Annotated in this window: 60 protein-coding genes and 1 tRNA gene (2 of these 61 running past the window's edge); 26 read left to right on the top strand and 35 right to left on the bottom strand. The window is 71.7% G+C overall.

What is annotated here, in order from left to right:
- Window positions 1-832, top strand: the 3' portion of a protein-coding gene (locus H7A72_RS01705; protein WP_185221428.1) for an acyl-CoA dehydrogenase family protein. Its footprint begins 329 nt before the window's first position; the window shows 832 of its 1161 coding nt (coding positions 330-1161); its start codon lies beyond the left edge, outside the window; its stop codon occupies window positions 830-832.
- Between the two features lie 13 nt (window positions 833-845).
- Here H7A72_RS01705 and H7A72_RS01700 read toward each other — a convergent pair whose 3' ends face one another.
- Window positions 846-2186, bottom strand: coding sequence for a nitrate/nitrite transporter (locus H7A72_RS01700; protein WP_185221427.1), 1341 nt, complete (start codon window positions 2184-2186; stop codon window positions 846-848).
- Window positions 2187-2353: 167 nt separating this feature from the next.
- Between H7A72_RS01700 and H7A72_RS01695 the strand changes: the two genes are divergently transcribed.
- Genes H7A72_RS01695 through H7A72_RS16565 form a run of 3 tightly spaced genes read left to right on the top strand, consistent with a single transcriptional unit; the run spans window position 2354 to window position 3923 of the window.
- Complete coding sequence (locus H7A72_RS01695) at window positions 2354-3274, top strand: hypothetical protein (RefSeq protein ID WP_072623579.1); 921 nt, start codon at window positions 2354-2356, stop codon at window positions 3272-3274.
- A complete protein-coding gene (locus H7A72_RS01690) occupies window positions 3271-3648 on the top strand; it encodes a GntR family transcriptional regulator (protein ID WP_185221426.1) in 378 nt (125 codons plus the stop codon). The genes H7A72_RS01695 and H7A72_RS01690 overlap by 4 nt, the downstream gene beginning before the upstream one ends.
- A gap of 20 nt (window positions 3649-3668) precedes the next feature.
- Window positions 3669-3923, top strand: a complete 255-nt coding sequence (locus H7A72_RS16565) for a hypothetical protein (RefSeq protein WP_223277941.1) — start codon at window positions 3669-3671, stop codon at window positions 3921-3923.
- 4 nt (window positions 3924-3927) lie between these two features.
- Here the strand turns inward: H7A72_RS16565 and H7A72_RS01680 are convergent, their stop codons facing one another.
- From H7A72_RS01680 to H7A72_RS01660, 5 genes are all read right to left on the bottom strand, one after another.
- Window positions 3928-4590, bottom strand: coding sequence for a hypothetical protein (locus tag H7A72_RS01680; protein ID WP_185221425.1), 663 nt, complete (start codon window positions 4588-4590; stop codon window positions 3928-3930).
- Between the two features lie 74 nt (window positions 4591-4664).
- Complete coding sequence (gene folP, locus H7A72_RS01675; protein WP_185221424.1) at window positions 4665-5525, bottom strand: dihydropteroate synthase; 861 nt, start codon at window positions 5523-5525, stop codon at window positions 4665-4667.
- Window positions 5522-6478, bottom strand: a complete 957-nt coding sequence (locus H7A72_RS01670) for a glucosyl-3-phosphoglycerate synthase (protein ID WP_185221423.1) — start codon at window positions 6476-6478, stop codon at window positions 5522-5524. The genes folP and H7A72_RS01670 overlap by 4 nt, the downstream gene beginning before the upstream one ends.
- Window positions 6479-7498: 1020 nt before the next feature.
- A complete protein-coding gene (locus tag H7A72_RS01665; protein ID WP_185221422.1) occupies window positions 7499-7801 on the bottom strand; it encodes a thioredoxin family protein in 303 nt (100 codons plus the stop codon).
- A gap of 415 nt (window positions 7802-8216) precedes the next feature.
- Window positions 8217-9482: an ISL3 family transposase gene (locus tag H7A72_RS01660; protein ID WP_084450751.1), complete on the bottom strand. Its 1266-nt coding sequence runs from the start codon at window positions 9480-9482 to the stop codon at window positions 8217-8219.
- A gap of 297 nt (window positions 9483-9779) precedes the next feature.
- Between H7A72_RS01660 and H7A72_RS01655 the strand changes: the two genes are divergently transcribed.
- The gene (locus H7A72_RS01655) at window positions 9780-10271 is read left to right on the top strand and encodes a lactococcin 972 family bacteriocin (RefSeq protein WP_083545956.1); all 492 of its coding nucleotides are present in this window, start codon (window positions 9780-9782) and stop codon (window positions 10269-10271) included.
- An 875-nt stretch (window positions 10272-11146) separates the two neighbouring features.
- Here H7A72_RS01655 and H7A72_RS17040 read toward each other — a convergent pair.
- The gene (locus H7A72_RS17040; RefSeq protein WP_370543550.1) at window positions 11147-11581 is read right to left on the bottom strand and encodes a GNAT family N-acetyltransferase; all 435 of its coding nucleotides are present in this window, start codon (window positions 11579-11581) and stop codon (window positions 11147-11149) included.
- Between H7A72_RS17040 and H7A72_RS01645 the strand changes: the two genes are divergently transcribed.
- The gene (locus H7A72_RS01645) at window positions 11529-11906 is read left to right on the top strand and encodes a tyrosine-type recombinase/integrase (protein WP_083545953.1); all 378 of its coding nucleotides are present in this window, start codon (window positions 11529-11531) and stop codon (window positions 11904-11906) included. The two genes, H7A72_RS17040 and H7A72_RS01645, sit on opposite strands and share 53 nt — an antisense overlap.
- A 17-nt stretch (window positions 11907-11923) precedes the next feature.
- On the opposite strand, the gene H7A72_RS01640 is transcribed toward H7A72_RS01645, so the two are convergent.
- From H7A72_RS01640 to H7A72_RS01615, 6 genes are all read right to left on the bottom strand, one after another.
- Window positions 11924-11999 (bottom strand) — tRNA-Thr (locus H7A72_RS01640).
- 74 nt (window positions 12000-12073) lie between these two features.
- Window positions 12074-12799 (bottom strand): transglycosylase family protein, encoded by a 726-nt coding sequence (locus H7A72_RS16985; protein WP_072623570.1) that lies wholly within the window; start codon window positions 12797-12799, stop codon window positions 12074-12076.
- A gap of 254 nt (window positions 12800-13053) precedes the next feature.
- Window positions 13054-13884: a transglycosylase family protein gene (locus H7A72_RS01630; protein ID WP_185221420.1), complete on the bottom strand. Its 831-nt coding sequence runs from the start codon at window positions 13882-13884 to the stop codon at window positions 13054-13056.
- A 167-nt stretch (window positions 13885-14051) separates the two neighbouring features.
- Complete coding sequence (locus H7A72_RS01625) at window positions 14052-15650, bottom strand: threonine/serine exporter ThrE family protein (RefSeq protein WP_185221419.1); 1599 nt, start codon at window positions 15648-15650, stop codon at window positions 14052-14054.
- The gene (locus tag H7A72_RS01620; RefSeq protein WP_185221418.1) at window positions 15647-17356 is read right to left on the bottom strand and encodes a serine/threonine-protein kinase; all 1710 of its coding nucleotides are present in this window, start codon (window positions 17354-17356) and stop codon (window positions 15647-15649) included. Before H7A72_RS01620 ends, H7A72_RS01625 begins: the two co-directional genes overlap by 4 nt.
- Window positions 17357-17429: 73 nt before the next feature.
- A complete protein-coding gene (locus tag H7A72_RS01615) occupies window positions 17430-17858 on the bottom strand; it encodes a CBS domain-containing protein (RefSeq protein ID WP_084451571.1) in 429 nt (142 codons plus the stop codon).
- A gap of 88 nt (window positions 17859-17946) precedes the next feature.
- Here H7A72_RS01615 and H7A72_RS01610 point away from each other — a divergent pair, with 88 nt between their 5' ends.
- From H7A72_RS01610 to H7A72_RS01595, 4 genes are read left to right on the top strand one after another with little or no spacing between them, the layout of a single operon-like run.
- On the top strand, window positions 17947-19383 hold the full coding sequence (locus H7A72_RS01610) for a trehalose-6-phosphate synthase (RefSeq protein ID WP_084451439.1): 1437 nt from the start codon (window positions 17947-17949) through the stop codon (window positions 19381-19383).
- A gap of 1 nt (window position 19384) precedes the next feature.
- Window positions 19385-20137, top strand: a complete 753-nt coding sequence (gene otsB, locus H7A72_RS01605) for a trehalose-phosphatase (RefSeq protein WP_185221417.1) — start codon at window positions 19385-19387, stop codon at window positions 20135-20137.
- Between the two features lie 20 nt (window positions 20138-20157).
- A complete protein-coding gene (locus H7A72_RS01600; protein WP_370543549.1) occupies window positions 20158-21441 on the top strand; it encodes a DUF4032 domain-containing protein in 1284 nt (427 codons plus the stop codon).
- On the top strand, window positions 21438-22130 hold the full coding sequence (locus H7A72_RS01595; RefSeq protein ID WP_185221416.1) for an RDD family protein: 693 nt from the start codon (window positions 21438-21440) through the stop codon (window positions 22128-22130). Before H7A72_RS01600 ends, H7A72_RS01595 begins: the two co-directional genes overlap by 4 nt.
- A gap of 66 nt (window positions 22131-22196) precedes the next feature.
- Here H7A72_RS01595 and rlmB read toward each other — a convergent pair whose 3' ends face one another.
- The gene (gene rlmB / locus H7A72_RS01590; RefSeq protein WP_084451443.1) at window positions 22197-23150 is read right to left on the bottom strand and encodes a 23S rRNA (guanosine(2251)-2'-O)-methyltransferase RlmB; all 954 of its coding nucleotides are present in this window, start codon (window positions 23148-23150) and stop codon (window positions 22197-22199) included.
- Window positions 23150-24583, bottom strand: a complete 1434-nt coding sequence (gene cysS / locus H7A72_RS01585; protein WP_185221415.1) for a cysteine--tRNA ligase — start codon at window positions 24581-24583, stop codon at window positions 23150-23152. Before cysS ends, rlmB begins: the two co-directional genes overlap by 1 nt.
- Window positions 24584-25168: 585 nt before the next feature.
- Here cysS and H7A72_RS01580 point away from each other — a divergent pair.
- Complete coding sequence (locus tag H7A72_RS01580; RefSeq protein WP_200811212.1) at window positions 25169-25840, top strand: ABC transporter ATP-binding protein; 672 nt, start codon at window positions 25169-25171, stop codon at window positions 25838-25840.
- A 95-nt stretch (window positions 25841-25935) separates the two neighbouring features.
- Window positions 25936-27972 carry a hypothetical protein gene (locus H7A72_RS01575; protein WP_143445546.1) on the top strand — a complete coding sequence of 679 codons (2037 nt, stop codon included), beginning with the start codon at window positions 25936-25938 and terminating at the stop codon, window positions 27970-27972.
- 3 nt (window positions 27973-27975) lie between these two features.
- On the opposite strand, the gene H7A72_RS01570 is transcribed toward H7A72_RS01575, so the two are convergent.
- Window positions 27976-28605, bottom strand: a complete 630-nt coding sequence (locus tag H7A72_RS01570; protein ID WP_185221414.1) for an MBL fold metallo-hydrolase — start codon at window positions 28603-28605, stop codon at window positions 27976-27978.
- On the bottom strand, window positions 28602-29690 hold the full coding sequence (locus H7A72_RS01565; RefSeq protein ID WP_084451449.1) for an S-(hydroxymethyl)mycothiol dehydrogenase: 1089 nt from the start codon (window positions 29688-29690) through the stop codon (window positions 28602-28604). Before H7A72_RS01565 ends, H7A72_RS01570 begins: the two co-directional genes overlap by 4 nt.
- A gap of 93 nt (window positions 29691-29783) precedes the next feature.
- On the opposite strand from H7A72_RS01565, the gene H7A72_RS01560 reads away from it, so the two are divergent.
- Window positions 29784-29936: a hypothetical protein gene (locus H7A72_RS01560; protein WP_159451196.1), complete on the top strand. Its 153-nt coding sequence runs from the start codon at window positions 29784-29786 to the stop codon at window positions 29934-29936.
- Window positions 29933-30634: a type 1 glutamine amidotransferase gene (locus H7A72_RS01555; protein WP_185221413.1), complete on the top strand. Its 702-nt coding sequence runs from the start codon at window positions 29933-29935 to the stop codon at window positions 30632-30634. The genes H7A72_RS01560 and H7A72_RS01555 overlap by 4 nt, the downstream gene beginning before the upstream one ends.
- 8 nt (window positions 30635-30642) lie before the next feature.
- On the opposite strand, the gene ispF is transcribed toward H7A72_RS01555, so the two are convergent.
- Window positions 30643-31146, bottom strand: coding sequence for a 2-C-methyl-D-erythritol 2,4-cyclodiphosphate synthase (ispF, locus tag H7A72_RS01550; RefSeq protein ID WP_185221412.1), 504 nt, complete (start codon window positions 31144-31146; stop codon window positions 30643-30645).
- Window positions 31147-31200: 54 nt separating this feature from the next.
- On the opposite strand from ispF, the gene H7A72_RS01545 reads away from it, so the two are divergent.
- Window positions 31201-32265, top strand: coding sequence for an NAD(P)-binding domain-containing protein (locus H7A72_RS01545; RefSeq protein ID WP_185221411.1), 1065 nt, complete (start codon window positions 31201-31203; stop codon window positions 32263-32265).
- 21 nt (window positions 32266-32286) lie between these two features.
- Here H7A72_RS01545 and ispD read toward each other — a convergent pair whose 3' ends face one another.
- Window positions 32287-32955 carry a 2-C-methyl-D-erythritol 4-phosphate cytidylyltransferase gene (ispD, locus tag H7A72_RS01540; protein WP_084451455.1) on the bottom strand — a complete coding sequence of 223 codons (669 nt, stop codon included), beginning with the start codon at window positions 32953-32955 and terminating at the stop codon, window positions 32287-32289.
- 44 nt (window positions 32956-32999) lie between these two features.
- The gene (locus H7A72_RS01535; RefSeq protein WP_007927253.1) at window positions 33000-33482 is read right to left on the bottom strand and encodes a CarD family transcriptional regulator; all 483 of its coding nucleotides are present in this window, start codon (window positions 33480-33482) and stop codon (window positions 33000-33002) included.
- A gap of 154 nt (window positions 33483-33636) precedes the next feature.
- On the opposite strand from H7A72_RS01535, the gene H7A72_RS01530 reads away from it, so the two are divergent.
- Window positions 33637-34152 carry a hypothetical protein gene (locus H7A72_RS01530; protein ID WP_084451457.1) on the top strand — a complete coding sequence of 172 codons (516 nt, stop codon included), beginning with the start codon at window positions 33637-33639 and terminating at the stop codon, window positions 34150-34152.
- A gap of 76 nt (window positions 34153-34228) precedes the next feature.
- On the opposite strand, the gene H7A72_RS01525 is transcribed toward H7A72_RS01530, so the two are convergent.
- Window positions 34229-34909 carry a response regulator transcription factor gene (locus tag H7A72_RS01525; RefSeq protein WP_072623551.1) on the bottom strand — a complete coding sequence of 227 codons (681 nt, stop codon included), beginning with the start codon at window positions 34907-34909 and terminating at the stop codon, window positions 34229-34231.
- Window positions 34909-36120 (bottom strand): cell wall metabolism sensor histidine kinase WalK, encoded by a 1212-nt coding sequence (locus tag H7A72_RS01520; RefSeq protein ID WP_185221410.1) that lies wholly within the window; start codon window positions 36118-36120, stop codon window positions 34909-34911. Before H7A72_RS01520 ends, H7A72_RS01525 begins: the two co-directional genes overlap by 1 nt.
- Before the next feature lie 153 nt (window positions 36121-36273).
- Between H7A72_RS01520 and phoU the strand changes: the two genes are divergently transcribed.
- Window positions 36274-36948 (top strand): phosphate signaling complex protein PhoU, encoded by a 675-nt coding sequence (phoU, locus tag H7A72_RS01515; protein ID WP_072623550.1) that lies wholly within the window; start codon window positions 36274-36276, stop codon window positions 36946-36948.
- Between the two features lie 3 nt (window positions 36949-36951).
- Here the strand turns inward: phoU and H7A72_RS01510 are convergent, their stop codons facing one another.
- Genes H7A72_RS01510 through H7A72_RS01495 form a run of 4 tightly spaced genes read right to left on the bottom strand, consistent with a single transcriptional unit; the run spans window position 36952 to window position 40277 of the window.
- Window positions 36952-37686: a phosphoglyceromutase gene (locus tag H7A72_RS01510; RefSeq protein WP_072623549.1), complete on the bottom strand. Its 735-nt coding sequence runs from the start codon at window positions 37684-37686 to the stop codon at window positions 36952-36954.
- A 22-nt stretch (window positions 37687-37708) separates the two neighbouring features.
- Window positions 37709-38233, bottom strand: a complete 525-nt coding sequence (locus H7A72_RS01505; RefSeq protein ID WP_185221409.1) for a YbjN domain-containing protein — start codon at window positions 38231-38233, stop codon at window positions 37709-37711.
- A complete protein-coding gene (gene mshA / locus H7A72_RS01500) occupies window positions 38230-39483 on the bottom strand; it encodes a D-inositol-3-phosphate glycosyltransferase (protein ID WP_185222254.1) in 1254 nt (417 codons plus the stop codon). The genes H7A72_RS01505 and mshA overlap by 4 nt, the downstream gene beginning before the upstream one ends.
- 41 nt (window positions 39484-39524) lie before the next feature.
- The gene (locus tag H7A72_RS01495) at window positions 39525-40277 is read right to left on the bottom strand and encodes a hypothetical protein (RefSeq protein ID WP_185221408.1); all 753 of its coding nucleotides are present in this window, start codon (window positions 40275-40277) and stop codon (window positions 39525-39527) included.
- Between the two features lie 60 nt (window positions 40278-40337).
- Between H7A72_RS01495 and H7A72_RS01490 the strand changes: the two genes are divergently transcribed.
- Entirely contained in the window at window positions 40338-41159 is an 822-nt protein-coding gene (locus H7A72_RS01490; RefSeq protein WP_185221407.1) for a class I SAM-dependent methyltransferase, read from the top strand.
- On the opposite strand, the gene H7A72_RS01485 is transcribed toward H7A72_RS01490, so the two are convergent.
- From H7A72_RS01485 to H7A72_RS01455, 7 genes are all read right to left on the bottom strand, one after another.
- The gene (locus H7A72_RS01485; RefSeq protein ID WP_072623546.1) at window positions 41147-41512 is read right to left on the bottom strand and encodes a phosphomannose isomerase type II C-terminal cupin domain; all 366 of its coding nucleotides are present in this window, start codon (window positions 41510-41512) and stop codon (window positions 41147-41149) included. The genes H7A72_RS01490 and H7A72_RS01485 overlap by 13 nt on opposite strands.
- Before the next feature lie 46 nt (window positions 41513-41558).
- Window positions 41559-41852 carry a DUF2516 family protein gene (locus tag H7A72_RS01480; RefSeq protein ID WP_185221406.1) on the bottom strand — a complete coding sequence of 98 codons (294 nt, stop codon included), beginning with the start codon at window positions 41850-41852 and terminating at the stop codon, window positions 41559-41561.
- A gap of 9 nt (window positions 41853-41861) precedes the next feature.
- Entirely contained in the window at window positions 41862-42290 is a 429-nt protein-coding gene (gene dtd / locus H7A72_RS01475) for a D-aminoacyl-tRNA deacylase (protein WP_185221405.1), read from the bottom strand.
- Complete coding sequence (locus H7A72_RS01470) at window positions 42287-43276, bottom strand: asparaginase (protein ID WP_185221404.1); 990 nt, start codon at window positions 43274-43276, stop codon at window positions 42287-42289. Before H7A72_RS01470 ends, dtd begins: the two co-directional genes overlap by 4 nt.
- Before the next feature lie 57 nt (window positions 43277-43333).
- Window positions 43334-43960 (bottom strand): hypothetical protein, encoded by a 627-nt coding sequence (locus tag H7A72_RS01465; RefSeq protein WP_185221403.1) that lies wholly within the window; start codon window positions 43958-43960, stop codon window positions 43334-43336.
- Window positions 43957-44583 carry a helix-turn-helix domain-containing protein gene (locus H7A72_RS01460; protein ID WP_072623541.1) on the bottom strand — a complete coding sequence of 209 codons (627 nt, stop codon included), beginning with the start codon at window positions 44581-44583 and terminating at the stop codon, window positions 43957-43959. Before H7A72_RS01460 ends, H7A72_RS01465 begins: the two co-directional genes overlap by 4 nt.
- 74 nt (window positions 44584-44657) lie before the next feature.
- Window positions 44658-45677, bottom strand: a complete 1020-nt coding sequence (locus H7A72_RS01455) for a folate-binding protein YgfZ (RefSeq protein ID WP_185221402.1) — start codon at window positions 45675-45677, stop codon at window positions 44658-44660.
- A gap of 55 nt (window positions 45678-45732) precedes the next feature.
- On the opposite strand from H7A72_RS01455, the gene H7A72_RS01450 reads away from it, so the two are divergent.
- Window positions 45733-46731, top strand: a complete 999-nt coding sequence (locus tag H7A72_RS01450; protein WP_185221401.1) for an LCP family protein — start codon at window positions 45733-45735, stop codon at window positions 46729-46731.
- Here the strand turns inward: H7A72_RS01450 and H7A72_RS01445 are convergent, their stop codons facing one another.
- Window positions 46732-47229: an FABP family protein gene (locus H7A72_RS01445; protein WP_084451479.1), complete on the bottom strand. Its 498-nt coding sequence runs from the start codon at window positions 47227-47229 to the stop codon at window positions 46732-46734.
- A gap of 34 nt (window positions 47230-47263) precedes the next feature.
- Window positions 47264-48106, bottom strand: a complete 843-nt coding sequence (locus tag H7A72_RS01440; RefSeq protein WP_185221400.1) for a hypothetical protein — start codon at window positions 48104-48106, stop codon at window positions 47264-47266.
- Window positions 48107-48146: 40 nt separating this feature from the next.
- On the opposite strand from H7A72_RS01440, the gene H7A72_RS01435 reads away from it, so the two are divergent.
- The 7 genes from H7A72_RS01435 to pstA all read left to right on the top strand — a co-directional run.
- Window positions 48147-48851 (top strand): response regulator transcription factor, encoded by a 705-nt coding sequence (locus tag H7A72_RS01435; RefSeq protein ID WP_185221399.1) that lies wholly within the window; start codon window positions 48147-48149, stop codon window positions 48849-48851.
- On the top strand, window positions 48848-49747 hold the full coding sequence (gene mshD, locus H7A72_RS01430; RefSeq protein ID WP_223277732.1) for a mycothiol synthase: 900 nt from the start codon (window positions 48848-48850) through the stop codon (window positions 49745-49747). Before H7A72_RS01435 ends, mshD begins: the two co-directional genes overlap by 4 nt.
- A gap of 5 nt (window positions 49748-49752) precedes the next feature.
- Window positions 49753-52032: an RNA degradosome polyphosphate kinase gene (locus H7A72_RS01425; protein WP_185221398.1), complete on the top strand. Its 2280-nt coding sequence runs from the start codon at window positions 49753-49755 to the stop codon at window positions 52030-52032.
- Between the two features lie 2 nt (window positions 52033-52034).
- Window positions 52035-52991, top strand: a complete 957-nt coding sequence (locus H7A72_RS01420; RefSeq protein ID WP_185221397.1) for an NUDIX hydrolase — start codon at window positions 52035-52037, stop codon at window positions 52989-52991.
- Between the two features lie 194 nt (window positions 52992-53185).
- Entirely contained in the window at window positions 53186-54298 is a 1113-nt protein-coding gene (pstS, locus tag H7A72_RS01415) for a phosphate ABC transporter substrate-binding protein PstS (RefSeq protein ID WP_223277731.1), read from the top strand.
- A gap of 137 nt (window positions 54299-54435) precedes the next feature.
- On the top strand, window positions 54436-55377 hold the full coding sequence (gene pstC, locus H7A72_RS01410) for a phosphate ABC transporter permease subunit PstC (RefSeq protein ID WP_185222251.1): 942 nt from the start codon (window positions 54436-54438) through the stop codon (window positions 55375-55377).
- A protein-coding gene (pstA, locus tag H7A72_RS01405; protein ID WP_185221396.1) for a phosphate ABC transporter permease PstA crosses the window boundary here: on the top strand, window positions 55377-55528 show its start. Its footprint extends 913 nt past the window's final position; only the first 152 of its 1065 coding nucleotides appear in the window; it begins with the start codon at window positions 55377-55379; its stop codon lies off the right edge, out of view. Before pstC ends, pstA begins: the two co-directional genes overlap by 1 nt.

The following is a 55528-nucleotide window of genomic DNA, read 5'->3' as shown; positions in this document are numbered from 1 at the left end:
CGAGCAGCAGGCAGCGCTCCTGCCCGACATGCTCTCGGGCGAGACCCTCGGCGCCTACGCCCTCTCCGAGCCGCTCGCCGGCTCCGACATCGGCGCGATGACCACCCGGGCGACCCCCGACGGCGAGGACTGGCGCATCCGCGGACGCAAGGCCTGGATCTCGCACGCCGGTCACGCCGACTACTACACGACCTTTGCCCGCACGAGCGACGACGGCGGCCGCGGTGTCAGCTGCTTCGTCGTCCCGGCCGATGCCGATGGCCTGTCCTTCGGCACCCCCGAGCGCAAGATGGGCCTGCACGGCGACACCGTGCGCGAGGTGATCTTCGAGGACGTGGCGGTGGCCGGCGACCGGCAGGTCGGCGACCTCGGGCGCGGGGTGCCCATGGCGCTCGCCGGGCTGGAAGCCGGCCGTCTGGGCATCGCCGCCGTGGCGACCGGCCTGGGCCAGGCAGCCCTCGACGTCGCGGCCCGCTACGCGAGCGAGCGCGAGCAGTTCGGCCGGACGATCGCGAGCAACCAGGGCCTGGCCTTCCTCCTCGCCGACATGGAGGCCGCAGTGACCAGTGCGCGCGCGACCTACCTGCACGCGGCCCGGCTGCGCGACGCGGGGCGGGCCTTCGGCAAGGAGGCGGCGGTGGCCAAGCTCGTCGCGACCGACGCGGCGATGCGGGTGACCACCGAGGCGATCCAGGTGCTCGGTGGCGCCGGCTTCACCCAGGACTTCCCCGTGGAGCGCTACTTCCGCGAGGCCAAGGTGACCCAGATCTTCGAGGGGACCAACCAGATCCAGCGGCTGGTCATCTCGCGCCAGCTCCTCGCCGGGCTCTGACCCCCTTCGCCCGTCAGGCCTCGTGGTCCCGGGAGATCCCGGGCAGGAGCGCCTCGCCGCGGCGCAACGCGTCCATGGCGCCGGGGCTCTGCGCGACGCGGTCGAGGCTGCGCCGACGGTAGCGCCAGATCATCCAGGCGCCGAAGCCCCACAGGAGGAACTGGACGCTCATCGCGCTGCGGAAGTCGTCGAGGGTGTAGGTCGACGGGCCGCCGGGGGCCAGCCGGTCGAGGACGAGGCCGATGAGGGCCATCGTCACGAGCGAGGCGACGAAGCCACCCATGTTGACCACGCCGGAGGCCCGACCCAGCCGGTCGCTGCGGTGGAAGGTGCGGGCCAGGTCGAAGGCGATCATCGACCCGGGGCCGCCCACCGCGGTGACGGCGACGAGGACGACGAGCAGCCACAGCGGAGCCCGGCCGGGCAGCGCGAGGACGACTGCCCACACCAGGGCGATCGTCCCGACGACGCCGAGCGCGACGACCGAGCGGTAGTAGGGGTTGCGGCCGGTCCAGCGCCCGATCGTCGGACCGGCGACGAGCGCGACGAAGGTCATCAGGGTGAGCAGCGTCGAGGCCGTGGTCGGTGACAGCCCCTGCCCCGAGACGAGGAAGGGGTAGCCCCACAGCAGCGCGAAGACCGTGGGGGCGAACTGCGAGGTGAAGTGCACCGAGAGCCCGAGCCTGGTGCCGGGGTCGCGCCAGACCTCGGTGAGGCTGTGCCGCAGGGCGCGCAGCTTGATCCGCTCGACCTCGCCGCGCTCGTAGGGCGAGTCCTTGATGACCGCGAAGGCACCGAGGAGCAGGATGACGCCGAGCGAGGCGGCCAGGGCGTAGGTGCGGGTCCAGCCCATGCCGTGCAGGGCGGCGCTCAGGGGTACGGCCGCGGCGACGGCGCCCATCTGGCCGATCATGCCGGTGATCTGGGTGATGACCGGCGCCTGCCGCACGAGGAACCACACGGCGACCAGCCGAAGGACCGCGGTGAAGACCATCGCGTCGCCGGCACCGACGAGGGCCCGGGCTCCCAGGCCCATGGCGAAGCTGTCGGCGACGGCGAACCACAGCTGCCCGACGGTCATGCAGACCAGGCCGCTGATGATGAGGATGCGTGAGCCGAAGCGGTCGAGCGCCACCCCGACGGGCACCTGCATGCCGGCGTAGACGGCGAGCTGGAGGACGGTGAAGGTCGCCAGCTGGCTGGCGTTGATGTCGAAGCGGTCCGCCGCGAGCAGCCCCGCGACCCCGAGGGAGGTGCGGTGGAAGACGGCGAGGACGTAGACGGCGAGGCCGGCGCCCCAGATGGCGTAGGCGCGACGCCGCCCGATGTCGTGCAGCTGTCGGGTCCCGGTCACTGGATAGATGGTACGAATCCGTGCGCGGTGCAGGCAATTGCGTCCACGGACCGAGGTGCGACTGCGTCCACGGACCGAGGTGCGACGACTTGTCGCACGCACTTGACACAAGACGAAGGGAGGAGGACCGTCGTTTTGTCGCACTCATCTGATACAAGGAGCTGGCCATGGCCATCGCGCTCGTCCTCCCCTTCGTCCTCGTGGCGGTGCTCGCGGCGCTCGTCGGGTGGCTGCTCACCCGCTCGCGTGCTCCGCTCACGGCACCGGAGCACGCGGCCGTGGTACACGCCCACCGCCGCTCGACCCGATGGTTCGCCTGGGCCGTCGCCGTCGCGCTGGTCGTGACGGTCGCCCTCTTCGCCCTCGCCGGCGTCTCGCTGGGGCGGGTCGCCGCCCTCGCTCCGGCGGTCGGCGGCGTGACCCTGCTCCTGGTCATGTGCATCGGCGAGCTGCGCAGCCCGCGGCAGACGACGCTCACGCGCACCGCGGTGGCCCGACCCCGACGGGTGCGCGACCTCATCGGCGCCGGCCCCCTCGCCCTCGCGACGATCTCGGTCGTCGCGCTCACCACGACCCTCGTCGTCGGCACGGCCATGGGCTCGACCGACGACCTCGGCCGGGCCGGGCGCGCGCTGACGACGCTGTGCGGGGACGTCACGACGGTCCGCGGTCCATGGCCCGGGAGCTACTACGCCATCCCGATCGCCGCCGCCCTCCTCGTCGGTCTGGTGGCCGCCGCAGTCACCTGCCGCACGATCGCCGCCCGCCCCGCCCCAAGGGTCGAGGAGGCCGACGTCGACGACGCCGTGCGACGGTGGTCGACGCGGTCGGTGCTGCTCACCCTCGCGCTCGTGTGCTGGGCGACCCTCGTCCCGCTGTTGCTGCTCATGACGGTTGCGCACTCCGGCGGCAGCTGCACGACCCCCTCGACGCGAGCCCTCCAGCTCAGCTTCGGCGCGGGTGCGCTCGTGTCGGCGGTGGCGGCGATCGGGACCTTCGCCGCGCTGTGCACTGGCCCGCGCCTGCGGCCGGGGCAGGCGCCGCCACCGGGCAGCGCCGACCATTCGCCCGTGGGGGTGCCGCTGTGAGCGACGTCGTGACGATCGACCTCGTCGACCCGACTCCCCCCTTTGAGCAGGTGCGCCGCCAGCTGACCCTGCTCATCGAGACCGGCCAGCTCGTCACCGGCGAGCGCCTGCCGTCCGTGCGCCAGCTCGCCGGTGACCTCGGTCTGGCGACCGGCACCGTCGCGCGCGCCTATCGTGAGCTCGAGTCCGCCGGGCTCGTCGTCACCCGGCGCGGGGGCGGCACCCGGGTGGCCGACCGGCCCACCTCGGCGAGCGCGGCCGCGACGTCGCTGCTCGAGGACGCCGCCCACGAGTACCTCGCCCGGGCCAAGGTCCTGGGCGCCGGGCCCGACCGCGCCATCCAGGTCGTCGAGATCGTCTCGCGCCGCCACTGACCGGACCACCTGGGAGACCCATGGACCGCATCGCCACCGCATCGGCCGACTTCGCCGTCAACCGCGCCACCCGCGAGGACGTCGCCGACATCGCGACGCTGCTGCGCGACGAGCAGGGCACGCCGGTCGGCACGCTGCAGCTGACCTTCGTGCCCGGCCTGAGCCGCGGCGGTGCGATGCGGATGACGAGCGACAAGCGGCGCCCCGAGCCGCACCGCTTCTACGAGCGGCTCGGCTACGTTGCGACGCACGAGGGCTTCACGCTCGAGGTATGACGCCTCAGGCCCAGCGCGCGAGCAGGTACTGCACGCCGAAGGGGGACTCCTCGGCGACGAGCTCCCCCGCCAGACCGTCGGTCGCGGCGGCGAGGACCTGCAGGGCGGCCCGACCGCGCATCCACAGCCGGTCGCACGTCGCGGGGTCGAGGGCGGCCAGGGCAGTGGTGTCGGCAGCGGCGAGCGCGCACGCCAGACCCTCGGCGAAGGGAGCCGCGTCCGGTTGGAGGTGGCCCGGCGCCTTCTCGGTGAGCGTCGCCGGGCCGTCGGCGACGACGACCAGCAGCGTCGACGGGCCCGCGGCGAGGGTGGCGCCCAGGGCTGCGCACTCCTGCGGCGACGCGTCGGCGGCGACCGAGTGCAGCAAGGTCTCGCCCCCTCCAGAGGGGGCGAGCAGACGTCCGATCTCGAGGTCGGTCGGCAGCGCACCCTCGGGGACGCGGCCGGTCGTGAAGCGCGCAGCACCCGAAGGGGCGTCGCCTGGCCACACACGGGTGGTCGTACCCGAGCCGACGACGACGAGACGGTCGGCCCCCTTCGCCGTGGCGGTGTCGGCGACGAGGGCTGCGGCCCGCTCACGCAGGTCGGCGAGCGGGTCGGCGGTGCCGCCGATGCCGGGCAGCAGTGCCGGGGCGGCCGGGACGACGACGGCGGCGGCGAGGCTCATGCTGGTCGACCGCGATGGGTCCGTCCCTGCGGGCACGGCTCGTTCCTCGCTCGTGCCCTCGCTCCGCACCCCGCTCATGCGAGCCCCCGAATCGTGCGGGCCGGGGGACGTTCGCCGCGCAGGGTGGCGACCATGTCGAGCACCTGGCGGGTCTCGGCGACCTCGTGGACGCGGTAGATCCGCGCGCCGAGCCACGCGGAGACGGCGGTCGTCGCGAGAGTGCCGATCAGTCGCTGGTCGACGGGTCGGTCGAGGGTCTCGCCGACGAAGTCCTTGTTGGACAGCGACACCAGGACCGGCCAGCCCGTGTCGACCATCTCGTCGAGGCGGCGGGTGACCTCGAGGGTGTGGTGGGTGTTCTTGCCGAAGTCGTGCGCCGGGTCGATGACGACCGACTCGCGGGCGACGCCGGCGGCCACGGCCCGCTCTGCGTAGCCGAGGACTCCCTCGATGACGTCGGCGACGACGTCACCCTCGAAGCCGGTGCGGAAGGGGCGGGTGCGCGGCTCCACCCCGCCGGTGTGCGTGCAGATGATCGCGACGTCGTGCGCAGCGGCGACGTCGACGAGACCGGGGTCGGCCCCGCCCCACGCGTCGTTGAGCACGTCCGCGCCTGCGGCGCAGACGGCTTCGCCGACCTCGGCCCGCCAGGTGTCGACCGAGACGACCAGTTGCGGGTGGGCCTCGCGGACGCGGGCGACGAGTCCGGCGACCCGGTCGATCTCCTCGGCGACGTCGACGTCACCCCCGGGCGCGGCCTTGACCCCGCCGATGTCGACGATGTCGGCACCCTGCTCGACGACGAGGTCGACGCGCTCCATCGCCTTGTCCTCGGCGAAGGTCGCGCCCTGGTCGTAGAAGGAATCGGGCGTGCGGTTGACGATCGCCATGACGAGCATCGCGTCGTCGGCGAAGGAGTGGCGGCCGAGTCTCATCGTGCTCCTGCGGGGTAGCCGGGCTGGGTGGTCGCCGGTGGCCGCTGGCGAAGGGGGACGGGCCGGGTCCGCCAGCCGCCCTCGCGGGTGAACTGCTCGAGCGTCTCGCTCGCGACCGCGACGTCGACCGGCTCGCCGTGCCGGCGGGCGTGGACGACGGCGAGCAGCTCGGCGGCCATGACGGCGAGGTCGTGGTCGCGCTGGTGGCGGTGGGCGCGGGCGCCGAGGTCGACCTGGGCGATCGCGTCGAGACCGTGGCGGGTGTGGGTGTCGAGGAGCGAGGCGATCTCGACGCCGTAGCCGGTCGGCACGGTCAGCGACTCCATGAGCGAGCGGCGGGCGGCCCACTCCCCCGCCAGGGGCTGGACGACGCCGGCGAGCTCGGGCCACCACAGGTCGAGGACCGGGCGGGCGACGAGCTCGGTGACGCGGCCGCCCTCGGTGCTCGGGGCGCGGCCGGGCACGTCCATGACGCGGTCGTACCAGCCCTTGACGAGCAGGGTGCCCGGGTCAGCGGTCAGAGCACCGACGAGACCGGTGACGAAGTGCGGTCCCCACTCGGTGAGGTCGGCATCGACGAAGACGAGCAGGTCGGCGGTGGTGGCGAAGAGCGACTTCCAGAGGGCCTCACCCTTGCCCGGGTGGGCGCCGAGGTGCGGCGCGATGTCGGCGGCGCGGTGCACGGTGGCTCCCGCGTCGGCGGCGACGCGCGCGGTGTCGTCGGTCGAGTCGGAGTCGATGACGACGAGCTCGCGGACGAGCGGCTGGGTCTCGACGAGCTCGTGGCGCAGGCCGGCCACCACATCGCCGACTGTGGCGGCCTCGTTGCGGGCCGGGACGACGACGGCGACGGACTCCCCCTTCGTCTCGAGGCGGGTGACGAGGTCGGCGGCGTCGAAGTCCGTGTGGACGTGGCTGCGCGCCGACAGCCACTCACGGGTCGACGGGCGCATGCGGCTCATCGTATGCAGGCATCATGGAGCCCATGCGACGACTCCTGGCGATCCTGCTGCTGCCGCTGCTGCTGACCGCCTGCTCCGACCCCGGGTCCGCTCTGTCCCGCGCCGAGAGCACCGGCGTGCTCAACGTCGGCGTCGTCGACAACCCCCCGCGCACCGTCCCGACCGACGGCGGCGACGTCACCGGCCCGGCCGCCGACCTCATCGGCGACTACGCGGACTCCATCGGGGCGCACCCGAGCTGGCAGGTCGGCGAGCTCGAGGCGCTCGCTGCCGCCGTCGACCGCGGCGAGGTCGACGTGATCATCGGTGCCGACGGCGAGGCGAAGGGAGTCACCCCACCTCCTCGTCCGGAGACGCCGGCGCGGTCCTCGTGGGTGAGCAGGAGACCCCGCTCAAGGAGTCGATCGACGCCTGGTTGGCCCAGCGCGATTGACGCCAACGGCGCGTCACGCGGCAGGTCGCCCAGTCACGCCATCGGAACCCCCGAATTTCCAGGCCTTGCGCCCGAGTCACACCATGAACTGCCGCGCGACATGCCACCGCAGCTGGTGCACGTGGAGCTGGCGAAGGGACTCGAACCCTCAACCACCTGTTTCCCTGCGGGGCTCCTCGGTTGGGTACTGCTGGGACTCGGATTCCCTGTGTTTCCAACGGTCTTCGCGTGCATGTGCGGAGCCGACTCGGGCTGGATCGGTCCTTCTCTGGACGAAAGAGGAGGCGTAAGTGGAGGGCTGGCCGGATCTAGCCACCGACCCTGTAGCGGAGCAGAGGAGCCTGCCGGAGTGGCCGGGTCAAGGGTGGACGGAGTCCATCACGCAGTGACGCGGAGCGCCCTTGATGCGGTCCGGAGGTGGGCGGAGAGTGAAGCGGAGGGTCGGAGGCGTGAAGGTGACGTATTCGCGCGGCGGCGTGTCCGCCCAACTTCACTTCTGGACCACCGACCTTGCTCACGTCATTGCTCCGAGCCAGCAAGGCCATCTCGGCTGCAGTTCCGTCGATGTTTCGTTGGCGCTATGTCCCAGATAGGACCTGGACTAGCTGTTCAACTGTGGGAGAACCCTCCACGCCATCTGGTGTCCGATACAGCCGACACGACAGCCCGACCGGCGCGCCTGGCTCGGCGAAGTGGTCCTCACCGTCGACAAGGATCGACGGCGAGCCACGAAAGCTCCACTGTTCAGCTTGTTCGGGGGTGGTCACCAGGACCTTCTCCACGTCGACGTGGATGCCTAGGGTTTCCAGCGCTTCACGGATGCGGCCGTCGGCCACCTGCCAGTTCGGGCACCCGTCGAAGTACAGGAGTTGGACGCTCATACTGCCAGCCTACTTATCGCACGGTGGCAATCACGTAGCTGCATGGCGAAGGGAGCGACGCTCGGGATGAGGTCCTGGGCGTCGCTCCTTTTGGTCTGCCGGTTGGGTCGAGGTTCGCCGCCGCGCCCGGAACGGCCGCAGGCCGCACGCCCGGCACGGCGGCGGGCCGAAGGCCCGCCGGCTCGCGCCGGAGGCGCGCTTGAGTCAGTGGAGAAACTTCTCGCCGGGCCGCGGTGAGCCTCAGTGGCCCTCGGGTGGCAGCGCGACGAAGAGTCAAGGCCTGTGGACGGTCGGTACCTCAGTTCGCGCAAAGCCGGCCAACTCCGGGATGCAGCACGCGCATCCGAGCGCAGCAGTGGGTGTGCGGTTCGCCCAGCGCGCCCGAGCACGGTTCGTCGAGAGGTTTCTCGGCTCTTCACCGATGAGTGTGGGGTCGTAGGTTGAGGCCGCCGCCGATGAGGAGCATGCGGAGGCGGTAGTTGTCGCGGTTGCGAAAGCCGCGGGCTACGCGGCGGTGGAGCTCAATGAGGCCGTTGATGGCTTCGGTGCCGCCGTTGTTGGCGCCGTTGGTGTCGAAGTAGCCGAGGAACTCGCGGCGCCAGGTGTTCAGGGTCTTGCCCAGGCGGGCGACCTCGGGGATCGGGCATGAGGCGAAGGTGTCGAGGATCTTCTCGGCGACCGCTCGCCCGGCAGCATGAGTGGCCTGGTGGTAGGCGGAGCGGACCTGCTGGGCGCACACCCAGGCGACCTCGACCTCGAGGTGGCGTTCGTCGGCAGCCCACGCCGCCTCGAGCCGGGCGCGTTGTCGCTCGGTGAGGTTCTCGGCGCCGGCGCGCAGGATGTTGCGGATCCGGTACAGCGGGTCGTTCTTGCGGCCTCGGTGGCCGTGGATCTGCTGCTGGACACGTCGGCGGACGTCGTCGACGACGGCGGTGGCGAGCTTGACGACGTGGAAGGCGTCCAGGACCGAGCGGGCGTCCTCGAGCTGGTCGTCGATCGCGTTCTTGTACCCGTGGAACGGGTCCAGCGTGGCCACCTCGACCCGGGCTCGGAAGGCCTGGCCGCGCTGGTCGAGCCAGTCCTTGTACACGGCGCCGGAGCGACCCGGGACGAGGTCGAGCAGCCGGGCCCTGGTGCGCCCGCCCGCATCACGGGTCAGGTCGACCATCCCGGTCAGCTCCTTCGGGCCGCGTCCGCCGTCCTCGATCGGCTTGGTCGAGACGTGATGCCACACATGTTCATCGACCCCGAGGATCGCGACCCCCTCGAAGCGCGACACGTCGTCGGCTGCGGCCTGCAGCAGCGGCCGGATCGACTCCCACACGGTCCGCCACCCTGTCCCGAGCTGGCGCCGTACCCCGTTGACGCTGGCGTGCTCGCGGCGGATCTGCTCGATCGCCCACCGGCACGCCCGGGCCGTCAACAACCCGCGAGGCGTCGCGACAGCGTCGTCCTGCTCCACGAACGAGCCGACCCCGCACGCGGGCTCCAGGCACAGCCAGCGGCGCTTGCGCCAGATGATCCGCACCGGCCGGCCAAACGCCGGCGCGTCGACCAGGCGCACCTCCACCCGTCCGTGGCCGCGGGCGATGACCCCGCAGGAGCGGCATCCCATCGGCTCCGGAGCCGACTCCACCGTCACGACCAACCGGTCGTCACCGTGCTGCTCGACAGCGATCACATGCAGCCCGGGTAGTCCGACGAGGACGTCGCAACGGTCGCAGTAGCCGCCGCGCACACGGCAGCACAACGTAGGCTCGGGCATCGTCGAGGTCCTTGCGATCAGGAGAGGTAAGAGTCCTCTGATCTTCGAGGGCCTCGACCCTTTCCACCCTTACCCCACGCCCCGGCGCGTCGCGCTCACCCCACACTCATCGGTGAAGAGCCGGTTTCTCGTGGTCTGGCCTAGTGTTCGCAACATCAGGACTCCGCGCCCGGCGCGGGCCGCGGGGTCACCGCACAAGAGGGGGGTTTGAACATGAATCGAAAGTCCGCCGCATCCCTGATCGCGACGCTGACCATGGCACTCGGGACCCTGGCCCTGCCCGGCGCAGCCGTCGCGGAGTCACCTCGGAAGGCTAGCGATCCGCAGAGTCACCATGTGGGCGCTGACGTCGAGACAACTGGATCGATCAAGGTCATCGATAGCGGGGAGACCGCTACCGGCGGCTATGTCACCTTCACTGGCGAAGGAACGGTCACCGTTGACGGCAAGCAATCTTCCCCCTTTGCGCCTGCTGCAACGGTGCGCGTGGGTGGCGGAGAGTGGCGCTACGGAACCACCGTAAACGCTGGAGGTCAAAAGACTTGCTTCTCCAAGTACTACCACTGGTACAACCGCCACAGCGCCACTGCCTCGATGGACGGCTACACCGACACCGTGACCCAAGGCGCTAAGGGCTGGGCCGAGGCCTACGTTATCCGCTGGACCAGCAACACCTGCAAGGTGTACTGGAGCAACTCGGCCTGACCTGGTTTGAGTATGAACGAGTTGGGTTGATGACGCGTCATGCACAGCGTCATCAACCCAACCTCTTGTTCGACCCGAGGAGATCTGATCTACCGTGCGACGGATCCACTGGTACTTGCTTGGAGGCGGGCTACTTCTAGGTCTGGTCAACGTGACCGCAAACTACGGGCTCTTCCCCGGGGCCGTTTACATCTCCAAGCTTGTCGGGAATAGCTGGGGGTGGCTCGCGGCTTCCTTCCTCGCAGCCTGGGGGGGAGCGTCTTGGCCTTCGGCCACCAAGCGCAGTTTATTCACGCTGTTGCCAGCCATAGCGGCGTACTACCTATTCGACTACATTCTCGCTGAACAGGTAACCGGAACTGGAAGTTCCAAGTCTCCCGCCATCGTCATTTTCTGGACCATCGCGGCTCTGGTCGTCTCCGCGGCGATTGGTGGGTTGACACGTCTAGTCAGAAGACGCACGTGGATATCCGTTCCCGCCGCCGCCGCCCTTCCCGCGTTCGTCTCCTACGGCGCTTTCGATGCATACGGCTTTCTTTCTCAAGACCCTTGGATGGATCCTGAGCTCTTGCAGGTGACGCGGATTCTGTGGCCCGTGGCCGCGGGTGTCGCTTTCGCCGTCGCAGTCATACGCATCGTTGCTCTCACGTCGCGCACCGCGGCTCACCGGCCGGGCGAACACGCCTCCGGGGCAGCGCGCCTCGATTGCGACCTAAGCAAATAGGCCGACCCATGTCGATTCGGCAAGCTAGGCGATGTGCTGGGCGTAGCCGGGGGAGTTCTTTGTCAGACTTGTAATTGGCGTGTCATGCGACGTATTGATCCCCTCCTGATTCTTGGCACGTCTCCCCGTTGCGCCGCCAGCAGTCTGCGAGTCACCATTCACTGCCACCGCCCGCTGAGGGTCCACGAAGGGCCACAGCAGAATAGGACCTCGATCCGTGTCGATGGGTGGTTTCACCGATCGGCTCCCACCCACGATCTTCGTACAGTCGCAGGGCCGCCCGATCTTTTGCTAAAACTTCTAGGATTGGGATCAGGCTCAAGTCGCTCGCAGCAACCGCGACGGTTCTCATCAGTTCACCGCCAACGCCGCGACCCCTTGCCGCTGGCAGCACGAAGAGACGAGCCACGACGGCCGAACGCTCGACGGGCATGCCTTTTTGAGCCATGATCTCGACGGCGTCCTCGCGGTCCCCTGGGCGCGTGAGCGCCACATGCCCTACGGGGTGCCCGTCAATACGCGACACCCACTGACTGCGGCGGCGCGCTGAGGTCGGGGTCGGGCCGGAGGAGCCGGTCTTCGGCACGGTCGACGGTGGCTTCCGGGAGCCGCGCTCGGTCAGCCGGTGGCTCTACGAGGTGCGGCTCGACAGCGACCTGGAGTGGGTGACCTCGCACGCCTGGCGCAAGACGACGGCGAGCATCCTCGACGGGTCGGGGGTCACGGCGCGGATCATCGCGGACCAGCTCGGCCACTCGCGGGTGTCGATGACGCAGGACGTCTATCTGGGCCGTGGGGAGCATGATCCTCGGGTGCTGGCGCCGCTCGAAGCGGCGGACCCGCAACCCCCTTCGCCGGGCCAAAGTGGAGGCGAAAGTGGAGGCTTCGGCCTTCCGGAGGGTGGGGAGTGAGGTGTTTCCCTTGATTTTGGAGCTGGCGAAGGGACTCGAACCCTCAACCACCTGTTTACAAGACAGGTGCGCTACCAATTGCGCCACGCCAGCGGGCCCGGACGACGAAGACCGGGACCGCGGCATCGTAGCCCGCGGTCCCGGTCCTCACCGAGCCGGTCGTGCGCTCAGAGCACGTTGTTGTTCAGCCAGGTCTGCAGGCGGGAGGTCGTCTGCGGCCCCCACTTGCCGTCGACGTCGGCGCCGACCTTGCGCTGCAGCGCCCGCGTTGTCATCGGGCCGATGACGCCGTCCTGCGCGGTGCCGACGCGGGCCTGGAGGGCGCGCTTGTCACCGGCGTCGAGGTAGCCGTTCATCGGGCGGCCGCCCCACTTCTCGATGCCGGCGTTGGTCCGCGGGCCCTGGACCCCGTCGACGACGAGCTTGCCGCCGGTCGAGGTCACCGGCGGGCGCGTGGTGTCGCGCGAGGGGCGGGTGCCACCGGAGTAGGGGTCGACGGCCAGACCGTTGGACACGGTCAGGCCGGCGCGCTGGGAGCACACGGGCCAGGCGCCGGGGCCCTGGACCTTGAGCACCTCCTGGGCGATCTCGATCTGCTGCGCCTTGCTCGCGCGGTCGGCGGTGTAGGCGTACTTCTGCCCACCGAAGCCCTTCCAGGTCTGGAAGGAGAACTGCAGGCCGCCGTAGTAGCCGTTGCCGGTGTTGATGCTCCAGTTGCCGGTCGACTCGCAGGCCGCGACGCGGTCCCAGACCGTGTCGGATGCACCGGCGTTGGAGGCGACGACCAGACCGCCGGCGACGATCGCGCCGGCGGCGACGGCGCCCCCGGCCACGCGCAGACGACGGCCGCGGCGACCGACGCGCTGGTCGGGAAAGTCGTTGGTGCTGAACATGAAGGTCCCTCTCCTGGGCTGAGCGCGGCAGGGGTCCCCGCGCAGGTCCGAGAGAGACGCTAAGGACACTCCAGTCGCACAAACAACACCTGCCACGTAAATACAGACCTGTAACTCGAGGCCCTCGGCCACCATCTGTCACCACCCCGAGCACCCCGTCCGGGCACGACGAAGGGGAGGGGAGACCAGTGGTCTCCCCTCCCCTTCGTGGAGGTGATCGGGCCGATCAGGTCAGCCCGTCAGCCGCGTCTCGCTCAGCGACCGTTGAGGTAGGTCTGCAGCGCGGAGGTCGTCTTGGGACCCCAGATGCCGTCCTGCGTGGCGCCGACGACCGACTGCAGCGCAGCGGTGGTCTTCGGGCCGATGACGCCGTCCTGAGCCGTGCCGACCTTGGCCTGGAGGGCCTGGACGTCGGCGGAGCTGAGGGTGCCGTCCTGTGCGACGCCGACCCACTTCTCGATGGCGGCGTTGGTCTTGGGGCCACGGATGCCGTCGACGACGAGGCCGCCGGAGGTGGCCTCACCGCGAACCTCCGAGCGGGAGGTCTGCGTGGGGGCCTGCTGCTGCGTGGGGGCCTGCTGCTGCGTGGGAGCCTGCTGCTGCGTGGGAGCCTGCTGCTGCGTGGGGGCCTGGGTCGTGGTGCCCGAGCTGTCGCCACCGGAGGTGGGCGCCACGGCGGCACCGCCGTTGGCCTTGGTCAGGCCGGCCTTCTGCGAGCAGACGGGCCACGCGCCGGGGCCCTGCACCTGCAGGGTCTTCTGGGCGATCTCGATCTGCTGGGCCTTGGTGGCCTGGTGCGCGTTGGCCGCGTACTTGCCGCCGCCGAAGCCCTGCCAGGTCTGCGTGGTGAACTGCAGGCCGCCGTAGAAGCCGTTGCCGGTGTTGATCGACCAGTTGCCACCGCTCTCGCACTGGGCCACGGCGTCCCACACGGAGGACGAGGAGGCGGCCGGGGCGGCGGAGGCGCCCTGCGCGGTCGCGATGGTGCCCACGGTGGCGGTCGCGCCGGCCACGGCGACACCGGCGATGCGGCGGCGAGCGGGCGACGACTGCTTCGTCTGGGCGTGCTTGGGGGAGTAGAACATGGGGGTGTGGTTCCTTCCACGGAGTTCAGGGGGCTTCGTGGTCGAAGCTGCCAGGGGGTCTGGCGTCATTCGCTGACGGCGGGAACGTTACCTTCCCGTGACCAAACGAGTCAAACACGTGACCTGAAATGGTCAGGACCGGGTCAGCTCGTGCGGTAGCGCGCGGGTCAGACGATGTCCCAGCCCTCGTCGGCCCGGGCCGTGCTCTCCTGCTCGACGGCGGCCTTGCGTCGCTGCGCCACCGGGGCGTCGAAGGGGGCGGCCAGCCGGTCGCCGAGGGTGGTCCCGGTGGCGATCGCCATGATCACGCCGAGCGCCCCGAGGACGCTGAAGAGACCCTGCACGGTGTCGGACCCGTCGGCCATCGCCGAGGGACTGGTCATGTGGTAGAGGCCGACGAAGATCCCCAGACCGGGGAAGAGACCGAAGGTCGCCGGGACGGCGACCGTGAGGGCCGGCGCGTCCATGCGCAGCGCGATGCAGCGGGCCATGAAGCCGATGAGCGCCGCCGCGACTCCGGTGGCGGTCACCCGCCCGAGGCCGGCCTGGGTGAGCAGGGCCGCGACGGCCACACCCATCGTGCACAGCAGCGCCGCCGGCAGAAGCATGCGCCGGCTGCCCTGCAGCGTGATCGCCCCGGCGAAGCCGATGAGCACGGCGCCGACGATGACCACCGGCAGCGTGGCCGAGGCCCAGGCGAGCTTGTCGATCGGCGGCGGCTCGAGCCCGAAGTCGAGCACCCCACCGAGCTCGAGACTCATGCCCAGGCCGCCGGCAACACCCACGATGAGGCCGAAGGTGTGCAGCATGACCGCGAAGATCCGCGCCGACCCGGTGACCGGGAAGCCCGACAGCACGTCCTCCATCGCCGAGATGAGCGTGCGTGAGGGCAGCAGTGCGACGATGCCGCCGGCCACGATGAAGGCGAAGTCGGACGGTGAGATCGGCAGGATCGAGTAGGCGCCCAGGACATAGGCGACGAAGGCGACGAGCGTCGCCACGGCACCGCCGATCGCCCCGAGGTAGAAGTCGGGCAGGTTGAGCCGGTCGATGAGCGAGGCGAGCCCGATCGTCATACAGGCCGAGAGCAGCGCCACGAGCACCGCGAAGTCGCTCGCCCCGAGGATGAGGGCGACCCCGGCCGCCACTCCGCCCTCGGCGAGGGTGACGAACCAGCGCGACCACATGCGCGGTGTACGGCTGATCTCCCGCAGCTGGGAGTCGGCCTGCTCGAGGTCGATGTCGCCGGAGACGAGGTCGTCGACGAGGGCGTGCACCATCGCCAGCCGGGCGAAGTCCAGGCGCGGCTGACGCACGACACGCAGCCGGCTGATCGTCTGCCCCGACGGCGTGCGGCACTGCATGTGCATCGACTGCATCGTCAGGTCGACGTCGAGGTCCTCGAGCCCGGCCGCCACGCCGACGGCGATCGTCGCGGACTCGACACCGCTGGCCGACGACCCCGAGCGCAGCATGATCTCGGCGACCCGCAGGGCGAGGTCCATCGCGTGCGCGGCCGCCCGCTCCTCGGCGACGGCGCGGGTGACGCGGGGGTCGCGGTAGGGGGTGCCGCGCAGCGAACCGCGCAGCGGGATCGTCTCGGTCGGCTGCTCGCCGCGCAGGCTCGGGCGGCGGCGCGGCTTGGGCTGTGGCCGCTGCGGGATCGAGCCGGTCGTCGGGTCGACGGCCTCGGGCTCGGCTCCCGGCCGCCGCCGCGGTCGCGGACGGGGGCGCGGTGGGGGCGGAGGGGGCGGGGTGCTCGTCATCGCGCGGGCAGCTGCTCCGGGCCGGGCAGGGGCGAGCTGACGTCGGGCCACCACGAGACCTCGAGGGCACCGACGGCCAGGGCGCCGAGCACACCCACGGCGAAGACGACGAGCACCGCGATGAGCACGACCCGCGCGGCCGGGACACCGGTCACGCCGCGGACGAGGCTGCGGCTGCCGCGCCGCAGGCCCGGGCCGCCGGGGCCCCACCACGCGACGAGGAGGGCGAGCAGCGACCCGACCGCGAGCGGCACGGGTGCGGCCAGCCGCACGCCGAGCCCGTCGACCGCCGACTGGGCCAGCGCAGCGGCGAGCAGACCAGCGGCGCCGACGGCGATCGGCAGGAGGGCGGCCACGACCGTCTTGAGGCCGGCGGTGAGCAGGTGCCACGGCGAGGCCATCGCGGCGACGACCCCGTCGCTGCGACGCCGGCCGGCCTGGTGGCGTCGGCGCACCGTCGAGGTCATCGAGGTGTCGACGGTGCGGGCGAGCCACGACCAGAGCACGGCCAGGCCGAGGCCGACGAAGGGGACGGCCGTCGCCAGGGCCACGACGGCGGCGAGGAGTGCCGCGAGCACGTCGCTGCGGCGCGACTTGCCGATGCGAGGGTCGCCGGGGCGGTCGCCGGCCACCCCGGCGGGGGCGGTGCCCGGCCACGAGGTGTGACCGCTCTGCGCGACGGGAGCCGGGGTCGGCGCGGGAGCCGGCCGCGGGTCGGTCCAGTCGCCACTGCCCCAGGGCGCCGGCGGCTCGGCGCGCTGGACGGAGGCCGGCGCGGCTGCCACCGGCGGCAGGGTGCGCGTCGCGTCGGCCTGCAGCGCACGGGTGCGCTGCGGCAGCACGTCGGTCACCGGGCGCCCGCGCGCCCAGGCCTCGAGCGCCATGAGCACCTCGTCGGCATCGGGCCGCAGCTGCGGGTCGGGCGTGAGCGCCGCGTAGAGCAACGGGGCGAGCTCGGGGTCGACATCGCGCAGGTCGGCGTCGCCGCGGCACACGCGGGCGAGCACGGCCTCCATGCCACCGCGACCGAAGGGGGATCGCCCGGTGGCCGCGAAGACGAGCGTCGCCGCCCAGCCCCACCAGTCCGTGGCCGGCGTGACGTCGCCGCCCTCGACGAGCTCGGGCGAGAGGTAGCCGGGAGTGCCCATGACGAGGCCGGTCATGGTCATGCGGGAGGTGTCGGCGACGTGGGCGATGCCGAAGTCGATGACGACCGGGTCGCCGTCGAGGATGAGGACATTGCCCGGCTTGAGGTCGCGGTGGATGACCCCGACCTCGTGGATGGCGCGCAGCGCCTCGGCCAGGCCCCGGGCCAGACGCAGCAGCGACTCGGCGTCGAGCGGGCCCTCCTCGCGGACGAGCTGCTCGAGGCTCGGGCCGGGGACGTAGCGGGTGACGATGTAGGGCTGGTCGGCCTCGAGGTCGGCGTCGAAGACGGGGGCGATCCGCTGCGAGCGCACCCGCGCGAGCGTGTCGACCTCACGGGCCAGACGCGCCCGGGCGTCGTCGTCGTGGGCGACGTGGGTCCGCAGCACCTTGACCGCGACGGCGCGGCCGCGGGCGTCGAGTGCGAGGTGGACGATGCCCATGCCGCCCTGGCCGAGCTGCTGGAGCACGCGGTAGGGACCGATGGTGTCGAAGTCCGCGACGCTGACGTCTCCGCGCTCGTCCGGGGCGGGGTCGTCCCCGAGGAGCTGTGTCGTCATGGGTTCAGGGTAGAAGGCCCTCCTTGGGAGATGTCGGAGCACCTCCTGTGTGCGCGCTGTGGCGACCGGATCGTTACTGGGTGATGTAGGCCTCGAGCTGGTCGCGCTCGGCGGCGAGGTCGCGGATGCGCTGCTTGACGATGTCACCGATGCTGACGATCGCGATGAGCTTGCCGTCGCGCACGACGGGCACGTGGCGGATGCGACGGTCGCTCATCTCGCCGGCCAGATCCCGCACGTCGTCGTGCTCGCCGCAGGTGTGCACCTCGGCGGTCATGATCGCGCTCACCGGCCCCTCGAGGACCCCGAGCCCGTCGCTGTGGAGACGGCGCACGACGTCGCGCTCGGAGACGATCCCGTCGACGCTGCCCTCCCCCGCGGAGACGACGACGGCCCCGATGCGGTGCTCCGCGAGGAGCGCGAGGAGCTCGCCGACGGTGGACTCGGGTGCGACGGTCACGACGTCGGTGCCCTTGCTGCGCAGTACGTCCGAGATCTTCATGTACCGACGGTAGTGGCCCCGGACCGCGGATGGAAGGACGAGCCCGGGTGCATAGAGTGGGGCCATCGAGCTCCGGAGGGTGCCCACCGTGTCAGACCAGCGCACGTACGACCTCGTCATCGCCGCCAACCGCCTACCCGTCGACCGGGTCGTGGCCCCCGACGGCAGCTCGCAGTGGCACCGCTCCCCCGGCGGGCTCGTCACCGCCATGGACTCGGTGATGCGTGGCCGCGACGGGGCCTGGGTCGGCTGGGCCGGCGAACCGGGAGAGGCTCCCGCCCCCTTCGCCGAGGCCGGCATGTGGCTGCACCCGGTGCCGCTCGACGCGCAGGAGCTCGAGACCTACTACGAGGGGTTCAGCAACGACACCCTCTGGCCGATCTACCACGACGTCATCGTCCCGGCGCACTTCCACCGCGAGTGGTGGCAGGCCTACGAGCGGGTCAACGAGCGCTTCGCGGAGGCGGTCTGCGAGGTCGCCGCGCCGGGGGCCAAGGTCTGGATCCACGACTACCAGCTCCAGCTCGTCCCCGCCCTCGTGCGCCGGCGCCGCCCCGACGTGCGCATCGGGTGGTTCAACCACATCCCCTTCCCGCCCGTCGAGCTCTTCGCCCAGCTGCCGTGGCGCTCGCAGATCATCGAGGGCCTCCTCGGCGCCGACTACCTCGGCTTCCAGCGGGTCGCCGATGCGCAGAACTTCCTGCGCGCCGCCCGGCGCCTCGACGGACGCGCGACCCGGGGAGACACGGTCATCGCCCGCGACGCCGACGGCGCCGAGCGGGTCGTGCGCGCCTCGGCGGTGCCGATCAGCATCGACTACACCGACCTGGAGTCGCTGGCCCGCAGCGAGGCCGTGCAGGAGCGGGCCCGGCAGATCCGCACCTCGCTCGGCGAGCCCGAGGTGGTCATGCTCGGCGTCGACCGGCTCGACTACACCAAGGGGATCCGCCACCGCCTCAAGGCCTACGAGGAGCTGCTCGCCGAGGGCACCCTCCGGCCGCCGGAGGTGACCTTCGTCCAGGTCGCCACGCCCAGCCGCGAACGCGTCGAGGCCTACAAGCGGCTGCGCACCGAGGTCGAGACGACCGTGGGCCGCATCAACGGCACCTACGGCACCCTCGGCTCCCCCGCGGTGCACTACCTCCACCAGTCCTACCCACGCGAGGAGATGGCGGCGCTCTTCCAGGCCGCCGACGTCATGCTCGTCACCCCGCTGCGCGACGGGATGAACCTCGTCGCCAAGGAGTACGTCACCTGCCGGCACGACACCGGGGGCGCGCTCGTGCTCAGCGAGTTCACCGGGGCCTGGCACGAGCTGCACCAGTCCTTCGTCTGCAACCCCCACGACATCGAGGGGCTGAAGCAGACGATCCTGCGGGCGCTGCGCACCGACGACAAGGAGCGCCGTCGCCTCATGCGGGCCCTGCGCCGCCGCGTCGCCGACAACGACGTGCAGCGCTGGGCCGACCGCTTCCTCACCAACCTCGACACCGCACCGCACAAGACCGGCCCGAAGGGAGCCTGACGTGCCCCTGCCACACGTGGTCACCACCGCGCTGGCCGCCGTCGCCGCCGCACCCCGACTGCTCGTGGCCACCGACTTCGACGGGGTGCTCGCTCCCTTCGTCCTCAACCCCATGGACGCCCGGGCGCAGCCGGGCACCCTGGAGTCGCTCACCTCGCTGGCGGCCCTGCCGGCGACGTGGTCGGCGGTCGTCTCCGGGCGCGACCTGACCACCCTCGACGAGCTCACCGGCCTCGCGGGGTCGGCCGTGACCCGCATCGGCAGCCACGGCGCCGAGTCCAGCCGCGGCGGGGCCCTGCCCGACGGCACCGCCGCCGCGCTCGCCGCGCTGCGCGGCGCGGTCGAGGCGGCGGTGGCCGCCCGCGATCCGCGGATCCGCCTGGAGCACAAGCCGACCGCCGTCGTGCTGCACACGCGCGGCCTGCCCGACGAGGTGCTGCCGACGGCCGCCGCGATCGCCGAGGAGGCCGCCGCCACCGAGGGCGTGCGGCACCTCGCGGGCAAGGGCGTGCACGAGCTGAGCGTCCTGCAGGCGGACAAGGGCACGGCGCTGCGCGCCCTGGCCACCGAGCTCGACGCCGACGCCGTCGTCTACCTCGGCGACGACGTCACCGACGAGCACGCCTTCGCCGTGCTCGGTGTCGGTGACCTCGGGATCAAGGTCGGGCCCGGCGAGACGACCGCCGCCGTGCGGGTCGACGACGCCGCCGCGGTGCCCGAGGTGCTGGCCGCGCTGACCTCCCTTCGCGCCTGAGGCTGCGGCACACTGGGTCGATGGGCCCACCCGGGGCCGCGAAGGGAAGAGCCGTGCCACTCGACATCTCCGCCGCACGCCCGGACCCGGCCCTGCTCGACCTGCCGTGGTCGACCCCCCTCGAGGACTGGCCCGCCGACCGGCTCGCCGCGCTGCCCCGCGGCATCTCCCGGCACGTCGTGCGCTTCGCCCACCTGTCCGGCGGCATCGTCGCGGTCAAGGAGATCAAGGCCGAGCTGGCGCGCAACGAGTACCACCTGCTGCGGCAGCTGCGCCGCCTCGACCTGCCGTGCGTCGAGCCGCTCGCGGTCGTCACCGGGCGCACCGACGCCGACGGGCAGCCGCTCGACGCCTGCCTCGTCACCCGGCACCTGCAGTTCTCCCTGCCCTACCGCCTGGTCTTCAGCCAGAACCTGCGCGCCGACACCGCCGTCCGGCTCGCCGACGCCCTGGCCGTCCTCCTCGCCCGGCTGCACCTGGCCGGCTTCTTCTGGGGCGACGTGTCGCTGTCCAACACGCTCTTCCGCCGGGACGCCGGCGCCTTCTCCGCCTACCTCGTCGACGCCGAGACGGGCGAGCTGCACGACCGGCTGAGCACCGGGCAGCGCGAGCACGACCTCGACCTGGCCCAGACCAACATCGCCGGCGAGATGATGGACCTCGCCGCGGCCGGCTACCTGCCGGAGGAGCTCGACCCCATCGAGATCGCCCACGACATCATCGAGCGCTACCGCGGGCTGTGGCAGGAGCTCACCGGCGACGAGTGGTTCGACGCCGGCGAGCGCTGGCGGGTCGACGAGCGGATCCGCCGGCTCAACGCCCTGGGCTTCGACGTCGACGAGCTGGCGATCACCACCGACCTCGACGGCACCCACCTGCGGATCGAGCCCAAGGTCGTCGACGCCGGGCACCACAGCCGGCGCCTGCTGCGCCTCACCGGTCTCGACGTGGAAGAAAACCAGGCCCGCCGCCTGCTCAACGACCTCGACTCCTACCGCGCGGCCATGGACCGGCAGGGCGACGACGAGGCGCTCGTGGCCCACGACTGGCTCACCCGGGTCTACGAACCCACCTCGCGCCGCATCCCGCCCGAGCTGCGCGCCAAGCTCGAGCCCGCCGAGATCTTCCACGAGATCCTCGAGCACCGGTGGTACATGGCTGAAAAAGTGGGGCACGATGTGCCCATCGAGGACGCGATCGCCGACTACCTGCGAGAGGTCCTGCCGAGCAAACCCGACGAGCAGTCGGTCCTGGGGACCGACACCCAGATGCTGCCCGTCGTCGACAAGGGAGAGAAGAAATGACCGACCCGACGCAGGGGGGCCTGCCGGGCCAGCCGCCGCAGGGCGCGCCGACGCCGCCGCAGGGCGCACCGACGCCGCCGCCCGGAGCACCCACCCCACCGACCGGCGCACCGCAGCCGGGTCCCCCTTCGCCCTACCCGGCGGCTGGTGGCAGTGACCCGGGCAGGCCGGGGTCGCGGGCCTGGGTCGAGCAGCGCTACGGCCGCACCGCAGGCTTCGGTGACCGGATCCTCCCGGGGATCATCGACAGCCTGCTCGGCATGGCCGCCGCCTTCATCCCCGTGATCCTGGGCATCGTGTGCATCGTCGCCGGCATGCCCGACACCTACGACTGCGGCGTCTACTACACGCGCACCTGCGAGGTGCCCGGCTCCGGGTCCGGCGGGCTCGTCGGCCTGGGCATCCTGCTGATCTTCCTGTCCTTCCTCGCCGCGATCGCCATGGCCGCGTGGAACCGCGTGTGGCGGGTGACCAAGACCGGCCAGAGCATCGGCAAGAAGGTCACCGGCCTCAAGGTCATCGACGCCGAGAGCGGCAAGCACCCGCAGCTCGGCCCGGCCGCCCTGCGCGAGCTCGTCCACCAGGTCGCCGGCATCATCAGCTGGATCTGGATGCTCGTCGACGACGACGACCGCACGCTGGCGGACATCGTCGGCAAGACGCACGTCGTGCACGTCGGCAAGGACTGACCCACCACGAGCGAAGGGGGCCGCGAGCGTCATGCTCGCGGCCCCCTTCGTCATATCGGCGGTGGGTCAGCCGGCGCCCCGTACCCGGGCGATCTCGTAGAGCGTGACGCCGGCGGCGAGGCCGGCGTTGAGTGACTCGACGCTGCTGCTCATCGGGATCGACACGATCTGGTCGCAGGTCTCGCGGACCAGGCGCGACAGGCCCTTGCCCTCGGACCCGACGACGACGACGAGCGGCGAGGTCGCCAGCTCCAGGCCGGGCAGCTCGACGTCACCGTCCATGTCCAGGCCGATGACGAAGAACCCGGCCTTGCGGTAGTCCTCGAGCGCACGCACGAGGTTGCTCGCCTGCGCCACGGGGATCCGGGCGGCGGCACCGGCGGAGGTCTTCCACGCCGACGCGGTCATCCCCGCGCTGCGACGGGCCGGGACGACGACGCCGTGCCCGCCGAAGGCCGCGGTCGAGCGCACGATCGCGCCGAGGTTGCGCGGATCGGTGATGCCGTCGAGGGCGACGACGAGCGGGACGCCCGGGATCTGCGAGTCGACGAGGTCCTTGGGGTGGGCGTAGTCGTAGGGCGGCACCTGGAGGGCCAGGCCCTGGTGCACCGCGCCGTCAGTGAGCCGGTCGAGCTCGGCCCGCGGCGTCTCCATGATCGGGATGCCCGCCTCGGCGGCCAGGGTGAGCGACTCCTTGACCCGGTCGTCGCTGTCGATGCGGTGCGCGACGTACATCGTCGACACCGGCACCTCGGTGCGCAGCGCCTCGAGGACGGAGTTGCGCCCGGCGACCATCTCGGTCGAGCCGGACTTCTTGCGCGTCGACGTCGGACGGCCCGAGGCCCGCTTGTCGGCGGCCTTGGACATCTTGTAGGCCTTGTGGTTGGGTCGCTCGCTCGCCTTGGGCGTCGGGCCCTTGCCCTCGAGCCCGCGGCGGCGCTGGCCGCCGGAGCCGACCTGCGCCCCCTTCTTCGATCCGGTGCGACGCACGGCGCCGCGACGCTGGCTGTTGCCGGCCATCAGTGGTCCTTCCTGCCGAGGGTCCAGCGCGCGCCGCGCGGGGTGTCCTCGATGGTGATGCCCGCGGCGGTGAGCGCGTCGCGGATCTGGTCGGCGGTCTCGAAGTCGCGGGCCGCGCGGGCCTTGGCCCGGGCCTCGACCTGCAGCTGGACGAGCGCATCGAGGGCGTCGGTGAGCTCGGCCTCGCGGCTGCCACCGGCACCGCCCCACGTGCCCGCCAGCGGGTTGATCCCGAGGACGTCGGTCATCGCGACGACCGTGGCGGCGATCTCCGCGGCCTCCTCCCGGCCCCCTTCGTCCAGGGCGGTGTTGCCGGCGCGGACGGCCTCGTGGATCACGGCGAGCGCACCGGCGACGCCGAGGTCGTCGTCCATCGACGCGGCGAAGTCGGCGGGCAGCTCGACGGCCGGGTCGGCCTCGACGACCGCCTGTCCGGGCAGCGCCCGCCGCAGGAAGCCGGCGATGCGCTCGACCGCCGCGCCCGCCTCATCGAGGGAGCCGGGGTGGTACTCGATCATCGAGCGGTAGTGCGCCGCGGTGAGGAAGTAGCGGACGGTCAGCGGGTCGTGCTCCTGCACCAGCTGCTGGACCTCGAGGGCGTTGCCGAGGGACTTGCCCATCTTCTCCCCCTTGACCGTCACCCAGCCGTTGTGCAGCCAGTAGCCGGCGAAGCCGAGCCCCGCCGCGCGCGACTGGGCCTGCTCGTTCTCGTGGTGGGGGAAGCGCAGGTCGATGCCGCCGCCGTGGATGTCGAAGGTGTCGCCGAGGTACTTGCGGGCCATCGCCGAGCACTCGAGGTGCCATCCGGGCCGGCCCGCGCCGTAGGGCGTGGGCCACGTGGCGGTCGCCGGCTCGTCGTCCTTGCGTCCCTTCCACAGGGCGAAGTCGCGCGGGTCGCGCTTGCCGCGCGGGTCGGCGTCGTCGGCCGCGACCATGTCGTCGAGGCCCTGGTTGGACAGCTCGCCGTAGTCGGCCCAGCTCTTGACGTCGAAGTAGACGTCGCCGCTGCCGTCGGCCGCCGGGTAGGCGTGGCCGCGCTCGACGAGCTCGTCGACGAGGGTGACCATCTCGGTGATGTGCCCGGTCGCCCGGGGCTCGTAGGTCGGCGGCAGCACGCCGAGCAGCTCGAGCGCCTCGGTCGTGTAGCGCTCGTTGCGGTAGCTGAGCGCCCACCAGTCCTCGCCGCTCTCGGCGGCCTTGCGCAGGATCTTGTCGTCGATGTCGGTGACATTGCGCACGAGCGTCACGCCGTAGCCGTGCCCGCGCTCCAGCCAGCGCCGCAGCACGTCGAAGGCGACGGCGAACCGCAGGTGCCCGATGTGCGGCGCGCCCTGGGTGGTCAGCCCGCAGATGTACATCCCCACCCGGCCAGGGGTCACGGGCACGAAGTCGCGCTGGGTGCGCGTGGCGGTGTCGAAGAGCTGCAGGGTCACACGGCCAAGGCTAACGGGCAGGCGAGCCTACGCCCCTATCGCGCGGGGGCGCAGGCACGATGGCGAAGGGGGGTCAGATCCCCTTTCGAGTTGCGGCCCCCCCTGCTGGGGAAGCATCTGCCTCACGCGCCTTCGCCAAGAAGGCACCAAGATTGGGGAGATCATGTTCACTTCGTCCACAAGGATTCGGCGGGTCCTCGCCACGGCACCGGTTGCTGCCGTCCTGTTCGCTGCACCCGCGCACGCCTACATGGATGCGCGATACTCGGATAAGGTCCGGGTGACCGCATCCGGTAGCACCCTCAAGGCATATGACACATCGTGCGACGGCCGCGGTGCACAGGCCAACTGGCAGCGCACCGGCTCGTCCACCGTGTTTGAAAAGACCAACGGCGAGGGCTGTGGCACAGTGCTGCAATTCACGACCGGCGGAACCGTGACGCAGATCCGCGCTTGCCTCGTGATTCCCGCTCAGAAGGACCCCTGTAGCGCTTGGACGTCCAGGCAGTACTGAGTGCAATCACGCTGGAGGGGGGCACGGCAGGTCCGGGCCCCCCTCCACATCAATCGCGACGAGGAGACTTCGTGACGTCAGCCATCCTGATGAGCGCAGTAACACACCAGTTCGGCAAGCGTTCGACCCCGCTCTTCGAGGGCCTCGACCTCGACGTCGCCACCCATGAGTCGGTAGCAGTCATGGGAGAGAGCGGCAGCGGCAAGTCGACTCTGCTGAGTCTGGTCCTGGGCCTCTTCGCGCCAACGCACGGGCAGGTGTCCGTCCTCGGAACCGACTGGGCCGAGCTCAGTAGCCGGCAGCGCGCCGCTCACCGCTCGGCCCACCTGGGGGTCGTGTTCCAGTTCGGTGAACTGATCGACGACCTCACTCCCCTGGAAAATGTTCTCCTCCCCAGCGTGTGGGCTGGGACAGATCCCACGGACGCTCGCACTCGTGGCGAGGAGCTCTTGGAGCGGCTCCAGGTCCGCACCGGGGCGCAGTCGACAGCCGTCGTCTCCGGCGGTGAGCGGCAACGCATCGCCGTCGCGCGCGCACTGATCAATTCACCGCAGTTGGTGGTGGCCGACGAGCCCACCGGGTCCCTCGATGAGCGCAACGCCGAGGTGATGAGCGACCTACTCTTCGACCTCCCTGCCTCGCAGGGGTGCGCCCTCCTCGTCGTCACCCACTCGCGCGCGGTCGCCGAGAGAGCAGATCGGGTGCTGACCCTGTCCACCGCGGCGACCGAGGGCGAGCGGTGACGAAACCCGGCGGTCATGGGGCACTCTCCCGGTGGCGAGCCGAGTTCTGGCGGGCCCTGGCGGCGGGCGGTGCCCTCGCCGCTGCGTTGGCGCTGGTGGCCACGACCTACGGGATGTACGAGGTGCGGGCAGCAGGCGATGCGCGTCGGGCTCCGCAATACGCCGCCACCTTCGAATCGGGGACGACGGGTATCACCACGGACTTCGCGGAGCTTCCCGGAGTCGGCCAGTTCAGCGTGGTCTATCTGCAAGCTCGCGGAGACGAGGCGCCGATGCCCCCCGGTCTCGAGCGTGACCTCGCACCCGGAGAGGTCGCGCTGTCCCCGGCCCTCGTGGCCTACGCCGAGCGGCATCCCGACGAACACATCGATCAGCGCTACGGCAAGGTCGTGTCGACCATCGCCCCCGACGGGCTGTCGGCTCCCGACGAGCACCTCGTCTACGCGGCTCCTGCAACCCCCGCGAAGCCCACCCAGGTCGTCTCGGCCTTTGGGGCCAACCCTGGATTCAGTCCGTGGCAGGTCGGCAATGGATCGGCCATCTTCGGTGAGTCCATGCAGATCTTCGGGCTCGCGTACCCGCTCCTCGGGGTCATCATCCTGATCCTCCTGCCCGCCCTGCTGCTGGTCACGGCGGCAGCACACTCCGGCGTCCGTCCCCGGCAACGGCATGACCTGATCCTGACGGCCCTCGGATCGCCCCCCGGTTTTCGGCGGAGGACGCGTCTCGCGGGCGGCCTCCCGGGCGCGATCACCGGCGCCGCGCTCGGGGCTGCGCTGGTCAGCATCTGGGTGGCCAGCTCACCACGGGTCCCCATCGTCGGATCGCAGCTCGCATCGGGGGCTCTCCCCACGACCCGCACCGTGGGCATCGCCATCACGGCCGCGGCGGTCACCACCATCGTGTGGGCCCTCATGGGTCGATCGCGGATGCAGGGCAACCGCCCGACGGTACGCAGCCTGCGGCTGCCATCGTGGCTGGTCCTCCTCGGCCCTCTCCTCCTGTGGGCCTCTTATGCCATCACCCAGCAGGTCCGCGACAACGCCACGGCCTTCGCCATCCTGACGTGGTTCTTCGCCCTGCTCTGCGTCCCTGCCGTGGCGATCAGCGCGGCGGCGGCCACAACGGGGATCGGATCTGCCCTGCGTCGATGGGCGTTGCGGCGCGGCAACCCCTCTGGCATCGTCGCCGGGGCGTGGTTGAGCAACGGCGGACGGCGCGCCTTCGTCCTCGCACTGGTGGTCCTCGGAATCAGCACGGTTGCCTTCCAGGCAGCTCAAAACTCTCTCGTGCTCACCGAACCCGGCGCCGAGGGCCGTCGCATCGCCCAGACGGTCGGCCCCGGGGTGGCGCAAGTTGAGCTGTACCGCGGCCAGCCGACCGCCGAATGGCACGATCACCTGCCGAGTACCTACGGTGTCATCGCCGTGCGCGACGATGTGCTGGTCGGCGAGTGCGCGCTCCTCAATGCGGTGGACCTGCCGTGCGACGAGCCGATCTCGCCCGGGGAACTGACTCCGAGAGCGCGTGCCCTCACCTCCACCCTCGTGTTGCCGGACGGCGCAACAACGCGAGCCTCCTCCGCTCCCGTGGCACAAGACGCAGGTACCTATCTCGTCGTCGCACGGGATGGGGGCACGGTGCGGCTCAGCGAGCTCGCGGTGGCGTCCAACGCGGCGGATGGAGGCTTGGCCAAGGTTGGCCGTCCCGGTGACGACTGGGGCTCCGGCGAGGGCTACGTCATCCAGGCGCGATGGATCGTGCCGATGACGGTCCTTGGACTCGGCATCGCGCTTGCCGCCTTGGTGCTCAGCAGCCTGGGGGCAGCCCGAGATCTGGCCAGCCAGATGGCAGGAGCGCTTGCCCTCTTTGCGCCACGTCGGCGCGGGGTGCTCGCGATCACGACGATCGCGGCGGGCCTCCCCTTCGTCATGTCCGGGGTTGCCGCAGGCTACGCGGGCCGGACCCAGGCGATCCCCACCCTGCGCAAGATCGACGTCCCCGGCGCACTCGACCCGCTGACCTATGTCATCGTCGGAGGCGCCTGCGTCGCAGCGCTGTGCTCGATCGCCCTCTCGACCCGGCTCATCGTCCTGGCCGCTTCGACCTGGCGCCCCGGACGAGAGCGGTGAGGGTCACTCCCCCCGGTCGAGCCACTCCTGCACGTGCGGGGCTTCCGCGCCGATGCTCGTGTCGTCCCCGTGCCCGGTGTGCACGACCGTCTCCGAAGGGAGGGTCAACAGCTTGTCGCGGATCGACTCCACGATCGTCGGGAAGTCGGAGTACGAGCGACCCGTCGCGCCGGGACCACCGTTGAAGAGGGTGTCCCCGGAGAAGACGACCCCGAGCTCCGGCGCGTGCAGGCAGCAGGCGCCGGGCGCGTGGCCCGGCGTGTGCAGCACGGTGAGCTCGGTGCCCGCGACGGTGACGACCTGGCCGTGGGCGAGCGCGCCGTCGGGGGCGCGGTCCGGGTAGGTCATCCGCCACAGCGGGTCCTCGTCGGGGTGCAGCCAGATGGGGGCCTGCTTCGCGTCGGCGACCTCGGCGGCGGCGTTGACGTGGTCGTTGTGGGCGTGGGTGCTCACGACCGCGAGGAGGGTGCGCTCCCCGATCGCCTCGAGGATCGGCGCGGCCTCGTGGCCTGCGTCGATGACGAGCACCTCGTTGTCGTCCCCGACGAGCCAGACGTTGTTGTCGACCTCCCACGAGCCCCCGTCGAGCTCGAAGGTGCCCGACGTGACGACCCGCTCGACGCGCGCGGTCACAGGACCACCACCGAGCGCAGCACGTCACCGGAGTGCATCTTGTCGAAGGCCGACTCGATGTCGCCCAGACCGATCCGCTCGGTGACGAAGGCATCCAGGTCGAAGCGCCCCTGACGGTAGAGGTCGACGAGCATCGGGAAGTCACGGCTGGGCAGGCAGTCGCCGTACCAGCTCGACTTGAGGGCACCACCTCGGCCGAAGATCTCGATCATGGGGAGGGTGACCTCCTTGTCCGGGGCCGGGACCCCGACGAGGACGACCCGACCGGCCAGGTCGCGCGCGTAGAAGGCCTGCTCGTAGGTCTGCGGCAGGCCGACCGCGTCGACGACGACATCGGCACCGAAACCGCCCGTCAGCTCACGGACCCGCTCGACGGTGTCCTCGGTGCTCGCATCCACGGTGTGCGTGGCACCGAAGCCCTTGGCGATCTCCAGCTTCCGCGGATCCATGTCCACCGCGATGATCGTCGTCGCACCCGCAACCTTCGCGCCCGCGATCGCCGCATCACCGACACCACCGCACCCGATGACCGCAATCGACTCACCGCGAGTGACCTCACCGGTGTTGACCGCGGCACCGAAGCCGGCCATCACACCGCAGCCCAGCAGGCCCACGGCCGCCGCGTCGGCGTCCCCGTCGACCTTGGTGCACTGCCCCGCAGCGACGAGGGTCTTCTCGGCGAAGGCGCCGATACCCAGCGCGGGGGTCAGCTCCTCGCCGGTCTCGGCGATGGTCATCTTCTGGGTCGCGTTGTGCGTGTCGAAGCAGTACTGCGGCTTGCCCTTGCGGCACGCGCGGCACTGACCGCACACCGCTCGCCAGTTGAGGATGACGAAATCACCGGGCGCCACCTCGGTGACCCCCTCGCCGACAGCCTCGACGACACCCGCGGCCTCGTGGCCGAGGAGGAAGGGGAACTCGTCGTTGATCCCACCCTCGCGGTAGTGCAGGTCGGTGTGGCACACCCCGCACGACTGGACCTTGACCACGGCCTCACCCGGGCCCGGGTCGGGCACGACGATGTCGACGAGCTCGACATCGGCTCCCTTCGAACGAGCGATGACTGCCTTGACGGTCTGCGGCACGGTGCGACTCCTTCGTTTGGCGGAGACCGGTGGCCCGGCTCTCACGCCCCTATCTTGGCCCATCACGTGACGACCGCGACATAGGGTCGGCCCATGGGACTCGACGTCGCCTTCCGTCACCTGATCACGCAGGTGGGATGGGCCGCTCCGTTGGCCGTCGCGGCACTCGTCATCGACGGCGTCGCCGCGCTCCTCGCCGCCGGCGCCGTCTCGGGCGGCCGCGGCACGCAGGGCAGGTCGCGATGAGCCTGCTCGTCGTCCAGCACCAGACGACCTGCCCGCCGGGCCGGGTCGGGACATGGCTGCGCGACGCCGGGGTCGACCTCGACGTGCGTCGGCCCTACGCCGGCGAGGCGCTGCCCACCGACCTGTCGGGCCACGACGGCCTGCTCGTGCTCGGCGGCCAGATGGGCTGCCGCGACGACGAGGTGGCCCCGTGGCTGCCGGCCGTGCGTGACCTCATCAGCACCGCGGCGAAGGGGGGCACGCCCACCCTGGGCATCTGTCTCGGGCACCAGCTCGCGGCCGTCGCCCTCGACGGCGAGGTCGGGCGCAACCCCGGTGGCCGGACCGTCGGCGTGCTCACCGTCGACGAGACCCCGCAGCTCTCCGACGACGCGGTCCTCGCCGGCGCGACCGGCGCGCCGGTGCCGCAGTGGAACGACGACATCGTCACCCGGCTGCCCGAGGGCGGGGTCGCCCTCGCCGACAACGAGCGCGGCGACCTGCTGCTCGCCCGGCTGGCCCCGACGGTCTGGGGCGTGCAGGGCCACCCCGAGGCCGACCTCGTCATCGTCACCGCGTGGGCGGTCTCGGACTCGGGGACCCCGGGCGTCGAGGGCCTCGACCTGCCCGCGGCGCTGGCCGCGGTCCGTGATGCGCAGCCGGCCATCGAGGCCGCCTGGCGCCCGGTGACCGAGGCCTTCGCCGCGCACCTGGGCTGATCGGGTGTCTAAGCGACCGCGACGACGAGGGCGGTGGCCACGGCCGCGGCGCCCTCTCCCCGGCCGGTGAGCCCGAGCCCGTCGGTCGTCGTGCCGCTCAGGCTGACCGGTGCACCACAGGCCGCGGACATCACCTGCTGGGCCTCGTCACGTCGGGTGCCGATCTTCGGCCGGTTGCCGATGACCTGGACCGCGATGTTGCCGACCTCGAAGCCCGCCTCGCGCACGAGACGGGCGGCCTCGACGAGCAGCCTTGTGCCGGAGGCTCCCTCGAGCTCCGGGCGACCAGTGCCGAAGTGCTGGCCGAGGTCACCGATGCCCGCCGCGGCGAAGAGCGCATCGCACGCCGCGTGGCAGGCGACGTCGGCGTCGGAGTGCCCCTCGAGCCCGACCTCACCCGGCCACAGCAGCCCGCCGACCCACAGCTCGCGCCCGGAGTCGGGCGCGGCGAAGGCGTGGACGTCGACACCGATCCCGGTGCGCGGCAGCCCGGTCAGCTCGTGTGCACTCATGGCGACAGTCTCGCAGCCGGGATCAACCACGGTCGTACCTGCGTTGGACGCAGCGTGGCCCCCTTCGACTCCCTCGTCATCGGTGCCGGTCAGGCCGGGCTCTCGGCGAGCCACCACCTGCGCCGGCTCGGGATCGAGCACGTCGTCCTCGACGCCAACACCCACGCCGGCGGTGCCTGGCAGCACCGGTGGGACTCGCTGACGATGGCCGACGTGCACGGCGTCGCCGACCTGCCCGATGCCCCCGCGCCCGGCGCGAGCAGCGCCCGGGCCAACGAGATCATCGCTTGCTGGTTCGACGACTACGAGCAGTCGCACGACCTGCCGGTGCTGCGCCCGGTCCGCGTCGAGCGGGTCACCGACGAGGAGGGCCTGCTCGTCGTGCACGCCGACGCGGGCACGTGGAGGACGCGCACGCTGGTCAACGCGACGGGCACGTGGACCCACCCCTTCGTCCCGACCTACCCCGGGCAGCGCGACTTCGCCGGCGAGCAGTGGCACACCGTCGCCTACCCGGGGCGTGAGCACTTCCGCGGCAGGCGCGTGCTCGTCGTCGGGGGCGGCGCCTCCGCGGTGCAGTTCATCGGCGAGCTGGCGACGATCGCGCACGTGCAGTGGGTGACGCGGCGGCCACCGGCGTGGTCCGCCGAGTTCTCCGGGCGCCGGGCCATCGAGATGGTCGAGCAGCGGGTGCGCGAAGGGAGGCCCCCGGCCAGCGTCGTGTCCGTCACGGGCCTGAGCCTGCGGCCGCAGGAGATGGCCGCGGCCCGGACCGGCGTCTACGAGCGGCGGCGCGAGATGTTCGAGCGGATCGAGCGTGCCGGGGTGCGGTGGGCCGACGGGAGCACCGAGGCCTTCGACGCGATCCTGTGGGCGACCGGCTTCCGCCCCGCCGTGCGACACCTCGCGCCGCTGGGTCTGCGCAGCCCGGCGGGTGGCATCGCGCTGCTGCCGGGGTCACGCGACGTGCAGACCTCGGTGACGGCCGCGGCGGACCCGCGGGTGCAACTCGTCGGTTACGGGCCGTCGGCGAGCACGATCGGCGGTAACCGCGCCGGACGCGCTGCGGCCCTGGCCGTGCGCGCCCACCTGGCCGGCACCGGCCCTGCATTGCCGTAGGGCAATGCAGACTCGATGGCGTCAGTGGTCGGAGAGAAGCCGCTCAGCGCGCGCCAGGTCGTCGACGGTCGTGATCTTCAGCCCGAGAGGGTCGCCCTCGACGACGATCACGTCGTGGCCGAGCGCCTCGACGAGGGCGGCGTCGTCGGTCGCCGCGGCGCCGGAGGCGTGGGCAGCGGTGAGCACCGCCCGGTCGAACCCCTGCGGGGTCTGCACCGCGCGCAGCGAATCGCGCAGCGGGGTCGCGGTGATGACCCCGCCGGCATCGACGACCTTGATCGTGTCGACCACGGGCACCCCGGGGATCGCCCCGGTAGCACCGGCGGCCACGGCGGCCAGCACCCGCTCGAAGACGACGACCGGGGTCAGGCAGCGCGCCGCATCATGGACGAGGACGACGGAGACGGCATCGCTGAGCGCCCCCAGACCGGCCGCGACCGAGTCGGTGCGCTCGGCACCACCGGCGACGACCGTGACGTCGACACCCTCGGGGCGAAGGGGGTCGACGAGCCCGGTCGCCTCGGCCACCAGGTCCTCGGGCACGACGACGACGAGCTCGTCGACGGCGGCCTCGAGCACTCCGGCCACCGCCCGCTCGAGGATCGTCGTGCCGACGACCTCGACGAAGGCCTTGGGCCGCTCGGCCCCGAGCCGGGTCCCCGACCCGGCGGCCACCACGACGACGCCCACACCGCGATCGGTGTGGGCGTCGGACTGCGTCAGCAGCGAGTCGTTCAGGACGCGAGGACCTCGTCGAGGATGACCTCGGCCTTGTCCTCGTCCGTCTTCTCCGCGAGCGCGAGCTCGGAGACGAGGATCTGGCGGGCCTTGGCCAGCATGCGCTTCTCGCCGGCCGAGAGGCCGCGGTCCTTTTCGCGGCGCCACAGGTCGCGCACGACCTCGGCCACCTTGATGACGTCACCGGAGGCCAGCTTTTCGAGGTTGGCCTTGTAGCGGCGCGACCAGTTGGTCGGCTCCTCCGCGTGCGGGGTGCGCAGCACCTCGAAGACGCGGTCCAGACCCTCCTTGCCCACGACGTCGCGGACACCCACGAGGTCGCAGTTCTCTGCGGGCACCTCGATGGTCAGGTCACCCTGGGCCACCTTGAGCTTGAGGTACTGCTTGTCCTCGCCCTTGATCTTTCGAATCTTGATCTCTTCGATCAGAGCAGCCCCGTGGTGGGGGTACACGACCGTCTCGCCGACCTTGAAAACCATGTGGAGATTTCCCCTTTCGCGACCTCCAGATTATCACGGCGTGTCGTACGTCGCACAGTCCTCCACCCCGCCACAATGCCCTCTCGCGCGCGCGTGGAGAGTACGAGCGTGGCCCGGCGCATCCCACGCGCACGCCCCCGCTAGGCTGTCGCCCGTGAAGCGCCATCTCCTCACCCGCACCCCCGCCGTGGCCCTGGCGGCCCTGCTCGCCGCCGGCACCGCAGGCTGCTCGGTCAACTCCCCCTTCCAGACCTCCAAGACGCAGTCGATCTCCGACGGTGTCGCGGTCGAGCTGGACGACGTCCACGTCAACAACCTCGCGCTCGTCAGCGGCGAGGCCGGCGGTGACGCGACGGTCACCGGCGTCGTCGAGAACACCTCGGGCGAGGACCTGACCTTCACCCTCAGCGCCGGTGACGCCAAGGTCGAGGCCGAGGTCCCGGCCCACCGCCTGGTCAACCTCAGCGACGACGACAAGCTGACGCTCGAGGGCCTCGAGGCCGGCCCGGGCGACATGACCGAGGTCGAGATCAGCACCGGCGGGTCGACCACCCCGGTGAGCGTCCCGGTGCTCGACCCCGCGGGCTACTACGAGGACGACGCCCCCGAGGGCTGGACCCCCACCCCGACCGAGACCCACGAGGAGTCGGAGGAGTCCGGCGGCCACTGAGGCCCCACCCCGACCACGACGTGAGGCCGGCACCCCGAGCGGGTGCCGGCCTCACGCGTGTCCGGGCGAAGGGAGGTCAGGCCTCGAACTTGTAGCCCAGGCCGCGGACGGTGACGATGTGCACCGGCTTGGCCGGGTCGGGCTCGACCTTGGCCCGCAGCCGCTTGATGTGGACGTCGAGCGTCTTGGTGTCGCCGACGTAGTCGCTGCCCCAGACCCGGTCGATGAGCTGCACGCGGGTGAGCACCCGACCGACATTGCGCAGCAGCATCTCGAGCAGCTCGAACTCCTTGAGCGGCAGCGAGACCTGGGTGCCGTCGACGGCCACGACGTGCCGGTCGACGTCCATGCGGACCGGACCGCCCTCGATGGTGGACGGCAGCAGCTCCTCGGGCTCGTTGTTGCGCCGCAGCACCGCCTTGATCCGGGCGAGCAGCTCGCGCGAGCTGTAGGGCTTGGTGACGTAGTCGTCGGCGCCGATCTCGAGGCCGACGACCTTGTCGATCTCGCCGTCCTTGGCCGTGAGCATGATGACCGGCACGTTGGACTTCTGCCGGATCGCCCGGCAGACGTCGATGCCGGAGAGGCCGGGCAGCATCAGGTCGAGCAGGACCAGGTCGGCACCCTCGGAGTCGAAGGCGGTGATGGCGTCGGGTCCGGTCTCGGCGACCTCGACGTCGTATCCCTCCTTGCTCAGCAGGTACGACAGGGGGTCCGAGAAGGACACCTCGTCCTCGACCACGAGGATGCGTGTCATCAGCGGGGCTCCTTTGTGAGGGGTGGTGGAGTGGGGTCGGTGTGGGAGTCGGAGGTGGGCTCCGACGAGCCGGCGGCCTCGAGCGCCTCGAGGGTCTCGGGCGCCATGGGCAGGCGGATGGTGAAGGTCGAGCCGTGCGCGCCGTCGCTCCACACGCGCACGTCGCCCCCGTGGTTGGCGCAGATGTGCTTGACGATCGACAGCCCGAGGCCGGTCCCCCCGGTGGCGCGCGAGCGGGCGGCGTCCATGCGGTAGAAGCGCTCGAAGATGCGCGTCTGCTCCGGCTCGGGGATCCCCGGCCCCTGGTCGGTCACGGCGATCTCGATGGTGCCGTCGTGCAGCCGCGCCCCGACGCCGACCGCGGTGCCCGGGTCGGAGTAGGAGATGGCATTGCCGACGAGGTTGCGCACAGCCGTGACGAGCATGTCCTGGTCGCCCCGGACGTAGAGCTCCTCGGCGACCTTGTCGGTCAGGGTGATGTCCTTGGCCCCGGCCTCGAGCCGCAGGTGCTCCAGGGCGAGGGCGACGACGTCCTCGACGTCGACGAGCGCGGGGTCCTGCAGCACGGGCGTGCCCTGGAGCCGGGAGAGCTCGACGATCTCGCGGATCAGGCTCGACAGACGGGTGGCCTCGCCCTGCATGCGCCGCGCGAAGCGGTCGACGGCCTCCGGGTCGTCCTTGGCGTCCATGACCGCCTCGGCGAGCAGGGAGATACCGCCGACGGGGGTCTTCAGCTCGTGGCTGACGTTGGCCACGAAGTCACGGCGGGTCTCCTCGACCCGGCGCCCCTGGGACTGGTCGTCGACGAGCAGCAGGAGGTGGCGCACGCCGAGCGGCGCCACGCGGGCGGCGACGTAGGAGGTGGTCGTCATGCCCGGCCGGTCGATGTCGAGGTCCTGCTCACGGATCACGCCGTCACGGGCGACCTGCTCGACCATCGTCTGGATCGCCGGGTGGACGAGCCGTCCGTGGCGCACCAGACCGTAGGTCACGGCCGCCGGGGAGCTGGTGACGACCCGCCCGTCGCGGTCGAGGACGACCCCCGACGAGCGGAGCACGGCGAGGACGTCACCGACGCCTCGGGACACCTCGGGCTCGGGCTCCGGCGCGACGGCCCGCTCCCGGTCGCTCATCGTGATCGCAGCCCACACGAGGAAGGCGATGAGCAGCCCGGCAACACCCCCGAGAATTGCCGCGGTCGTTGGCTCCACGTCACCGAGAGTACTTCTCCGGTCGGGCATGCTGGGACCGAGCCGTGACCGCCGAGACGCGCACCCGCGATGTTCACCTGCGCGCCCGCAGGCGTTCACCCCCTCGGCGTACACAGGCCCTTGGATCTCTGCCACACCAGCGAAGGGGACGCCATGCGTCAGTTGTTCCACGACGAGCTCGAGCAGATCGCCAGCGATCTCGTCGCACTCTCCGAGTTGGTCGCCGCGGCCATCAGCGACTCGACCCGGGCCCTGCTCGACGCCGACGTCCAGCTCGCCGACCGCGTCATCGAGGGCGACAAGGCTGTCGACGCCCGGCGCAACGACCTCGACGCCCGCTCGGTCGACCTCCTCGCCCGTCAGGCGCCGGTCGCCAGCGACCTGCGCACCGTCGTCGCGTCGATGCGCATGTCAAGCGACCTCGAGCGGATGGGGGACCTCGCCCGGCACGTCGCCCAGGTCGCGCGCATGCGCTACCCCGAGCACGCACTCCCGGACGAGCTGCGCGAGACCTTCGCCGACATGGGCCGGATCGCCGAGGACCTCGTCCGTCGCGTCGGCGAGGTCATCCGCTCCCAAGACCTCACTCAGGCGCGCGACATCGAAAACGTCGACGACGCGCTCGACGCCCACCACCGCGAGATGTTCACCCGTCTGGCGGAGGGTGCCTGGCAGCACGGCACGACGAGCGCCGTCGACGTCGCCCTGCTCAGCCGCTACTACGAGCGCTTCGGCGACCACGCCGTCACCGTCGCCCGCCGCGTCGGCTTCCTCGTCACCGGCGACGCCGGGTCGATCGAGCTGCCGGAGGAGTCCGAGCGGGCGTGACCGTCAGCGGCCCTGGTTGGCCACCGCGGCCGCCTCGGCGGCCGCGGCCTCGGGGTCGAGGTACTCGGCCGGCCGGGTCGGCATGAAGTCCTCGCCGAGGTCGTAGACGAGCGGCATGCCCGTCGGGATGTTGAGGCCGGCGATGTCCTCGTCGCTGATGCCGTCGAGGTGCTTGACCAGGGCACGCAGCGAGTTGCCGTGCGCGGTGACCAGGACGGTCCGACCGGCGGCCAGGTCCTCGCGGATCGGGCCCTCCCAGTAGGGCATGAGCCGCGCGATGACGTCCTTGAGGCACTCGGTGCGCGGGACCTCCGGCAGGTCGGCGTAGCGCGGGTCGTCGGTCTGGGCGTACTCGTCGTCGGGCTCGATGGCCGGGGGCGGGGTGTCGAAGCTGCGCCGCCAGAGCATGAACTGCTCGTCGCCGTACTTGTCGCGGGTCGCGGCCTTGTCCAGGCCCTGCAGGGCACCGTAGTGGCGCTCGTTGAGACGCCAGTCGCGACGCACCGGGATCCAGTGACGGTCGGCCGCGTCGAGCGCGAGGTTGGCGGTGGTGATCGCCCGGCGCAGCACCGAGGTGTGCACGACGTCCGGCAGCAGACCGGACTCCTTGATGAGGCGGCCGCCGCGGACGGCCTCCTCGCGGCCCTTGTCGATGAGGTCGACGTCGACCCATCCGGTGAAGAGGTTCTTCTCGTTCCAGTCGGAACGGCCGTGGCGCAGCAGGATCAGAGTCGACATGGGGCCAGCGTATCGACGCCGCTCACTCCGGCGTTGACCCGTCCGTGTGCTCCAGGACGGACCGGAAGGCCTCGAGGTTGCGCAGGGACTCACCCCGCGATACGCGCCAGTCCCACTCCTTCTGCATGGAGCTGCGGAAGCCGAGCAGCAACAGCTCGTTGAAGGGCGCGTCGGCGGCGTCGAGGACCACGCCGAGCACCTGGTCGACGAGCTCCTCCGTCACCGCGCGAAGGGGGATCCGCCCGCCGACGTAGACGTCGCCCGAGGCGTCGATCGAGTAGGCGAGCAGCGGTATCCGCAGGTTGCGCCGCAGCAGGTGTCGGTAGAACTCCTCGTGGTTTTCGTCGGCATTGCGGATGACGAAGGCCGAGACCGACAGGGCCTGCTCGCCGACGACGAGGGAGACGACGGTCTTGAGCTTCTTCTCCCCCGGCAGGGTGACGACGAGCTCACCGTCGCGGGCACCCCCTTCGTGCTCGAGGTCGGCGTCCTCGAGGGTGCGCCGCACGGCGGCCAGGGCCTGCTCTCGGTCGGTCTGCTCGGTCATCGGGCCACCTCCAGGGGCTCGGGTGTCAGGGTCGCGGCGCGCTCGGCGACCGCGCCGGCGTAGACGTCGAGGAGCCGGTCGACGGTGCTCGCCCAGCCGAAGCCCTCGGCGTGCGCACGCGCCCGGCGACTCAGCTCGGCCGCCCGGTCGGGGTCGTCGAGGACGGCGAGCAGCTCGTCGGCCCACGTGCTCGGGTCGTGGCCCGGCACGAGGATCCCGGCATCGCCGACCGCCGTGGGCAGACCACCGACGTCGGCGGCGAGGACGACCGCGCCGGAGGCCTGTGCCTCGACGGCGACGAGGCCGAAGGACTCGGTGTAGGAGGGCACGGTGACGACGTCGGCGGCGCGGTACCAGTCGGCCAGGCGGGTGCGGCTCACCGGCGCAGCGAGGTGCAGCACGTCGGCGACCCCGAGCTCCTCGCCGAGGCGCTCGAGCCGGTCGGGGGCGGTCAAGCCGCGCCCGGAGGCCCCGCCGAGGACCGCGACGACGAGCCGCTCGCGCAGCTCGGGCCGGCGCTCGAGCAGCTCGGCCGCCGCCCGCACGAGCACGTCGGGCGCCTTGAGCGGCTGGATCCGCCCGACGAAGAGCAGCACGACGGCGTCGTCGGCGAGCCCGAGCCGGGCCCGGGCCGCGCGCTGCTCCCCCGGCACGAAGAGGTCGAGGTCGACGCCGGGGGGCACGACGACCACCCGGTCGGGGTCGGCGTCGTAGTAGCCGACGAGCTCGCTCGCCTCGCGCTCGGTGTTGGCAACGAGCCGGTCGGCGATCTCGACGACCTGGGCCTCGCCGATCTCCCGGCCCGGAGGCTCGGGGACGTCATCGGCGGCCAGCTGACGGTTCTTGACCCGCGCCATCGTGTGCATCGTGTGGACGAGGGGCACCTGCCAGCGCTCGGCGACGAGCCAGCCGACCTGACCGGAGAGCCAGTAGTGCGAGTGCGCGACGTCGTAGTGCCCCGGGGGGACGCGGGCGATCTCGCGCATCATCCCGGCAGCGAAGGCGCACAGCTGCCCCGGCAGGTCCTCCTTGACCAGGCCCTCGTAGGGGCCGGCGTCGACGTGCCGCACCGTCACCCCGGGCATCATCTCGACGACGTCGGGCAGGTCGGCGGCCGTGCGCCGGGTGAAGATCTCGACCTCGACGCCCCGCGCCGCCAGCTCGCGCGCGGACTCGACGACGTAGACGTTGAGACCGCCGGCGTCGCCGGTGCCGGGCTGGGCCAGCGGCGAGGTGTGGACGCTGACCATCGCCACCCGCCGGATCCCGCGCGTGCCTGCGCTGTACTCGCTCACTCCTCCATCATCCTCCGATAGCTCGTCACCGTCACTGTCGCCGATGACGACCAGACGTGCAGGTCCGTGTGACCCATCCGACGCAGGTCGACACCGCGCGCGCTGCCCCGCGGCCCGACCCCGACGAGGGTCCCGAGACTCGTCGAGTAGGCCTCGGTGACCGGGCCGGGGCCGCTGCCGACCCACCACGCCCGCTGCCGCAGCAGCCGCTCGGGCAGCCCGGACCCGAGTCCACGGGTGGCCAGCTCCTGGTGGGAGTGCACGACGAGGGCGTCGGCTCCCTTCGCCTCGGCCGTGAGGGTGACGTGCAGGCCCTCGAGGCGCACGGTGAGGGTGATCGGGAGCTCGCGGTCGTCGCCGGTGAGCCGGCCCGACCACGTGGCCTCGCCGGGGCGGATCGCCAGCCGGTCGATCTCGAGGTCGGCCAGCGTGTGGGTGACCTCCTCGCGGCGCTGCTCCCCTCGGCCCTCGACGCGGCCGAGGAGCGCCGAGACGGGCGAGCCCATGCGCACGGTGCGCAGGAGCCGGTCACCGCGGTGGGTGACCCGCAGGCCGCTGTCGTCGAGCTGGACCGCCCGGCCCCTGCCGAGGGTCACCACGCCCGCGGCCTCGGGGGCGACGACGAGCAGACCGGGCTGGACCGGCCGCAGCCCCGAGTCACGGCCGAGCGCCGGCGGCACCCAGGTGACGGCGGCCAGGGCGAGCGCCCCGCACAGCGACACGACGAGCGCCACCATGCTCCGGCTCACGCGTCGGTCGGGGTGCCACACACCGTCAGCCTAGTGACGGGGACCGCCTACGCTGCCGGGGTGGTCAGCCAGCGCCCCCTGGGCAACATCACCCGCGGGACGACCAACCCCAACCGGTTGCGTCGTTGCGACCGCTGGCTGCTCGCGACCCACCGCCACCGCCTGACGAAGGGGGACCCGCCGCACCTGGTCGACCTCGGCCACGGCGCGAGCGGGGTGACGACCCTCGAGTGGGCCGACCGCGTGCGCACCGTGCGGCCCGATGTGCAGGTGACCGGGCTCGAGATCGACCCGGAGCGGGTCGCGACCGCGCAGGCCTGGGCGCGGCCCGGGCTCGACTTCGCCCTCGGGGGCTTCGAGGTGCCGCTCCCCGGCGACCGGCAGGTTCGGGTGCTGCGGGCCTTCAACGTGCTGCGGCAGTACGACGAGACCCAGGTCGAGGGCCCGTGGCGCACGATGCTCGACCGGCTCGACCCGCTCGGGGTCCTCGTCGAGGGCACGTGCGACGAGCTGGGCCGGCTCGGCAGCTGGGTCACGCTCGACGGCGACGGTCCGCGCACGCTCACCCTGTCGTGGCGGCTGCGTGACCTGGGCCCCGACCGGCCGCCCTCGGTCGTCGCCGAGCGGCTGCCCAAGGCGCTGATCCACCGCAACATCCCCGGTGAGCCGGTCCACGAGCTGCTCCTGCGGCTCGACGACGCGTGGCGGCGAGCCTCCCCCTTCGCGCCGTACGGGGCTCGGCAGCAGGCGGTGGCCGCCTGGGGTGACGTCGCCCGGCAGGTGGCGGTCGTCGGCGGGGCCGACCGGTGGCGCCTCGGCGAGCTGACCGTGCCGTGGTCGGAGGTCGCGCCGCGCGGCGGACCGCTCGCTCAGCGCTGGTAGTCGTCCTCGAGCCGCACGATGTCGGCCTCGTCGAACTCGCCGTAGCCGACCTCGAGGACCCGCCCGGGGACCTCGGCGCTGTTGCCCATGCGGTGCCGGGTCCCGACGGGGATCCAGACCTGCTCACCGGGCTGCGCGCTCCACGTGCGCTCGCCGACGGTGACGTCGATCGGGCCGTCGAGGACCTGCCAGAACTCCGCCCGCAGGGCGTGGGTCTGCAGCGACAGCCGCTGCCCCGGCTCGACGGTGATGACCTTGACCGTCGTCGGCTCGTTGAAGGTGAACTGCTGGAAGCTGCCCCACGGACGCTCGGACACGAACATGTCCTCGCGCGGGTCCGGCAGGTCGGTCACGGGTCCCCCTGGCTGGTGGTGCGGTGCGTGGCCATTGTGCCCGAGATCAGCGCCGCCGACCGAGGACCTCGTCGATGGCCGGGCGGACGTCGGCGAGGTAGACGCCCGCCACGACGATGCCGATGATGCCGAGCAGCCCCACGCCCCCGACCGAGGCCACACCCATGAGCGTGGCGATCGCCAGGGCCGCGACCCAGAAGGTCTTGCTCTGCTTGCTGGTCGCGGTGAAGGCATCGGCGCGCTGGCGCACGGCGTGGAACAGCGCGAAGACCTCGGCTCCGAGAGCCAGGAGGCTGAGCACGAGGACGATCGTCGCCTGGACGCTGGTGAAGAGCTGCACGACCTCAGCCTAGGCGGGCACGTCGACGACGATCGTCACCGGACCGTCGGCGTGGATGTCGATCGCCATGTCGGCACCGAAGCGACCGGTCGCCACCTCGACCCCGCGCTCACGCAGGCCCGCGGCCACCGCGTCGACGAGCGGCTCGGCGACGGCGCCGGGAGCGGCGGCATTCCACGAGGGCCGACGCCCCTTGCGCACGTCGGCGTGGAGGGTGAACTGGCTGATGACGAGCACGCCGCCACCGCTGTCGGTCACCGAGGTCTCGTCGGCCATGATCCGCAGCTCGGCGATCTTGCGCACGGTCGTCGCGACCTCGCCGGGGCCGTCGTCGTGCGTCACGCCGACGAGCGCGACGAGCCCGGGCCCGATCTCGCCGACGACCTCGCCCTCGACACGCACCCGGGCCGCGGTGACCCGCTGCAGGACGGTCCTCACGGGGCCGTCAGGTCGAGGACCTCGACGGCGCCGACGGGGCGACCGTGACCGAGGACCGGCTGGTCGGCCAGCTCGCGCAGGCCCGGGGTGTCGGCGCCCAGCGCGAGGAGGGCGTGGGCGAGCAGCCCCCGGCGCGCGCGAGCGACCGGGGCACCGTCGGCGACCTTGACCGCGACACCGTGGCCATCGGGCAGCCCGGCGGCGTAGACCGACTCGGCGCCGTCCTTGGCGATGAGGCCGGGCACGGCCTCCATGAAGGCGGTGACGTCGCGGCCGGTGCCGCCGACCATGTGCGGGGCGGTGCGCATGGCCTCGGCGACCCTCCCTTCGTCGGTGGTGGGGTCGGCCGCGGCGAGCCGACCGAAGGCCGCCGCCAGACCCGACAGCGGGACGGCGAAGAGCGGTGCGCCGCACCCGTCGACGGTCGTGTGGGTCACCTCGCCCACGATCTCGGCGACGGTGTCGCGGATCGCGAGCTGGAGCGGGTGCTCAGGGTCGAGGTAGGTCTCCGTGGGCCACCCGTGGAGCGTGCAGGTGACGAGCATGCCGGCGTGCTTGCCGGAGCAGTCCATGGCGACAGGGGTCGGTGCCTGCCCGGCCGCCAGCCAGCGGGCGTGCTCGAGCTCGCCGAGCGGCAGCGCGGGGGTCGTGCGCAGGGCATCGAGTCCGAGGTCCGCGGTCGCCAGGATCTCGGCGACGGCGTCGCGGTGGACCGCCTCGCCGGAGTGGCTGGAGCAGACGAGCGCCAGCAGGTGGGGCGGCAGGTCGAGCCCCAGGCGCACCATGGCGAGCGCCTGGATCGGCTTGAGCGAGGAGCGCGGGAGCACGGGGTCGTCGACCCGGCCGTGACGAAGGGGGGTCCCCCCGGCGGCGTCGGTCGCGACGAGCGTCGCGCGGTGGGCGGACTCGACGAAGCCCCCGCGGGTCACGTGGACCAGCACGGGGGCTGCGTCGAGGGCTGCGGTGTCGGAGGCCTGTGCGGTCACCTGCCGGAGGTTACGTCACCACAGCATCGGCTGCTCTGCAGCCGGGGGGTCCCCCCTTCAGTCGCCGACCTTCTCGGTCGCCTTGGCGGCGGCCGTGGTGGTCTTGGCGGCCGTCTTCTTGGCGGCGGTCGCGGTCGACTTGGTCGCGGTGCGGGTGCGGGTCGCGGCCTTCTTGGCGGTGGTGTTGGTGCGCTTGGCCGCGGTGGTGGTCCGCTTGGCGGAGCCGGAGACGGCCTGCTTCGCCTTGGCGGTGTCGACCTTGACGTCGACGTCCACGGAGTCGGCGACGGCCTCGGCGGCCTTGACGGCCTCCTTGCGGCCGATGGTCAGGGTGGCCTTGGCGGAGCGCTCGACGTCGGCGACGGCCTTCTTGACGGTCGTGACGACACCCTTGCCGAGGGCGACGGTCGCCTCGGCCTGGCCCACGAGGTCCTTGGTGGCCTTCTGGTTCTTGATCCGGGTCACGAGGGCCTCGCCGCGCTTGGTGAGGTCGACGTAGTACGCCTGGGCGTCCGACGGGGCGGCCTTGACGCGGGCCTGGACCTTCTTGGGCTCCAGCTCGGCGCGCAGGGCGGCGATCTGGTGGGTGTAGCCGCGGAAGGTCTCGACCGTGAGGTCGGTGGCGCCGATGGTGGCGTAGGTCTGGTCGGTGACGACCTTCTTGACGGTGGTGGTGACGCTCATGAGGTTCTCCTTGTGGTGGTCGTGCGAGACGAGGACTGCGACCCGCGCTTGGCGGCCGGGGCCGCGGCCTTCGAGCCCGACGACGCCGTCGAGCCCTTCTGTCGGGACGTCGCCTTCTTGGCGGCGGCCGTGGTGGTGACCTTCTTCCCCGAGGCCGCGGGGGCCTTCTTCGCCTGCTTGGCCGCCTTGTGCGTCGCCCGGGACCGCGGGGTGGGCCTGGCGGGCTCGGCAGCCGGCTGCGTCGGGGCGGGCTCCGCACCGACGAAGGACTCGTAGATCTCGAGCAGGGTCTGGCGCTGACGCGGGGTCAGCGCGGGGTCGGTGCGGATGGCGGCCCGGGTGGTCGCCCCGGCCTCCGCGACCGCGTCCTTGGGGTCGAGCAGACCCGCCTGGACGTAGAGGGTCTCGGCAGAGATCGACAGCCCCTTGGCGATCTGCTGGAGGATCTCGGCGCTCGGCCGCTTGACCCCCCGCTCGATCTGGGAGAGATAGGGGTTGGAGATCCCGGCCAGCGCCGAGAGCTGCCGCACGGAGAGCTTGGCGAGGACACGCTGCTCGCGCAGGTAGTCGCCCAGCGAGTTGCCGAGCGTGCTCGGCAGCCCCTCCAGCGGATTCTTCGACATGCCCCCATTGTGCTTGCCGTAGTTAGCACGTGCAAGCCAAAGACAGCAGTGGTGACCGGAGTCACCACGGACCGTCAGCGGGGGACGATGACCGTCTGGGCTGCCGCGACGTCGGGGGTGACGAGCAGGTCGGCCGCGTCGTCGGTGTTGCGCTTGAGCACGGCGAGGGCGATCGGGCCGTCCTCGTGGTGCCGGGCACGTGAGGTCACCCGGCCGACGACCTTGTCGCCGAGGAGCACGTCGGCGCCGATGTCGGGGAGGGTGTGGCCCGACCCGTCGAGGTGGAGGAAGGCCAGCCGGCGGGGCGGTCGGCCGAGGTTGTGGACCCGGGCGATCGTCTCCTGCCCGCGGTAGCAGCCCTTGTGCAGGTGGACGGCGGTGCGCAGCCAGTCCAGCTCGTGGGCGATCGTGCGGTGGTCGGTCTCGGCGCCGAGACGGGGCCGCCAGGCGGCAATGCGCAGGGCCTCGGCGGCCCAGGTGCCGACGAGCTCGCGGTCACCGACGACCGAAGGGAGGTCCGCCACCGGGACGATCACCTCGCGCCAGCGACGCTCCCGACCGGGGTGCGCCTCGGGTGCGGGTCCGTAGAGGGCGGAGTCACCCGCGAGCCGCGGCCAGGGGTCGAGCCAGGTCGGCGGCTCGCCCTCGGCCCCCTCGCGGGCGACGCCCTCGCCGAGGACGGCGTAGTCGTCGCTGACGTCGGCGACCTCGACGCGCAGCATGAAGCGCATCGAGTCCAGCCACGCCGCGAGCGCCGGCGCGGTGCCCGGCTCGACGGTGAGCCAGGTCGTCTCGCCGTCGTCGACGACGTGCAGGGCGTGCTCGACGTGCCCCTTGGGGGTGAGCACGAGCGTCTCGGTCGACGTGCGCGGCGGCAGGTCGACCAGCTGCTGGGAGGTGAGCGAGTGCAGCCACGACAGGCGGTCGGGGCCGGTCACGGTGACCACCCCGCGGTGCGAGAGGTCGACGACCCCGAGCCCCTCGGTGAGCAGTCGCTGCTCACGCAGCGGGTCGCCGTAGTGGGCGGCCACGCCGGCGTCGGGCCCGTCGCCGGGGACGGCGCCGGAGGTCTGGAGCAGCGGTGACGCGGTCATGGCACCAATCTACGACCCGACCGATCCGGCCCCCCCGCCCCCGTACCATGGCGGCATGCTCGAGGAGTTCGACGACGACACCACCGATGAGTCCACCCGCCGACGTCCCCGCCGCCGCATGGGGTGGGGGCGCCGGCTCACCGTGTCCGTGCTCGCCTTCCTCCTGCTCGTGGTCATCGGCATCGGTGGCTACGCCTGGTTCCTCAGCAGCAAGGTCGACCGCAACCTCGCCCGCGAAAACCTCTTGGGCGATGCCCGCAGCCAGACGGAGACGACCACCGGCAAGAAGCTCGTCGACGATGCCGGCACCAACTACCTGCTCATCGGCTCCGACGCCCGCCCGGGCGAGACCGCCAGCCGCGCCGACGTCATCCAGCTCGTCCACGTCGACGCCGACCACGACAAGGTCTGGATCATCCACTTCCCGCGCGACCTCTACGTGCCGATCCCGGGCCACGGCGAGGACAAGATCAACGCCGCCTATGCCTACGGCCAGTCCCCACTGCTCGTCCAGACGATCCAGGACCTCGTCGGCGTCAAGATCAACCACGTCGCCAAGACCGACTTCGAGGGCTTCAAGCAGCTGACCGACTCGCTCGGCGGTGTCCGGGTCAACAACGCCCAGGCCAGCCCCAAGTACGCCGAGGGCCCCCTGGACCTCAACGGCGACCAGGCCCTGGAGTACGTCCGCGAGCGCAAGACGCTCGCCGAGGGCGACATCTCCCGAGGCCAGCGCCAGCAGGCCTGGCTCAAGGGGATCATGTCCGAGACGCTCACCCCGGGCGTGCTGCTCAACCCGAGCAAGCTGGGCGGGGTCATCGACGCCGGCACCCAGCACACGATCGTCGACGAGGACCTGACGACCGGGACGATCCGCAGCGAGGCGATCAAGCTGCGCGGGGTCCGCGGCAGCGACATCCACTTCGTCACCGCACCCTTCAGCGGCTACGGGACCGCCCCCAACGGCGGCTCGATCGACATCCTCGACGAGGCCGGCATGGCCGACCTGAGCGATGCCCTGCGCACCGACCAGATGGAGAGCTACCAGGAGTAGCTAGCCGTCGACGCGCTTGAGCTCGGCGGACAGGTGGCTGGTCAGCGGCTGGCCCATCGCGCCCATGTCCATGACCCACATGAGGTTGGACTTGACCAGGCCGTACATCCGCTTGGCGGCGGCGTACTCCTTGGCGTGGGGGCTGCGGATGACGCCATCGGTCTGCAGCTCGATCCGCCCCGGCTCGACGGTGCCGTAGTACATCTCCACGATGCCGGTGGGGTGCACGAGGAGCAGCTCGGCCTCCCCTTCGCCGCCGGGACGCCAGAAGCCGAGCTCGGTGCCGGACGGACGCACCTTGTTGCCCTGCTCGTCGAGGATCCACGAGCGGCTCTCCCACCGCAGGAAGGGGCGCTCGTCGTGGGTGACGACGATCTCCTGGCCGAAGTTGGCCGACTCGATCGTCGGGTAGCCGAGGACGCCGGCGCCCTCCCAGCGGCCGACGAGCCAGGCCAGGGGTGCGATGTCGGGATGGATCGTGGGGTCGAGGGTGAACACCCGCCCATCGTAGAGCGGACCCGCCCGCGACCGGTCAGGCGAGCGGCAGCCTGGCGACGAGGTGGACGAGCGGGCCGGCGATGAGCACGGACGCCGCCCCCGCGGCGATGGCACCGGGCAGCGACTCGATCGCGCGCTGCTGCGACAGGGCCCGGCGCAGGGCCGCGGCCGAGCCCGCGGCGATGACGCCGAGCAGGGCCGACCACGCGGACACCGAGCCGGAGAGCAGCAGGTGGGCCAGCAGGCCGGCGAGGCCACCGGCGAGCATCGCCGCCGGGATCATCCAGGCGCTCGTGCCGGGACGCTCCAGCACGAGATCGGTCAGGGCCGCGACGGCCAGGCTCACGCCGACGATGACGACGGGGCCGTGGTTGTCGGCGTAGACGGTGCTCGTGAGCAGTCCTCCACCACCGATGAGCAGGATGCCCAGGGAGGTGCCGGCCAGCGCACGGGCCAGCTGCACGCGAGCCGGTGCCTGCAGCAGCGGGTGCAGGCACATGGCGATGATGCCGACCGCGAGCGCGGCGGGCACGTGCTCGAGGTAGGGCTCCTCGTCCTGGAGCGCGAGCGCCCCGCCCAGCGAGACGGCGGTGAGGCCGAGGACGACCGTGGTGCCCAGCGGGGTGCGTGAGTCGACGAGCGCCGGCCACCCCACGGCGAGGAGCAGCCCCGCGACGGTGACGGCGACGACCTCGACGAAGCGGTCGCCGGTCGCGGCCGCGGCGGCGAGGAGCAGTGCGGTGACGACGGTCGCGGCCGCGACGACGACGCGCGGACGGGCCGCGGGAGCCTGGGGATCCGCGGCGGCCCGGCTGTCGGCGCGCAGGGCACGTCGGGCGGCTCGGGTCTCGGGTTCGGCAGGTACAGGCGTGGGCACCCGGCGAGGGTAGCGGGCTCGCCACATATTCTGTCCGGTGATGGCCCGACTCCTGCTCCTCACGGACGACCTGGCGCCGAGCGCCGAGGTCCTTCCGGCCTTGGGGCTGCTCGGTCATCAGGTGCGCACCCTCCCGGCCGAGGCCTCGGCCATCGTCGACGCGCCGGCCGTCGACGTCGTCCTCGTCGACGCCCGCACCGAGCTGGTCCAGGCCCGCTCGCTGTGCCGGGTCATCCGCACCGCCGGCACCACGGTCCCCGTGATCGCGATCCTCACCGAGGGCGGCCTCACCGCGGTCAACGCCGAGTGGGCGGTCGAGGACATCCTCCTCGAGGGCGCGGGCCCGGCCGAGGTCGAGGCGCGGCTGCGCCTGGTGATGACCCGGTCCGATGCCGACGACGAGGACACCGACGAGCGGATCGTCGCCGGGGACCTGACGATCGACGAGGGCACCTACTCCGCCCGGCTGGGCAAGCGGCTCCTCGACCTGACCTACAAGGAGTTCGAGCTGCTCAAGCACCTCGCGCAGCACCCCGGCCGGGTCTTCACCCGGGCCCAGCTGCTCCAGGAGGTCTGGGGTTACGACTACTACGGCGGCACCCGCACCGTCGACGTGCACGTGCGGCGGCTGCGGGCCAAGCTCGGCAGCGAGCACGAGCAGCTCATCGGCACGATCCGCAACGTCGGCTACCGGTTCGTGCCGGCACACGACGACCAGACCGACCACGAGGCGGTGTCCCTGTGACCGTGACCATCACCCCCTTCGACGTCCTCGAGCCGAGCATGCTCGAGCAGGTGCGCACCGCGGCCGCGGCCGCGGCCGCCGCCGAAGTCGACGGCGTCGAGCCGCTCAGCGAGGCCTTCGTCCTCGCCCTGCCCCGGGCGGGTGACCACGTCGTCGCCACCGACGGCGACCGGCTCCTCGGCTACGCGGCGTGCGCCGACGACGGGTCCGTCGAGGCCTTCGTCGACCCCCGTGATCGGGCGAAGGGGGTCGGCACGGCTCTGCTGACGAGGGTCCTGGAGCGCCGACCCGACGCCCGGCCGTGGGCGCACGGGGACCTGCCGGCCTCCCGCGCGCTGGCCGAGAGCCTCGGCCTGCACGTCGTGCGCCGGCTGCTCGTGCTCTCCCGCGCGGTGCGCCCGGGCGACGAGGTCGACCCGACGCTGCCGGAGGGGCTGCGGCACCGCACCTTCCGACCGGGGCAGGACGAGGCGGCACTGCTCGCCGTCAACGCTGCGGCCTTCGTCGACCACCCCGAGCAGGGGGCCCTCGACGAGGCAGGTCTGGCCGAGCGCGCGGCCCAGCCGTGGTTCGACCCCGAGGGCGTGATCCTCCTCGAGGACGGCGACCCGAGCCGGCTCGCCGGCTTCCACTGGACCAAGATCGACCCGCCGGGCGGCGACCTCGGCGAGGTCTACGTCGTCGGGGTGCACCCCGACTGCCAGGGGCACGGCATCGCCGGGCCGCTCACCGGCCTGGGGCTGGCCCACCTCGCCCGCCGCGGGGTGCGCGAGGTCGAGCTCTACGTCGAGGGCGACAATGCACCGGCGCTGGCCACCTACGGCCGGGCGGGCTTCGAGCGCAAGGCGCTCCACGTGATGTATTCACGCGAGGTTCACCCCCCGATGGCAGGATGAGCGACATGTCGGATGCCTCCGCCCCAGCCCCACGGCCGGCCGTGCGCACCCCGCGGCCCGGCGCGGCCACCGGGGACGTCTCGATCAGCTCCTCGGCGCCCGACGCGACGCCCGAGCTGCGCCCCCGCGCGGCCAACGGCCGCTTCACCCGGGCCGGCTCCCACGAGGACGTCGCGGCACCCGACCTGCCGGTCGACCGCTTCCTCGACCGCGAGATCAGCTGGCTGCAGTTCAACGAGCGGGTCCTGCAGCTGGCCGCCGACGAGAGCGTCCCGCTGCTCGAGCGCGCCCGGTTCCTCGCGATCTTCACGAGCAACCTCGACGAGTTCTTCATGGTGCGGGTCGCCGGCCTCAAGCGCCGCATCGCCACCGGCATCGCGGTGCGCAGCCCCTCCGGGCTGGAGCCGCGCGAGGTGCTCGAGCAGATCGCCCGCATCGCCCACGACCTGACCCTCATGCAGACCCGCATCTTCGACGAGAGCGTGCGCCCCGCCCTCGCCGAGGAGGGCATCAACATCGTGCGCTGGAGCGAGATCGAGCAGGCCGAGCAGGACCGCCTGGGTGAGCTCTTCCGCGACCAGATCTACCCGGTACTCACCCCGCTCGCCGTCGACCCGGCCCACCCCTTCCCCTACATCTCCGGCCTCTCGCTCAACCTCGCGGTGATCCTCATCAACCCCAAGACGGGCAAGGAGCACTTCGCGCGGATCAAGATGCCGCCCTCGCTCCCGCGCTTCCTCAAGGTGCGCCGCGCCCAGGCGTCGGTGACCTCCGACCTCTTCGAGGCGCGCTTCGTGCCGCTCGAGGACGTCATCGCCGCGCACCTGCACCACCTCTTCCCCGGCATGGAGGTCCACGAGCACTACTCCTTCCGGGTCACCCGCAACGAGGACCTCGAGGTCGAGGAGGACGACGCCGAAAATCTCCTCGCCGCGCTGGAAAAGGAGCTGACCCGACGACGCTTCGGCCCGCCGGTGCGCCTGGAGGTCGAGGAGGACCTCGACGCCCACGTCATGGAGCTGCTGAGCCGCGAGCTCGGGGTCTCCGCCGACGAGGTCTACCGGCTGCCCGCCCCGCTCGACCTGCGGGGTCTCAACGAGATCGCCGACCTCGACCGCACCGACCTGCACTTCCCTCCCTTCGTCGCCCGGACCAATGCCGACCTGGCGCCGGCGGAGTCCGCCAAGGCCGCCAACCTCATCGGACGGATCGCCCGTCAGGACGTGCTACTGCAGCACCCCTACGACTCCTTCTCGACGTCGGTGCAGGCCTTCATCGAGCAAGCGGCCGCCGACCCGCACGTCCTGGCGATCAAGCAGACGCTCTACCGCACCAGCGGCGACAGCCCGATCGTCGACGCGCTCATCGACGCCGCGGAGGCGGGCAAGCAGGTGCTCGCCGTCGTCGAGATCAAGGCGCGCTTCGACGAGCAGGCCAACATCGAGTGGGCCCGCAAGCTCGAGCACGCGGGCGTCCACGTCGTCTACGGCATCGTCGGGCTCAAGACCCACTGCAAGCTCGCCCTCGTCGTGCGGCAGGAGCCCGACGGGGTCAAGCGCTACTGCCACGTCGGCACGGGCAACTACAACCCCAAGACGGCCCGGCTCTACGAGGACATGGGCATCCTCACCTCCGACCCCGAGGTCGGCGAGGACCTCACCCGGCTGTTCAACCAGCTGTCCGGCGTCGCGCCGCGCAGCAAGTTCAAGCGGCTGCTCGTCGCGCCCCGGCACATCCGCGACGGTCTCGTCGAGCGGGTCGAGCGCCAGGTCGAGCGCCAGCAACGCACGGGCGACGGCTACGTCGCGGTCAAGGTCAACTCCCTCGTCGACGAGGGGACGATCGACGCGCTCTACCGGGCGAGCCAGGCGGGGGTGCGGGTCGACGTCTGGGTCCGCGGCATCTGCGCGATCCGGCCGGGTGTCCCCGGCCTGAGCGAGACGATCCGCGTCCACTCCGTCCTCGGCCGCTTCCTCGAGCACTCCCGGATCTTCCTCTTCGGCACCGGCGCCGACCGCGAGGCCTGGATCGGCTCCGCCGACCTCATGCACCGCAACCTCGACCGGCGGGTCGAGGCTCTCGTGCGGATCAAGGAACCCCGCCACGTCGACCAGGTCTTCGACCTCGTTGAGCGGGGCATGTCCGGCGACTACGCCCACTGGAGCCTCGACGGCGACGGCCGCTGGACGCGAGTGCACCAGGGTGCCGACGGCGCCCCGCTGCCCGACATCCAGGCCACCCTGATCGCCATGCACGCCAAGCGTCGCCGCAAGGCACGGCGCTGACGATGGCCACCGTCCTGGCCGCGGGGACCCTGCCATGGCGTCGTCGCCGAGGACGCCTGCAGATCGCCCTCGTCCACCGGCCCCGCTACGACGACTGGTCATGGGCCAAGGGCAAGCTCGACCCCGGCGAGACCTTCCCCGTCGCCGCAGCGCGGGAGACCCTCGAGGAGACCGGGCTCCGCGTGCGGCTCGGGCACCCGCTGCCGACGACGACCTACACCGTCGCCTCGAAGTCGGGCCCGGCAGTCAAGGAGGTGCGCTACTGGGCCGCCGAGGTGACCGGCGGTGACGGCGGCCTCGTCCACGAGGTCGACGAGGTGGCCTGGCTCGAGGCCGGCGAGGCCCTCTCGCGGCTGACCTACCCCCACGACGTCGCCCAGGTCGAGGCGCTCATGGCCGCCGACGCCCGGGGCACCCTCTCGACCTGGCCCCTGGCCGTCGTGCGCCACGCCAGGGCCCACCCCCGGTCCTCGTGGACCGACGACGACTGGCTGCGCCCCCTCGACGACCGGGGCCGTGAGCAGGCGGCCGACCTCGTGCCCCTGCTCGCCGGCTACGGCATCGAGCGCCTCGTGAGCAGCCCCTCGACGCGCGCCACCGACACCCTCGCCCCCTACGCCACCGCGAGCGGCGAGCGGCTGCGGCTCAAGCCCGGCCTGTCGGAGGAGGGCCATGCCGCCGACCCGGCGAAGGCCCGCCACCACCTCGGCCGCCTGCTCGAGCGCGGCGTGCCCGCTGCCCTGTGCAGCCACGGACCGGTCCTGCCGGACCTCGTCGCCCTGCTCCTCGAGCGCAGCGACCCCTCCCTCGCCCCGGGCCTCGTCGGCCGGTCGGTCATCGAGGACGCCCTGATGACCGGTCTGGCGAAGGGGGAGGTGCTGCTCGTGCACGTCGTCGGCACGGGCGACGAGGCCCGGATCGTCGCGGCCGAGCGACACCACCCGCGCGACCGCGGCTGACGCGCGCGTTACCCCGCCCAGCCGCACTTCGCGACCCGACCACGCACTGTGCAGCCGTGATTCACCGACTGTTCACCGATCGCGACCCGTCCGGTCACCAGGCGTCCCTACCTTCGATGCGTACGACCACGGCGGTCGCGACGGACTGCCGTCGCGGAGCACGTGGCCAACCCCTGTAGAGAGGTTCGACAGACGTGACTCGTTCCACCCGCAGCCGCAAGGCCCTGACCGCCACCGCTGCTCTTGCCCTGACCTTCACCATGGCCGCCTGCGGCGCCGGCAACGAGGGCGGCGACTCCTCGTCCGGCGAGGGCGGCGACGCCTCGTCCGCTGCCGGCACGATCAAGGGTGCTGGCGCCAGCTCGATGGAGAAGGCCCAGAACGAGTGGATTGCCAAGTTCACCGAGGAGGCCCCTGACGCCACCGTCGAGTACGCCCCCGACGGCTCGGGCACCGGCCGCGAGAAGTTCATCAACGGCGCCGTGAACTTCGCCGGCACCGACTCCGCGATGGACGACGAGGAGATCGCCTCGGCCAAGGAGAAGGGCTGCACCGGCGAGACGATCCAGTTCCCGGTCTACGTCTCCCCGATCGCCGTCGCCTACAACCTCAAGGACGTCGAGGACCTCAACCTCAGCGCCCCGGTCATCGCCGACATCTTCTCCGGCAAGATCAAGAAGTGGAACGACCCGAAGATCGCCGCTGACAACGAGGGCGTCGACCTGCCCGACACCAAGATCACGCCGGTCAACCGCTCCGACGAGTCGGGCACCTCCAAGAACTTCTCCGCCTACCTCTCCGAGGCCGCTGCGGACAACTGGACGCACGAGCCCGAGGACGTCTGGCCGATCAAGGGTGGCGAGGCCGCCAAGGGCACCTCCGGTGTCGTCGACACCATCGGCGCCGGCGAGGGCAACATCGGCTACGCCGACGCCTCGCAGATCGGTGACCTCAAGGCCGCCAAGATCAAGGCCGGCGACGAGTTCATCGAGTACAGCCCCGACGCCGCCGCCAAGATCCTCGAGAGCGCCAAGCGCGTCGACGAGAGCAGCAAGACCAACTACGCCGTCGAGCTCGACCGCGGCAACGCGGGCGAGGGCGTCTACCCGGTCGTCCTGGTCTCCTACGCCGTCGCCTGCAGCGACTACGAGGACAAGGAGGTCGCCAACACGGTGAAGTCCTACCTCGAGTACGCGGTGTCGGAGGACGGCCAGAAGGCCTCCACCGAGGCGGCCGGCTCGGCCCCGCTCAGCGAGGCCGCGACCAAGAACGCGACCGACGCCCTGGGCCAGATCAAGACCGACTGACCTCAGTGACCCTCAGGGTCGATCCGATCGGCCCTGTGGCTGCAGTGCAGTCGCAGGGCCGATCGGCCTGTCGGCCCCCACTCAACTTCCCCACCCCCTGAAGGAAGCAGCAGGACACCGTGAGCAGCACCCCAGCAGTGGACTCCACCGGACGGAGCGAGCTGAAGTCCGGACGCCGGTTCGGCGACGCGATCTTCAGCGGTCTGTCCGTCTCGGCCGGAGCCGTCATCCTCCTCGTCCTCGTGGGGGTGACCTTCTTCCTCTTCTTCGGGGCCAAGGACGCCCTCGTGGCCGATCCCTCCGAGGTCCGCGGACAGGAGGGCCTGCTCGCCTACGTCGGGCCGCTGATCTTCGGCACCCTGCTTTCCTCGATCATCGCGCTGATCATCGCGGTGCCCCTGTCCATCGGCATCGCGCTCTTCATCAGCCACTACGCACCGCGACGCCTCGCGGCGGGCCTGGGGTACGTGGTCGACCTGCTCGCGGCCGTGCCTTCGATCATCTTCGGCCTGTGGGGCTTCCAGATCGCGCAAAGCGCGGTCCCGTCCTTCGAGTTCCTCCACGAGCACCTGGGCTTCATCCCGCTCTTCGGCGGCGAGTCGGTCACGACGACCGGACGCACGATGCTGATGATCGGCATCGTCCTGGCGATCATGATCCTGCCGATCATGACGGCCGTGAACCGCGAGGTCTTCCTCCAGACCCCGCGCCTGCACGAGGAGGCCTCGCTGGCCCTCGGCGCCACCCGCTGGGAGATGATCCGCCAGACGGTCATCCCCTTCGGCAAGTCCGGTGTCGTCTCCGGGTCCATGCTCGGCCTGGGCCGCGCCCTCGGCGAGACGATGGCCGTCGCGATCATTCTCTCCTCGAGCGGCGGCGGCTACTCCTGGGAGCTGCTGACGCCCAACACCCCCGGCACCATCGCCGGTGACATCGCGCTGAACTTCCCCGAGTCCTTCGGTGTCGAGCGCAGCACCCTCTTCGTCTCGGGTCTGGCGCTGTTCATCGTCACCTTCCTCGTCAACATGTTCGCCCGGTGGATCATCTCCCGCCGATCCGAGTTCTCTGGAGCCAACTGATGACCGCCACCACCCACGACGACGTCCAGGCGGAGGGTCGCCTGGGCCAGCCCGCCCGGGTGGCGATCCTCGCCGGTGCGGCCGTCGCCGCCATCGCCCTGCTGGCCGTGGTCGGCGGCCTGAGCCCGCTCACCGTCATCCTCGTCGGCGC

This window comes from Janibacter sp. YB324, assembly GCF_014217915.1.
GTDB lineage: Bacteria > Actinomycetota > Actinomycetes > Actinomycetales > Dermatophilaceae > Janibacter > Janibacter indicus.
Note: the sequence above shows the minus strand (reverse complement) of the source record. Positions and strands in the feature narration are given on the sequence as shown.

What these genes read in the sequence shown, in the direction of transcription:
- H7A72_RS01615 (WP_084451571.1), bottom strand. Translation starts at nt 17,858, where the DNA reads ATGAAGATCTCGGACGTACTGCGCAGCAAGGGCACCGACGTCGTGACC.
- H7A72_RS01555 (WP_185221413.1), top strand. Translation starts at nt 29,933, where the DNA reads ATGAGCCTGCTCGTCGTCCAGCACCAGACGACCTGCCCGCCGGGCCGG.
- H7A72_RS01420 (WP_185221397.1), top strand. Translation starts at nt 52,035, where the DNA reads ATGGCCACCGTCCTGGCCGCGGGGACCCTGCCATGGCGTCGTCGCCGA.
- H7A72_RS01670 (WP_185221423.1), bottom strand. Translation starts at nt 6,478, where the DNA reads ATGCGCCCGTCGACCCGTGAGTGGCTGTCGGCGCGCAGCCACGTCCAC.
- H7A72_RS01535 (WP_007927253.1), bottom strand. Translation starts at nt 33,482, where the DNA reads ATGGTTTTCAAGGTCGGCGAGACGGTCGTGTACCCCCACCACGGGGCT.
- mshA (WP_185222254.1), bottom strand. Translation starts at nt 39,483, where the DNA reads ATGGTCAGCGTCCACACCTCGCCGCTGGCCCAGCCCGGCACCGGCGAC.
- H7A72_RS01460 (WP_072623541.1), bottom strand. Translation starts at nt 44,583, where the DNA reads ATGTCGAAGAATCCGCTGGAGGGGCTGCCGAGCACGCTCGGCAACTCG.
- folP (WP_185221424.1), bottom strand. Translation starts at nt 5,525, where the DNA reads ATGAGACTCGGCCGCCACTCCTTCGCCGACGACGCGATGCTCGTCATG.
- H7A72_RS01625 (WP_185221419.1), bottom strand. Translation starts at nt 15,650, where the DNA reads ATGACGAGCACCCCGCCCCCTCCGCCCCCACCGCGCCCCCGTCCGCGA.
- H7A72_RS01510 (WP_072623549.1), bottom strand. Translation starts at nt 37,686, where the DNA reads ATGTCGACTCTGATCCTGCTGCGCCACGGCCGTTCCGACTGGAACGAG.
- H7A72_RS01560 (WP_159451196.1), top strand. Translation starts at nt 29,784, where the DNA reads ATGGGACTCGACGTCGCCTTCCGTCACCTGATCACGCAGGTGGGATGG.
- H7A72_RS01505 (WP_185221409.1), bottom strand. Translation starts at nt 38,233, where the DNA reads ATGACCGAGCAGACCGACCGAGAGCAGGCCCTGGCCGCCGTGCGGCGC.
- rlmB (WP_084451443.1), bottom strand. Translation starts at nt 23,150, where the DNA reads ATGGCCGGCAACAGCCAGCGTCGCGGCGCCGTGCGTCGCACCGGATCG.
- H7A72_RS01595 (WP_185221416.1), top strand. Translation starts at nt 21,438, where the DNA reads ATGACCGACCCGACGCAGGGGGGCCTGCCGGGCCAGCCGCCGCAGGGC.
- H7A72_RS01455 (WP_185221402.1), bottom strand. Translation starts at nt 45,677, where the DNA reads ATGACCGCGTCACCGCTGCTCCAGACCTCCGGCGCCGTCCCCGGCGAC.
- phoU (WP_072623550.1), top strand. Translation starts at nt 36,274, where the DNA reads ATGCGTCAGTTGTTCCACGACGAGCTCGAGCAGATCGCCAGCGATCTC.
- H7A72_RS01620 (WP_185221418.1), bottom strand. Translation starts at nt 17,356, where the DNA reads ATGACGACACAGCTCCTCGGGGACGACCCCGCCCCGGACGAGCGCGGA.
- H7A72_RS01450 (WP_185221401.1), top strand. Translation starts at nt 45,733, where the DNA reads ATGCTCGAGGAGTTCGACGACGACACCACCGATGAGTCCACCCGCCGA.
- H7A72_RS01630 (WP_185221420.1), bottom strand. Translation starts at nt 13,884, where the DNA reads ATGTTCTACTCCCCCAAGCACGCCCAGACGAAGCAGTCGTCGCCCGCT.
- H7A72_RS01425 (WP_185221398.1), top strand. Translation starts at nt 49,753, where the DNA reads ATGTCGGATGCCTCCGCCCCAGCCCCACGGCCGGCCGTGCGCACCCCG.
- H7A72_RS01680 (WP_185221425.1), bottom strand. Translation starts at nt 4,590, where the DNA reads ATGAGCCTCGCCGCCGCCGTCGTCGTCCCGGCCGCCCCGGCACTGCTG.
- H7A72_RS01695 (WP_072623579.1), top strand. Translation starts at nt 2,354, where the DNA reads ATGGCCATCGCGCTCGTCCTCCCCTTCGTCCTCGTGGCGGTGCTCGCG.
- ispF (WP_185221412.1), bottom strand. Translation starts at nt 31,146, where the DNA reads ATGAGTGCACACGAGCTGACCGGGCTGCCGCGCACCGGGATCGGTGTC.
- H7A72_RS16985 (WP_072623570.1), bottom strand. Translation starts at nt 12,799, where the DNA reads ATGTTCAGCACCAACGACTTTCCCGACCAGCGCGTCGGTCGCCGCGGC.
- H7A72_RS01665 (WP_185221422.1), bottom strand. Translation starts at nt 7,801, where the DNA reads ATGAGCGTCCAACTCCTGTACTTCGACGGGTGCCCGAACTGGCAGGTG.
- H7A72_RS01600 (WP_370543549.1), top strand. Translation starts at nt 20,158, where the DNA reads ATGGGCCCACCCGGGGCCGCGAAGGGAAGAGCCGTGCCACTCGACATC.
- H7A72_RS01465 (WP_185221403.1), bottom strand. Translation starts at nt 43,960, where the DNA reads ATGAGCGTCACCACCACCGTCAAGAAGGTCGTCACCGACCAGACCTAC.
- H7A72_RS01655 (WP_083545956.1), top strand. Translation starts at nt 9,780, where the DNA reads ATGAATCGAAAGTCCGCCGCATCCCTGATCGCGACGCTGACCATGGCA.
- H7A72_RS01435 (WP_185221399.1), top strand. Translation starts at nt 48,147, where the DNA reads ATGGCCCGACTCCTGCTCCTCACGGACGACCTGGCGCCGAGCGCCGAG.
- H7A72_RS16565 (WP_223277941.1), top strand. Translation starts at nt 3,669, where the DNA reads ATGGACCGCATCGCCACCGCATCGGCCGACTTCGCCGTCAACCGCGCC.
- H7A72_RS01525 (WP_072623551.1), bottom strand. Translation starts at nt 34,909, where the DNA reads ATGACACGCATCCTCGTGGTCGAGGACGAGGTGTCCTTCTCGGACCCC.